The 57,671-nt window shown below is 39.8% G+C and carries 53 protein-coding genes and 3 pseudogenes (1 of these 56 running past the window's edge); 26 read left to right on the forward strand and 30 right to left on the reverse strand.

The window, feature by feature from the left end; translation table 11 throughout:
• The first annotated feature begins 440 nt into the window (after positions 1 to 440).
• Entirely contained in the window at positions 441 to 2,030 is a 1,590-nt protein-coding gene (locus CWC11_RS14695) for a BCCT family transporter (protein ID WP_138683306.1), read from the forward strand.
• A gap of 107 nt (positions 2,031 to 2,137) precedes the next feature.
• Here the strand turns inward: CWC11_RS14695 and guaA are convergent, their stop codons facing one another.
• The gene (gene guaA, locus CWC11_RS14700) at positions 2,138 to 3,715 is read right to left on the reverse strand and encodes a glutamine-hydrolyzing GMP synthase (RefSeq protein ID WP_104642133.1); all 1,578 of its coding nucleotides are present in this window, start codon (positions 3,713 to 3,715) and stop codon (positions 2,138 to 2,140) included.
• 259 nt (positions 3,716 to 3,974) lie between these two features.
• Positions 3,975 to 5,444: an IMP dehydrogenase gene (guaB, locus tag CWC11_RS14705; RefSeq protein WP_058547183.1), complete on the reverse strand. Its 1,470-nt coding sequence runs from the start codon at positions 5,442 to 5,444 to the stop codon at positions 3,975 to 3,977.
• Positions 5,445 to 5,579: 135 nt separating this feature from the next.
• Between guaB and xseA the strand changes: the two genes are divergently transcribed.
• Positions 5,580 to 6,920 (forward strand): exodeoxyribonuclease VII large subunit, encoded by a 1,341-nt coding sequence (xseA, locus tag CWC11_RS14710; protein WP_138683307.1) that lies wholly within the window; start codon positions 5,580 to 5,582, stop codon positions 6,918 to 6,920.
• 12 nt (positions 6,921 to 6,932) lie between these two features.
• Here xseA and CWC11_RS14715 read toward each other — a convergent pair whose 3' ends face one another.
• Both CWC11_RS14715 and cysE read right to left on the reverse strand, forming a co-directional pair.
• Positions 6,933 to 7,619: a hypothetical protein gene (locus tag CWC11_RS14715; protein ID WP_138683308.1), complete on the reverse strand. Its 687-nt coding sequence runs from the start codon at positions 7,617 to 7,619 to the stop codon at positions 6,933 to 6,935.
• 36 nt (positions 7,620 to 7,655) lie between these two features.
• Complete coding sequence (gene cysE / locus CWC11_RS14720) at positions 7,656 to 8,474, reverse strand: serine O-acetyltransferase (protein ID WP_138683309.1); 819 nt, start codon at positions 8,472 to 8,474, stop codon at positions 7,656 to 7,658.
• A gap of 342 nt (positions 8,475 to 8,816) precedes the next feature.
• Between cysE and CWC11_RS14725 the strand changes: the two genes are divergently transcribed.
• Both CWC11_RS14725 and CWC11_RS14730 read left to right on the forward strand, forming a co-directional pair.
• Positions 8,817 to 9,224 carry a hypothetical protein gene (locus CWC11_RS14725; RefSeq protein ID WP_138683310.1) on the forward strand — a complete coding sequence of 136 codons (408 nt, stop codon included), beginning with the start codon at positions 8,817 to 8,819 and terminating at the stop codon, positions 9,222 to 9,224.
• Between the two features lies 1 nt (position 9,225).
• Positions 9,226 to 9,540 carry a helix-turn-helix transcriptional regulator gene (locus tag CWC11_RS14730; RefSeq protein WP_138683311.1) on the forward strand — a complete coding sequence of 105 codons (315 nt, stop codon included), beginning with the start codon at positions 9,226 to 9,228 and terminating at the stop codon, positions 9,538 to 9,540.
• Positions 9,541 to 9,626: 86 nt separating this feature from the next.
• Here the strand turns inward: CWC11_RS14730 and CWC11_RS14735 are convergent, their stop codons facing one another.
• The gene (locus CWC11_RS14735; RefSeq protein ID WP_138683312.1) at positions 9,627 to 12,506 is read right to left on the reverse strand and encodes a M16 family metallopeptidase; all 2,880 of its coding nucleotides are present in this window, start codon (positions 12,504 to 12,506) and stop codon (positions 9,627 to 9,629) included.
• Between the two features lie 523 nt (positions 12,507 to 13,029).
• Between CWC11_RS14735 and CWC11_RS14740 the strand changes: the two genes are divergently transcribed.
• Positions 13,030 to 13,986 (forward strand): methylenetetrahydrofolate reductase, encoded by a 957-nt coding sequence (locus CWC11_RS14740; protein ID WP_138683313.1) that lies wholly within the window; start codon positions 13,030 to 13,032, stop codon positions 13,984 to 13,986.
• 224 nt (positions 13,987 to 14,210) lie between these two features.
• Positions 14,211 to 16,490 (forward strand): hypothetical protein, encoded by a 2,280-nt coding sequence (locus CWC11_RS14745; protein WP_138683314.1) that lies wholly within the window; start codon positions 14,211 to 14,213, stop codon positions 16,488 to 16,490.
• 111 nt (positions 16,491 to 16,601) lie between these two features.
• Here the strand turns inward: CWC11_RS14745 and CWC11_RS14750 are convergent, their stop codons facing one another.
• The 3 genes from CWC11_RS14750 to CWC11_RS14760 form a co-directional block, all read right to left on the reverse strand.
• A complete protein-coding gene (locus tag CWC11_RS14750; protein WP_138683315.1) occupies positions 16,602 to 17,588 on the reverse strand; it encodes a sensor domain-containing diguanylate cyclase in 987 nt (328 codons plus the stop codon).
• Between the two features lie 58 nt (positions 17,589 to 17,646).
• Positions 17,647 to 18,894, reverse strand: coding sequence for a DEAD/DEAH box helicase (locus CWC11_RS14755; protein WP_138683316.1), 1,248 nt, complete (start codon positions 18,892 to 18,894; stop codon positions 17,647 to 17,649).
• Between the two features lie 93 nt (positions 18,895 to 18,987).
• Positions 18,988 to 19,689, reverse strand: a complete 702-nt coding sequence (locus CWC11_RS14760) for a DUF3581 domain-containing protein (protein WP_138683317.1) — start codon at positions 19,687 to 19,689, stop codon at positions 18,988 to 18,990.
• A 167-nt stretch (positions 19,690 to 19,856) separates the two neighbouring features.
• Between CWC11_RS14760 and CWC11_RS14765 the strand changes: the two genes are divergently transcribed.
• The gene (locus CWC11_RS14765; protein ID WP_138683318.1) at positions 19,857 to 20,249 is read left to right on the forward strand and encodes a hypothetical protein; all 393 of its coding nucleotides are present in this window, start codon (positions 19,857 to 19,859) and stop codon (positions 20,247 to 20,249) included.
• A 9-nt stretch (positions 20,250 to 20,258) separates the two neighbouring features.
• Here the strand turns inward: CWC11_RS14765 and CWC11_RS14770 are convergent, their stop codons facing one another.
• The 5 genes from CWC11_RS14770 to proB form a co-directional block, all read right to left on the reverse strand.
• Positions 20,259 to 20,558: a 2OG-Fe(II) oxygenase gene (locus tag CWC11_RS14770; RefSeq protein ID WP_138683319.1), complete on the reverse strand. Its 300-nt coding sequence runs from the start codon at positions 20,556 to 20,558 to the stop codon at positions 20,259 to 20,261.
• A 162-nt stretch (positions 20,559 to 20,720) separates the two neighbouring features.
• The gene (gltX, locus tag CWC11_RS14775) at positions 20,721 to 22,205 is read right to left on the reverse strand and encodes a glutamate--tRNA ligase (RefSeq protein WP_138683320.1); all 1,485 of its coding nucleotides are present in this window, start codon (positions 22,203 to 22,205) and stop codon (positions 20,721 to 20,723) included.
• A 46-nt stretch (positions 22,206 to 22,251) separates the two neighbouring features.
• The gene (locus CWC11_RS14780; protein ID WP_058547169.1) at positions 22,252 to 22,611 is read right to left on the reverse strand and encodes a glutaredoxin family protein; all 360 of its coding nucleotides are present in this window, start codon (positions 22,609 to 22,611) and stop codon (positions 22,252 to 22,254) included.
• A 56-nt stretch (positions 22,612 to 22,667) separates the two neighbouring features.
• A complete protein-coding gene (locus CWC11_RS14785; RefSeq protein WP_138683321.1) occupies positions 22,668 to 23,642 on the reverse strand; it encodes a GGDEF domain-containing protein in 975 nt (324 codons plus the stop codon).
• A 97-nt stretch (positions 23,643 to 23,739) separates the two neighbouring features.
• Positions 23,740 to 24,843, reverse strand: a complete 1,104-nt coding sequence (gene proB / locus CWC11_RS14790; protein ID WP_138683322.1) for a glutamate 5-kinase — start codon at positions 24,841 to 24,843, stop codon at positions 23,740 to 23,742.
• Positions 24,844 to 24,960: 117 nt separating this feature from the next.
• Between proB and CWC11_RS14795 the strand changes: the two genes are divergently transcribed.
• Positions 24,961 to 25,950: a DMT family transporter gene (locus CWC11_RS14795; protein ID WP_138683361.1), complete on the forward strand. Its 990-nt coding sequence runs from the start codon at positions 24,961 to 24,963 to the stop codon at positions 25,948 to 25,950.
• Here CWC11_RS14795 and CWC11_RS23355 read toward each other — a convergent pair.
• From CWC11_RS23355 to pdsO, 3 genes and pseudogenes are all read right to left on the reverse strand, one after another.
• Positions 25,950 to 26,450: pseudogene (locus CWC11_RS23355) on the reverse strand (class GN sortase); the annotation flags it as partial. The gene CWC11_RS14795 and the pseudogene CWC11_RS23355 overlap by 1 nt on opposite strands.
• Positions 26,447 to 28,465: a marine proteobacterial sortase target protein gene (locus CWC11_RS14805; protein WP_138683324.1), complete on the reverse strand. Its 2,019-nt coding sequence runs from the start codon at positions 28,463 to 28,465 to the stop codon at positions 26,447 to 26,449. The pseudogene CWC11_RS23355 and the gene CWC11_RS14805, both read right to left, overlap by 4 nt.
• Positions 28,466 to 28,511: 46 nt before the next feature.
• Positions 28,512 to 29,248, reverse strand: a pseudogene (gene pdsO / locus CWC11_RS14810) (sortase-associated OmpA-like protein PdsO).
• Positions 29,249 to 29,448: 200 nt separating this feature from the next.
• On the opposite strand from pdsO, the pseudogene pdsR reads away from it, so the two are divergent.
• The 3 genes and pseudogenes from pdsR to CWC11_RS22835 all read left to right on the forward strand — a co-directional run bounded on the left by pdsR (position 29,449) and on the right by CWC11_RS22835 (position 32,589).
• Positions 29,449 to 30,137 (forward strand): annotated as a pseudogene (pdsR, locus tag CWC11_RS14815) (proteobacterial dedicated sortase system response regulator).
• Positions 30,137 to 32,272, forward strand: coding sequence for a proteobacterial dedicated sortase system histidine kinase (gene pdsS, locus CWC11_RS14820; protein WP_138683325.1), 2,136 nt, complete (start codon positions 30,137 to 30,139; stop codon positions 32,270 to 32,272). The pseudogene pdsR and the gene pdsS overlap by 1 nt, the downstream one beginning before the upstream one ends.
• Positions 32,273 to 32,424: 152 nt before the next feature.
• Positions 32,425 to 32,589 (forward strand): hypothetical protein, encoded by a 165-nt coding sequence (locus CWC11_RS22835; RefSeq protein ID WP_171038434.1) that lies wholly within the window; start codon positions 32,425 to 32,427, stop codon positions 32,587 to 32,589.
• A gap of 13 nt (positions 32,590 to 32,602) precedes the next feature.
• On the opposite strand, the gene CWC11_RS14825 is transcribed toward CWC11_RS22835, so the two are convergent.
• Positions 32,603 to 33,853 carry a multifunctional CCA addition/repair protein gene (locus CWC11_RS14825; RefSeq protein WP_138683326.1) on the reverse strand — a complete coding sequence of 417 codons (1,251 nt, stop codon included), beginning with the start codon at positions 33,851 to 33,853 and terminating at the stop codon, positions 32,603 to 32,605.
• Positions 33,854 to 33,986: 133 nt separating this feature from the next.
• Here CWC11_RS14825 and CWC11_RS14830 point away from each other — a divergent pair, with 133 nt between their 5' ends.
• A complete protein-coding gene (locus CWC11_RS14830; protein WP_058547162.1) occupies positions 33,987 to 34,214 on the forward strand; it encodes a hypothetical protein in 228 nt (75 codons plus the stop codon).
• Between the two features lie 15 nt (positions 34,215 to 34,229).
• Here the strand turns inward: CWC11_RS14830 and CWC11_RS14835 are convergent, their stop codons facing one another.
• The 4 genes from CWC11_RS14835 to CWC11_RS14850 are packed head-to-tail and all read right to left on the reverse strand — an operon-like array spanning position 34,230 to position 38,091.
• The gene (locus CWC11_RS14835) at positions 34,230 to 34,730 is read right to left on the reverse strand and encodes a DUF1543 domain-containing protein (protein ID WP_138683327.1); all 501 of its coding nucleotides are present in this window, start codon (positions 34,728 to 34,730) and stop codon (positions 34,230 to 34,232) included.
• Positions 34,731 to 34,740: 10 nt separating this feature from the next.
• Positions 34,741 to 36,087, reverse strand: a complete 1,347-nt coding sequence (locus CWC11_RS14840) for a sigma 54-interacting transcriptional regulator (RefSeq protein WP_138683328.1) — start codon at positions 36,085 to 36,087, stop codon at positions 34,741 to 34,743.
• A 2-nt stretch (positions 36,088 to 36,089) separates the two neighbouring features.
• Positions 36,090 to 36,632 carry a hypothetical protein gene (locus CWC11_RS14845; RefSeq protein WP_138683329.1) on the reverse strand — a complete coding sequence of 181 codons (543 nt, stop codon included), beginning with the start codon at positions 36,630 to 36,632 and terminating at the stop codon, positions 36,090 to 36,092.
• Position 36,633: 1 nt separating this feature from the next.
• Positions 36,634 to 38,091 (reverse strand): sensor histidine kinase, encoded by a 1,458-nt coding sequence (locus tag CWC11_RS14850; protein ID WP_138683330.1) that lies wholly within the window; start codon positions 38,089 to 38,091, stop codon positions 36,634 to 36,636.
• Between the two features lie 313 nt (positions 38,092 to 38,404).
• Here CWC11_RS14850 and CWC11_RS14855 point away from each other — a divergent pair, with 313 nt between their 5' ends.
• The 4 genes from CWC11_RS14855 to CWC11_RS14870 all read left to right on the forward strand — a co-directional run bounded on the left by CWC11_RS14855 (position 38,405) and on the right by CWC11_RS14870 (position 39,549).
• Positions 38,405 to 38,638, forward strand: coding sequence for an EF-hand domain-containing protein (locus CWC11_RS14855; RefSeq protein ID WP_138683331.1), 234 nt, complete (start codon positions 38,405 to 38,407; stop codon positions 38,636 to 38,638).
• Between the two features lie 23 nt (positions 38,639 to 38,661).
• Positions 38,662 to 38,889, forward strand: coding sequence for an EF-hand domain-containing protein (locus CWC11_RS14860; protein ID WP_138683332.1), 228 nt, complete (start codon positions 38,662 to 38,664; stop codon positions 38,887 to 38,889).
• Between the two features lie 177 nt (positions 38,890 to 39,066).
• Positions 39,067 to 39,303 carry an EF-hand domain-containing protein gene (locus tag CWC11_RS14865; RefSeq protein ID WP_058547155.1) on the forward strand — a complete coding sequence of 79 codons (237 nt, stop codon included), beginning with the start codon at positions 39,067 to 39,069 and terminating at the stop codon, positions 39,301 to 39,303.
• A gap of 9 nt (positions 39,304 to 39,312) precedes the next feature.
• The gene (locus CWC11_RS14870; RefSeq protein ID WP_058547154.1) at positions 39,313 to 39,549 is read left to right on the forward strand and encodes an EF-hand domain-containing protein; all 237 of its coding nucleotides are present in this window, start codon (positions 39,313 to 39,315) and stop codon (positions 39,547 to 39,549) included.
• Positions 39,550 to 39,599: 50 nt separating this feature from the next.
• Here CWC11_RS14870 and CWC11_RS14875 read toward each other — a convergent pair whose 3' ends face one another.
• Complete coding sequence (locus CWC11_RS14875) at positions 39,600 to 40,058, reverse strand: energy transducer TonB (protein WP_138683333.1); 459 nt, start codon at positions 40,056 to 40,058, stop codon at positions 39,600 to 39,602.
• Positions 40,059 to 40,220: 162 nt separating this feature from the next.
• Between CWC11_RS14875 and CWC11_RS14880 the strand changes: the two genes are divergently transcribed.
• Entirely contained in the window at positions 40,221 to 41,891 is a 1,671-nt protein-coding gene (locus tag CWC11_RS14880; protein ID WP_138683334.1) for an amidohydrolase, read from the forward strand.
• Positions 41,892 to 41,942: 51 nt separating this feature from the next.
• Here CWC11_RS14880 and CWC11_RS14885 read toward each other — a convergent pair whose 3' ends face one another.
• Positions 41,943 to 42,179 (reverse strand): YgjV family protein, encoded by a 237-nt coding sequence (locus CWC11_RS14885; RefSeq protein ID WP_138683335.1) that lies wholly within the window; start codon positions 42,177 to 42,179, stop codon positions 41,943 to 41,945.
• Between the two features lie 279 nt (positions 42,180 to 42,458).
• On the opposite strand from CWC11_RS14885, the gene CWC11_RS14890 reads away from it, so the two are divergent.
• Positions 42,459 to 43,115 carry a Crp/Fnr family transcriptional regulator gene (locus CWC11_RS14890; protein ID WP_058547150.1) on the forward strand — a complete coding sequence of 219 codons (657 nt, stop codon included), beginning with the start codon at positions 42,459 to 42,461 and terminating at the stop codon, positions 43,113 to 43,115.
• A 65-nt stretch (positions 43,116 to 43,180) separates the two neighbouring features.
• On the opposite strand, the gene CWC11_RS14895 is transcribed toward CWC11_RS14890, so the two are convergent.
• Both CWC11_RS14895 and pepB read right to left on the reverse strand, forming a co-directional pair.
• A complete protein-coding gene (locus CWC11_RS14895) occupies positions 43,181 to 43,747 on the reverse strand; it encodes a phosphoribosyltransferase (RefSeq protein ID WP_058547149.1) in 567 nt (188 codons plus the stop codon).
• Positions 43,748 to 43,929: 182 nt separating this feature from the next.
• Positions 43,930 to 45,225 (reverse strand): aminopeptidase PepB, encoded by a 1,296-nt coding sequence (pepB, locus tag CWC11_RS14900; protein ID WP_058547148.1) that lies wholly within the window; start codon positions 45,223 to 45,225, stop codon positions 43,930 to 43,932.
• 121 nt (positions 45,226 to 45,346) lie between these two features.
• Here pepB and sfsA point away from each other — a divergent pair, with 121 nt between their 5' ends.
• The 8 genes from sfsA to CWC11_RS14940 all read left to right on the forward strand — a co-directional run bounded on the left by sfsA (position 45,347) and on the right by CWC11_RS14940 (position 51,941).
• On the forward strand, positions 45,347 to 46,072 hold the full coding sequence (sfsA, locus tag CWC11_RS14905; RefSeq protein WP_138683336.1) for a DNA/RNA nuclease SfsA: 726 nt from the start codon (positions 45,347 to 45,349) through the stop codon (positions 46,070 to 46,072).
• A gap of 255 nt (positions 46,073 to 46,327) precedes the next feature.
• Positions 46,328 to 46,771, forward strand: coding sequence for an RNA polymerase-binding protein DksA (gene dksA / locus CWC11_RS14910; RefSeq protein WP_058547146.1), 444 nt, complete (start codon positions 46,328 to 46,330; stop codon positions 46,769 to 46,771).
• A 20-nt stretch (positions 46,772 to 46,791) separates the two neighbouring features.
• On the forward strand, positions 46,792 to 47,736 hold the full coding sequence (gluQRS, locus tag CWC11_RS14915; RefSeq protein WP_138683337.1) for a tRNA glutamyl-Q(34) synthetase GluQRS: 945 nt from the start codon (positions 46,792 to 46,794) through the stop codon (positions 47,734 to 47,736).
• 269 nt (positions 47,737 to 48,005) lie between these two features.
• Positions 48,006 to 49,304: a polynucleotide adenylyltransferase PcnB gene (gene pcnB, locus CWC11_RS14920; RefSeq protein ID WP_138683338.1), complete on the forward strand. Its 1,299-nt coding sequence runs from the start codon at positions 48,006 to 48,008 to the stop codon at positions 49,302 to 49,304.
• A 4-nt stretch (positions 49,305 to 49,308) separates the two neighbouring features.
• Positions 49,309 to 49,794: a 2-amino-4-hydroxy-6-hydroxymethyldihydropteridine diphosphokinase gene (gene folK / locus CWC11_RS14925; protein ID WP_138683339.1), complete on the forward strand. Its 486-nt coding sequence runs from the start codon at positions 49,309 to 49,311 to the stop codon at positions 49,792 to 49,794.
• Between the two features lie 31 nt (positions 49,795 to 49,825).
• On the forward strand, positions 49,826 to 50,620 hold the full coding sequence (gene panB, locus CWC11_RS14930) for a 3-methyl-2-oxobutanoate hydroxymethyltransferase (protein WP_138683340.1): 795 nt from the start codon (positions 49,826 to 49,828) through the stop codon (positions 50,618 to 50,620).
• Positions 50,620 to 51,468 (forward strand): pantoate--beta-alanine ligase, encoded by an 849-nt coding sequence (gene panC, locus CWC11_RS14935; RefSeq protein WP_138683341.1) that lies wholly within the window; start codon positions 50,620 to 50,622, stop codon positions 51,466 to 51,468. Before panB ends, panC begins: the two co-directional genes overlap by 1 nt.
• 236 nt (positions 51,469 to 51,704) lie before the next feature.
• Positions 51,705 to 51,941 (forward strand): hypothetical protein, encoded by a 237-nt coding sequence (locus CWC11_RS14940; protein ID WP_138683342.1) that lies wholly within the window; start codon positions 51,705 to 51,707, stop codon positions 51,939 to 51,941.
• Positions 51,942 to 52,008: 67 nt separating this feature from the next.
• On the opposite strand, the gene CWC11_RS14945 is transcribed toward CWC11_RS14940, so the two are convergent.
• From CWC11_RS14945 to CWC11_RS14965, 5 genes are all read right to left on the reverse strand, one after another.
• On the reverse strand, positions 52,009 to 52,974 hold the full coding sequence (locus tag CWC11_RS14945) for a PstS family phosphate ABC transporter substrate-binding protein (RefSeq protein ID WP_058547139.1): 966 nt from the start codon (positions 52,972 to 52,974) through the stop codon (positions 52,009 to 52,011).
• A 107-nt stretch (positions 52,975 to 53,081) separates the two neighbouring features.
• Positions 53,082 to 54,386, reverse strand: a complete 1,305-nt coding sequence (phoR, locus tag CWC11_RS14950) for a phosphate regulon sensor histidine kinase PhoR (protein ID WP_138683343.1) — start codon at positions 54,384 to 54,386, stop codon at positions 53,082 to 53,084.
• A 54-nt stretch (positions 54,387 to 54,440) separates the two neighbouring features.
• On the reverse strand, positions 54,441 to 55,130 hold the full coding sequence (gene phoB, locus CWC11_RS14955) for a phosphate regulon transcriptional regulator PhoB (RefSeq protein WP_058547137.1): 690 nt from the start codon (positions 55,128 to 55,130) through the stop codon (positions 54,441 to 54,443).
• Positions 55,131 to 55,776: 646 nt separating this feature from the next.
• Positions 55,777 to 56,841 (reverse strand): class II fructose-bisphosphate aldolase, encoded by a 1,065-nt coding sequence (fba, locus tag CWC11_RS14960; RefSeq protein ID WP_138683344.1) that lies wholly within the window; start codon positions 56,839 to 56,841, stop codon positions 55,777 to 55,779.
• A gap of 201 nt (positions 56,842 to 57,042) precedes the next feature.
• Positions 57,043 to 57,671, reverse strand: the 3' portion of a protein-coding gene (locus CWC11_RS14965) for a phosphoglycerate kinase (protein ID WP_104642104.1). It continues 547 nt past the right edge of the window; 629 of the gene's 1,176 nt are visible here — the last part of the coding sequence; the start codon falls outside the window, past its right edge; it ends in the stop codon at positions 57,043 to 57,045.

Here is a 57,671-nt window from a genome sequence, read left to right on the forward strand (position 1 = left end):
GGTACTCCCCATAAATAGGCGATAACGCAGCATAAATGCCAAACATGCGCTGCCCTTCGGGTTCTGCCTAGGGGCGATAAACTCTTTGTTACTCGGTTTTTACTTAGCCCACTAGGTTACAAAGCTCGCGCCGCGATTTAATCGCCCCTAGATTGAACAAATTTCAATCCGCAAAGATCAACACGCCCTAATATAAAAATAAAAACAGAACATAAAACAACCACATTTTTATTTTTGCAAGTCATAGAATGCGCCAGAGCTAAACATATAAACAAATCAATAACATTGGCATCAATTATGATACACTTTTTGTCCTAGAGGATCCGCGCCTTATCACCTAATTACATATTTCATCATGTATCTTATTTACGTGGATCATACACAATGCAAATATGGAGGAGCTTTACTATTGGCTTTTGCCTGTAGTCACGCCATCTTATATGAAGTTTAAATCAAAAAAATACAGTATCGACTCAACCGATTACCAAGTAGGCCAAGATAACGTTAGTAAATGGGGCATGGATATACATAGTAATGTGTTTTCCGTTTCTGTTGGATTATCTTTACTATTTATTATTACTCTACTTGCCCTCTCACCTAGCGAAGCTAAAGACGCTATTAACACCATAAAAAATGCAGCTCTAACAAACTTTGACTACGTATTTATGTGGGGCGCAAACATACTTTTACTATTTGCAATAGGTATAGCAGCTTCACCGCTTGGTAAAATTAGATTAGGTGGCGATAAAGCAACAACGGATTACTCTACCCTTTCTTGGATATCGATGTTGTTTGCGGCAGGTATGGGTATTGGGCTTATTTTTTGGGGCGTGGCCGAACCTACCGCATTTTATACTAACTGGTTTGGTACACCGCTTAACGCAGAGCCTTTTACTGAACAAGGGCGAGAAATGGCCTTAGGAGCAACGGTATTTCACTGGGGTCTGCATGCATGGGCTATTTATGGCATGACCGCATTATGCCTAGCGTACTTTGTTTATAACAAAGGTTTACCGCTTTCTATGCGCTCAGTGTTTTACCCTCTTTTTGGCGATAGAGTATGGGGCAAGCTCGGTGATGTTATAGATGTAATGGCCGTATTGGTAACTCTTTTTGGTCTTGCTACATCGCTAGGCCTAGGAGGCTCGCAAGCTGCTAGTGGCATAAGCCATGTGTTAGGGTTCGAAAATTCATTGCTATTACAACAAGGTATTATTTTACTAATAATGGGCCTAGCTATTTTATCTATTGTGCGTGGCATGGATGGCGGCGTTAAATTGCTCAGTAATATAAATATGGGCATTGCTATTGTGTTTTTGGCGCTTGTATTTATTTTAAACTTTACCACTGTACTTGATTCAGCCTACACAGCAGTAATAGGTTATGTGAAAAATATTATTCCGCTGAGTTCTAGCACCGGTCGAGAAGATACGCAGTGGCTTCACGGTTGGACTGTGTTCTATTGGGCTTGGTGGGTGGCTTATGCACCATGTTTTGGTATGTTTGTAGCGCGCATTTCTAAAGGGCGCACCATACGCGAATTTTTAGTATATGTACTTCTTATTCCCACTTTAGTTACCACTGCGTGGATGTCGGTGTTTGGTGGTGTAGCTATAGATCAGGTTATAAATGAAATTGGCGTACTGGGCGCCGATAAAGGGATTACCGATGTGTCACTTAGCTTATTTTATATGCTTGATGCGTACTCTTTTGGTACCGCGCTTTCACTTTTAGCTGTGGCATTAATAATTATATTCTTTGTAACCACACTTGATTCTGGCTCTATAGTAATTGACAGCCTTACATCAGGCGGGAAGCTTGAAGTACCAATAAAGCAAAAGCTAGTATGGGCTAACATTGCCGGTATTATTGCAATGCTAATGCTGTGGATTGGGGGTACTGAGTCTATTCAGGCACTGCAGTATATAACTATTATTGCCGCGCTCCCTTTTACGTTTATTTTACTGCTTGGCAGCGTAAGCCTTGTAAAAGGCCTGCTTACTGAATTAGAGCCAAAAACTAAGCGTTAAAAGTTAAAAGCTAAGAACTAAAATTAGCGCGTAAAAAAGCCCGTTTAATAAACGGGCTTTTTAATGTGCAATTATAAGCTCAGCAAAGTAAACTTACTTATTTGGTATTATTCCCACTCAATAGTTGCAGGTGGCTTACCAGAAATATCGTAAACTACACGTGAAATACCATCAATTTCGTTAATGATACGGTTAGAAACCACACCTAAAAACTCATAAGGTAAATGTGACCAACGCGCAGTCATAAAGTCGATAGTTTCAACACAACGAAGTGAAACAACCCAATCGTATTTACGTGCATCACCCATAACCCCTACCGATTTAACAGGTAAGAACACAGTAAACGCTTGGCTTACTTTATGGTAAAGATCAGCTTTGTGTAGTTCTTCAATGAAAATAGCATCAGCACGGCGAAGTAAATCACAGTACTCTTTTTTAATTTCACCAAGTACACGTACACCTAAACCAGGACCAGGGAATGGGTGGCGGTAAAGCATGTCGTACGGTAAACCTAGCTCTAAACCAATTTTACGTACTTCATCTTTAAATAACTCACGAAGTGGCTCAACTAGACCCATTTTCATGTCATCTGGTAATCCGCCTACATTGTGGTGAGATTTGATAACGTGTGCTTTACCTGTAGCAGATGCTGCTGACTCAATAACGTCTGGGTAAATAGTACCTTGGCCTAACCATTTAGCGTTTTTAAGCTTTTTAGATTGCTCATCAAATACATTAATAAACGTGTGGCCAATAGCTTTACGTTTATCTTCTGGGTCTGATTTTCCTGCTAAGTCATTTAAAAACTGATCCTCAGCATCAACTTTTACAATGTTTAGTCCAAACTTATTACCAAACATGTCCATTACTTGCTGACCTTCGTTTAAACGAAGTAAACCGTTATCAACAAATACACATGTTAATCTATCGCCAATTGCGCGGTGAATAAGCATAGCCACAACCGATGAATCAACACCACCTGATAGGCCTAAAATAACTTCATCATCGCCAACTGTGTCTTTAATACGCTCAATGGCATCATCAATAATTTTTGCAGGAGTCCACAGCTTTTCACAACCACAAATATCAATTGCAAAACGTTCTAATAAACGTTGCCCTTGATGAGTGTGCGTTACTTCTGGGTGAAACTGTACGCCGTAAAAACGTTTTTCTTCGTTAGACATAGCAGCATGCGGACACGTTGGTGTTTTAGCTGTTGTGCTAAAGCTTGCTGGTACTTCCATAACTTTATCGCCGTGGCTCATCCATACGTCTAAAACGCCGTTGCCGCCATCGGTAATATGATCTTCAATTGCATCAAACAATGCACAATTGCCTACCTTTTCAACTTGCGCGTAACCAAACTCTTTTTTATCAGAGCTGTGAACGCTACCGCCAAGTTGAGCGGCCATTGTTTGCATGCCGTAACAAATGCCTAATACAGGAACGCCTGCATTAAACACATACTCAGGAGCGCGCGGGCTGTTTTCAAGTGTTGTTGATTCTGGGCCACCAGAAAGAATGATACCTTGTGGGTTAAACTCGCGGATTTGCTCTTCAGTCACATCCCATGCCCACAGCTCACAATAAACACCAATTTCGCGTATACGACGCGCAATTAGCTGAGTGTATTGTGAACCAAAGTCTAAAATGAGAATTCGTGAATCGTGAATATCTTTGCTCATGGAGTATCTCGTAAAGTAGATGCTAAATGCCGCTTTGAATACCAATTTTATTAAACATTACTAATTCTTGCAGGCTAAATAACTCACTAACCACGTTAAAAATTTCTTATTTAGAAGAACTAAAAATCGAAATTTTTGCCTCGTTATTGAGCCATTTATCTGTCGCAATAATTGACCACTTTATTAATGCAATTGGTATTTATATAAACGACTAAAAGAGGGCTTGCAAAGCAAGCCCAATAAATTATTAATTACGCGCTTAACCTAAGCGGTAATTTGGTGCTTCTTTGGTAATTTGCACATCATGTACGTGCGACTCACCCATACCTGCAGATGTAACACGTACAAACTGAGGTTTTGTATTAAGCTCTTCAATAGTTGCACAACCGGTTAAGCCCATTGCACTACGAAGACCGCCTACTTGCTGATGAATAATCGTTGCAATTGGACCTTTGTAAGCTACGCGACCTTCAATACCTTCTGGTACTAACTTGTCAGCTTGGTTTGATTTTTGGAAGTAACGATCTGATGAACCTTCTTTTTGATCCATCGCACCTAAACTACCCATACCACGGTATGATTTGTAGTAACGGCCTTGATATAACTCAACTTCGCCAGGCGCCTCTTCAGTACCAGCAAGCATTGAGCCCACCATCACACACGATGCACCAGCAACAAGGGCTTTAACTATATCGCCAGAAAAACGAATACCGCCATCAGCAATTACAGGTATGTCACGGCCTTTTAGGCCTTCAACCGCATCAGAAATAGCAGTAATTTGTGGAACGCCACAACCCGTTACAATACGTGTAGTACAAATTGAACCAGGGCCGATACCTACTTTTACTGCATCAACGCCTGCATCTGCAAGGGCAATAGCACCTTCTGCTGTCGCTACGTTACCCGCAATAATTTGTAAATCTGGGTATGCTTGACGAGTTTGCGATACACGGTCAATAACACCTTGAGAGTGGCCATGTGAAGTATCGATAAGTAAAACATCAACACCTGCTTCTACTAATGCAGCAATACGCTCATCAGTGCCAGCGCCAACGCCAACCGCAGCACCTACACGTAAACGACCTTGGTCATCTTTACATGCATCTGGTTTATCTTGTGCTTTTTGGTAATCTTTAACGGTGATCATGCCTTTAAGTTTAAACGCATCGTCTACGACTAAGATTTTTTCAATGCGGTGTTCATGCATTAAACCTAAAATCTCTTCGCGAGAGGCACCCTCTTTAACAGTTACAAGCTTTTCTTTTTTAGTCATAACAGTAGAAACTGGCTGCTCTAGCTTAGTTTCAAAACGCATGTCACGGCTTGTTACAATACCAACAAGTACATTGTTGCTATCGGTAACAGGAAAGCCTGAAAAACCCTTTTCCTGAGAAAGCTCAACAGCGTCTGCAATAGTTAAATCTGCAGTTACTGTTACAGGGTAAGATACAATACCCGCTTCGTAGGTTTTAACTTTACGAACATTTTTCGCTTGTTCTGCGATGGTCATGTTTTTGTGGATAAAACCAAGACCGCCTTCCTGCGCAAGGGCAATAGCTAAACGTGCTTCTGTAACAGTATCCATAGATGCTGAAATAAGCGGCAAGTTAAGTTTGATACCACGCGTTAAGCGAGTTGAAATATTTGCCGTGTGTGGCAAAACAGTAGAATGACCAGGTACTAAAAGTACGTCATCAAAGGTAAGAGCTTCTTTAGCAATTCTAAGCATTTTGGCAACTTCTCACATGTGGATCTAAGATAAGGAATTGCGGCCAAATTTTAACAGCGTTGTTGGCATTCGTAAATAATATTTCGCAAATATTTATGATAAACTTGTCTCATAAATAGTTTTAGGTTGTTTTTTATGTTTTCAAAGCCTTCGCAGACGGTTTACACCGTTTCACGCCTTAACAGAGAAATTCGTACAGTGCTTGAGCAAGGCTTTGCATCTTTAGTGCTCACGGGTGAAATTTCTAACTTTATTACCCCTGCGTCTGGGCATTGGTATTTTTCGTTAAAAGACGATAAAGCGCAAATTAAGGCTGCTATGTGGCGAGGGAATAATCGCAACCAAAGCTACCGCCCAGCCAATGGCGCACAAGTCACCGTAAAAGCACGAGTATCACTTTATGAACCTAGAGGTGATTACCAACTTATTGTTGAACATATGGAGCCTGCTGGAGAAGGTCAGCTTAAGCAAGAGTTTGATGCATTGAAAATGCGTTTAGCCGCCGAGGGGTTATTTAGCTCTGCCTACAAAAAACCTCTGCCACAAAATATAAACCGTATCGGTGTGGTTACCTCTGCTACCGGCGCTGCAATAAAAGATATTTTAACTGTACTTAAACGCCGTGCGCCGCAATTAGAAGTCATAATTTATCCAGCCATGGTGCAAGGTAAAGAAGCCCACATACATTTAATTAATCAAATAGAGCTGGCAAATGCACGTAATGAAGTAGACGTGCTTATTTTAGGGCGCGGCGGCGGTTCACTAGAAGATTTATGGTGTTTTAACCACGAGCAACTTGCGCGTGCTATTTATCAAAGTGAATTACCCATAGTAAGTGCGGTAGGCCACGAGATAGACACAACCATTAGCGATTATGTTGCCGATGTTCGTGCAGCTACTCCATCAGCGGCTGCTGAGCTTGTAAGCCCTAACACGCAAGAGCTACACAACAAAGTAACGCAACTCATTAACCGTTTAAACAATGCATTTAAACACGATATTGCAGATAAGCGCGCGCTTGCTACGCAACTTCAGCACCGTCTTAACTTGTGCCATCCACGCAATCAGCTAAATCAAAAGGCGCAGCGATTAGATGAGCTGAGCATTGCGCTGCACCAAGCTATGCGAAACCGTTTATATCAGCAAGAGCGCACACTTAATAATTTAACGCCGCGTTTAATGCGTCAATCACCCGATAAAAAGCTAGCGCAGGCCTCTCATCAACTGTCGCAGTTACAAGCAAGGTTAAACCAAGCTATACAACAACAATTACAGCAAGCCAATAATAGCCTAGCATTACAAGCAAGTAAGCTGGACTCGGTAAGCCCTCTCAATGTTTTAGCGCGCGGCTATAGCATCACTAAAACACAACAAGGAAAAGTGGTTAAATCGGTGGGACAAATTAAAGCAGGCGATGTGTTAATTACAGAGCTTGGCGACGGCTCTGTAGAATCGCAGATCATACCTATTACTTAAAACTGATGCAGTTTAAAGCTCTGTGCTTAGTAACAAGCTAAGCTTGGTATCACTTGATGTAGATGTAGAACTTACAAATTGTTTCCAAAACTCTTGTTTCATCAACTTGTCGTTTAGCTCACGCCATTGAGCACTCCCAAATGCATCGTTATCAGCGGGTGCGGCAAGTTCAAATTCACATACCGTCGTTTTACATTTAGCGCTAACAACATCAGGAATAATTGCCAAATCTGCGGTTAATAAAAAATCTTGTAATGCCATTTCAGTACGATAAGCCCATTCTTCGTCACGTACTTGCTCGTCAAATTTATCACGTAAGACTTGCTCAAAGTCTGAAGGACCTCTCATTTGCTTTAAAACACTTTTAAGTGTCGACTTTTGCTCGGCAAGTTGTTGCTTAAGTTGCACAACTTGTTCTTCTAGAGGTAACTCATCAATTTCTTGAGGTTCGAAAGCGGTGGAAGTAATATTTTTATTTTGCTCTAAACTAACTGCTTGTTCAGTGACAGCTGGTATAACTTTATTTGCTGCTACTTTACTGCTTTTTGGCTGCTGAGCATGAGTTTTTTGCAAAAGAGCATTACTTTGCTGTAACTTAACTGGCTCTAAATTATTTGGGGTAAAATTAAAATACCCCCAAGTTAAACCTACACCAGCAATAAACCCAATACCTAGAGTTAACAAACTATTCTTGTTCATCTTAATTCCTTTTAAGTTTTATTTTTTACTTACATGTCACAGCATAGCACTGGTATGTGATTCGTTTTCAGGCTCGGGTGTCGCTAAAAAGTTTTGGTTCATACTTTGCGCGGGACAGGGACAATCCGGTTTACCTATAATTTTAGCAGGTACGCCAACAGCTGTGGTATGTGGCGGCACTGCTGTTAGTACCACTGAGCCTGCGCCAATACGTGCGCCCTCACCCACTTCAATATTACCAAGCACTTTAGCACCTGCGCCAATTAGCACACCCGCTCTAATTTTAGGATGACGATCGCCTTGCTCATTACCTGTACCACCAAGCGTTACCGATTGCAGTATTGATACGTTATCTTCAATTACCGCCGTTTCACCAATAACAATCCCCGTTGCATGGTCGAACATTATCCCTTTGCCAACCTGGCATGCTGGGTGAATATCTACACCAAACACTTCAGAAGTACGACTTTGAATAAAACGCGCCAGTTCTTTACGGTTTTGTTGCCACAAGCAGTTAGCTAAACGGTGCGCCTGAATAGCATGAAAACCTTTTAAGTTTAAAATAACAGTAAGGTAAGTTTCGGCTGCAGGGTCTCTGTCTTTTACCGCTTTAATATCTTCGGCCACATAGGTAAGCATACGGTCGCACTTTACAAACGCTTGGTCAAACAGCTCACGAATAGTAAATGCAGAGACCACAGCATCAGCCAATTTATTAGCAACAATAAAGCTTAGCGCCGAACCTAAGCACTCATGATTCAAAATGCATGAATATACATGACTTGCTAAAAGTGGTTCGCGAGTTACTACTTCATTTGCTTCGCTACGAAGCTGTTGCCAAATTTCATGACGCATAATACTACACTGCCTTAAATTGATATAAAAAGAGCCTTTTCCTAAGTTTAACGGATTTACAGCCTAAGGTGTTAACGCCTTAGTTATTTGTTCTGGTTATTAGGTATAACTAACAATCAGAAATACAATTAAATGTACTTATCTAGTTTTTAAATTAATTTATACGACAGTAGTTAAAATTACCAATACATTATAAAAATAAAATAAGTTATTTAAAATCATAAACTAACAATACATGACAGCATACCTGTCATATGCCAAAATGCCCACTGACATACTACTGACGGCGTAAAAAATAAAAACAAACGCTAAATTAGCATCATCAACTCAACAAGGATAACGATGATGAAAAACGATATATTAAATACAAAAAAACTTGGTTATAAATTTTACTTTCAAGATGGCGACAATCAAATAGCCTGTTTTGGAAGCTACTTTACTGGTAAAGAAGAAGTATTTGTAAACGATGACCTATTCAGTAAAAAACGAAATATCAACTGTGCAAGCACTCATTCTTTTGATTTTGAGAGCTCTCATTATCAAGTAAAATATGACATGCTTAATATACTTACAGGCCGCATGGAGTGCACTCTTTATAAAAACGGTAACGTGATAGACAAACAAGTTCAGAGTAGCCTCCCGAACGATCCTAAAAAGGCAGCATTTTTTATTGCTGGCTGTACATTAGGTGGGGCGGTGTTTGGCTATGCAACGGCAACTATCGTTGAACTATTTGTAGGGAAGCTTTAACGTGCAATTAAATCCTACAACAGTTAAATCACTTAGAAATAAGTTAGATTGGACACAGCAACAGCTCGCAGATGCCTGCGATGTAAGCTTACGGACCATTCAACGGGTAGAAAAAGAAGGCGCCGCTTCTAAAGAAACCACGATGGCGCTTTGTGCGGTACTTGAAGTACGCCAAGGCGAGCTAATTAAACTTGATGAGTCTATAAATGATGACGTTAAAAGTACGCCAACTAAAAGCTTTTTAGCGGGAGTTATTATTAGCTCTTTAATAAGCTTTGCTCTAGGTGCAGGCTCAGTGCTTTTAGCCACTAACTAATGCCCTAATAGCTATAATCAAAAATAAAAATGCCCCAGTGCTATAAGCACTGGGGCATTTTTTATATGTTTGAAAAAGAATTTAAATTACTGAAATACTTTATCAACAGCCATTACTTCAATGTTGTTAGCTGGAATGGCTAGTTTGTAATCGGCAATGACTTTATCCTCAGCAACAAGCTCTGCTGGTTTTTCTGTGTTGTAAACCATTGGCGAGGTTTGCTCTGACGCTAAACGTTTTTTCATGTCTTCGCCGTCACCGGTAATAAACACATACTGCACGTTTTCTGTTTGCAGGTTATCTTTTATCACGCGATTAACATCAGCAAGCGTTAGCTTTTCAAGCTTACTTGTCACGTATTTTACAAACGACTCTGTGTTGTAAAATTCGCTATCAAGTGCATACCCTAACTGACGGTTTTGACTTGCTACAAGCTGCGGCACGTAGTTAATTAAAAAATTACGTGATGCTTCAAAGTCTTTTTCGGTTAAGCCATTTTTAATAAGGTTATCAAGTTCAAACAATGCAGTACGCGTTGCAAAGTGTGCATCGTTATTAGAGCGCAGCGGGCGCAACCAAATTTGGAATATTTGCTCAGAGCGTCCTAAGTTTGCATCAGGCTTAGTTTGAAACATGCCACGCGGGAAGTATTCAATGTACGAGTAATCACCGTAGTTCATACCACGTGTTTGACGAATTCGCTCATACAGGTATGAGTTAGAACTACGATGCTCACCAAAGTACGAGCGCACAAGCCAAAGTGCTGTCCAATCTTCGCTACTGCGAATAGTATCAATTGGGAAACCAAACGATACCGCGGTAGATTGCGCCGACTTTTCTACAATTTTTGCGTGATGACCTTTAAGCACAGGCGCATCAGGAATACTTAAACGGCTTTGCTCACCTTTAGGTAAGGTTGCTAAATCGCTCATAATATTTGCTTTAAGTGCGTTAGGCACTGCGCCAATTAAACCAAGTGTTAGTTTAGATTGGGTAAGCTCGTTTTTGTAAAATGCTTTTATATCATCAAGGGTTAGTGCTTCTAAATCAGAAATATCACCATAGTTGTAGCTCTCGTATGGGTGGCCTTTATAAAGCGTACTGTAAAGCACTTCTTTACCAAGCTCTTCATCGTTAGAGGCTTTTAAGCCCGACTTAATACCGTCGATCATTTCCTTTTTAAGGCGTTTAAAGTCATCGTCTCTAAACCCTGGATTAAGTAATTGATCACTTACAAGTGCATACCAAGTTTCAGCGTTATCTTTATGAATACGCCCTTGGAACGACAGCATTTCTTTATCTATTTGATAACCAAAGCTGCCCGCAAGCGGGTAAAGCGCTTTTTGAATTTCTTTGTAACTAGTACTTTGTGAGCCACCTTGAGCAAGCATAGCAGCAGTGAGCGCAGCAACACCTTTTTTACCTTGAGGGTCTGCGGCTGCACCTGTATTAAATAAAAAGTTTACGTCAATCAGCGGCGAACTATTAGTTTTATCAAGCACTTTAAATACAGGTGCCTCTGGCGCTTGTTCAAGCTTTGCAACTGCTGCACTTAAGTTAGCCTCTTGCTCAAACCCTGGCGCTTTATCAAGTGCCGACATAGTCACGGTAGTGCGTGAGTCATCTACAAAGTATTTATTAGCCACGGCTTTAATATCTTGTGCAGTGATGTTGTCGGCCGATTTATAAAGCTGATTAATAACCTCAGGGTCGCGCTCAAAATGCATGTACCTTGCAAGGGTTGATGCAATCGCTTGAGATGAATCCAAGCCATTAATAAAGCTGTATTTAAGATTAGATTTTAAATCGCTTAACTTTTGCTCATCAACAAGTTCAGTGCGTGCTTTAGCGTAAGTGCGGTTAATTGCATCGCGCGCTTTTGCTAAATCTTCTTCGTTTTCGACTTTTACAAATACATGCAGTAAACCAGGATCTTTTGTCTCTGGATTGTAGGTAAACATTTGACTGGCTATTTGTTTATCAACAACAAGCTCTTGGTATAAGTCAGAGTTGTTTGAAAAATAAAGCTGCGAGATTAAATCAAGTGCCGCTCTGTCTTTTTTGGCAGGCTCCCATGGCGCACCTTTGTACGATACAAGTAACCAATGCCCTGGTAATGCTTCGTCTTGCTCATGTATATATTTAGGTGCTTGCTGCTTTGGCTCAGCTTTTATATCGGCAACGTAATCGCCTTTTTTCCAGCCTCCCCAATGCTTTTTAACCATTGCCATTGTGGCTTTAGGGTCAACATCACCCACTATTACTAGCGATACATATTCAGGCTTGTAAAACTTATCAAAAAACTCTTTACCGTACGCCATTTGATCTGGCATGGCTTCTATATCTTCAAAAAAGCCCATAGTGGTATGTTTATAGGTATGTTTGTCAAAAGCTTCTTCACGTACAGCGCTTAACAATTTACGAATAGGACTGGCGTTATTTTTTAAATACTCACCTTTAACCGTAAGCGCTTCGGTTCTAAATTGCTCTTCGGTGTAAGTAAGGTTTTGAAAAATATCGGCTTCAATTTCAAGTACTTTATCAAGATGCTGCTTTGAAAAGTTTAAATGGTAGTTTGTGTAATCATTAGTGGTGTAAGCACGGTTATCTACGCCTGCATTTTTAAATACGGCAGTGTATTCGTCTTGCGGGAATTTTTTAGAACCTTTGAACATCATATGCTCAAAAAAGTGAGCAAAACCAGTTTTACCTTCTTTTACTTCATTGCGCGAGCCAACCGATACCGGAATTTGCAGCGAAACTACATCTGGGTAATCGGTTTTAACTACCATTACACGTAAGCCGTTATCTAGCTCTTCAATTAAGTACTCTTGCGAAAATACACGTTCGTCAGCTTTTGTTGTTTGCTGTTGTTGTGCTGTTTGGGTGTTTTCGCTTTGCTGTGTTACGCAGCCAGTTAGCGCTAGTGATACCGCTAAGCTTGTTGCTAATAATTTAAATTTCATTATTGTCCCTTTTTAAATTGAGCAAATTTATTGTTAGGTTATTACCAGGGCCTGTTGATCTTTCAAGGTTAAATTTGCAGCAGTCTGTTTGGTATTTAGGCAAGGCAGAGCCTATACAGTGTGGTTATTCCCCATAAATAGGCGATAACGTAGCATTAATGCCAAACAGGCGCTTCCCAAAGGGTTCTTCCCAGGGGCTATTTACTCTTTGTTGCTCGGTTTTGACTTAGCCCACTAGGTTACAAATCTCGCGCCGCGATTAAATAGCCCCTAGTTTGAACAAATTTAATCCGCAAAGATCAACAGACCCTAACTCACATTCGATTATGCCTTAAAGCGAGTAAATGTAAGAGTTTTAGCCCATTTTTTATGTAAACAACTGTGTCAATCGGCCGGTTTATTAAATTATTAGTATGAATATTATTCAACCAAGTTGAAAAACTTTCATTAAATAAATCTATCTAGACGTCTAAATGGCTGCTATATTAAATTACATACATTGGACTAAGCTGGAATGAGGATTATGGCTTTATCACTTCAAGAGAAAATAGAAGACACCAAACAAGGTGTTTATCTCATTGGTACTACCCCGCCTAAAGTTGGCACCGATAAAGCGCAATTAAAAACCATTGCAGAAAAGCTATTAGGTCGCTTGCACGAAATTGAATACGACGGCGTAATAATTTACGACATTCAAGACGAAAGCAGCCGCACTAACCAAGCTCGCCCATTTCCGTTTAAGCAAACTGTAGACCCACGTGAATACAGCCAATTACTTCGTAATTTATCTGCTCAAGATGTAATTACATATAAAAGTGTGGCGCAACGTGGCGTAGGCGAATTTAAAGATTGGCTAAGCGAAACTAAAAACGACTACGATTTAAAGAATGTGGTTTTAGTGGGTAGCCCATCATCAGTAGGCGATATAAAACTAAGCCTACCCGATGCCTATAAAACATTGGCTGAGCAAAGTGATGACTTCTTTTTAGGTGGCGTTACTATAGCTGAGCGCCATTCAAGTAAACGAAATGAGCACGAACGGTTAATAGAAAAAACGGCACAAGGTTGCCAGTTTTTTATATCTCAGGCTGTTTATGATGGGCAAGCCACAATTGATTTAATCACCAGTTACGCGCGTACCTGCAAAGCACAAGGCATTACACCACAACGTATTATATTAACGTTTACCCCGTGCGGCGGCGAAAAAACCTTAGACTTTATGCAATGGTTGGGTATTTCAGTGCCAGAGGCCACTAAATGGCGCATGCTTGATGCAGAAAACACATTAAGTGAATCTGTACGTATTTGCCGCGAAAACCTCGACTTAATACTTAAAAGCTGTGCGCATCTTGATGTGCCACTAGGCTTAAATATTGAAAGCTTAACAAACCGTAAAGAAGAAATTGACGCATCAATAAACCTATACCGTTTATTAAAAGCGATTATGGAATTAAACCTAGCCGAAAAACAAATCGCTTAAAAGTTAAACTAAATTCACCCCCTTCTTTGCAAGCCTAATGGCTTGCTTTTTTAATTGAGCTTAAATTAAAAACGATTATGAGCTTGTAGTTAAGCTCATCATCTGAGCTCCCTTAACTTGCTGATTGACCTTGTAATTCATATGGCAGTACTATCTCTTAATTGTGAACCATAGAGCGTTAAAGTTTTTTGTAAATGATAACCGTGGATAAGGAAGTCAAATAAATGGAATCAATTAATATAACACTCAAAATTATGGGTGAACTATACGCAGGTAGCTGTTTAGAGTTTGCAGCGAACAATGCTCTCTTCAATATTTCTAATATTATAACTTATATAGCTACAGTATTAGTTACACTAACGGCTATAGCGCTTCCGCTAACACAACAGTCATTGCAATGGATGGAGGACAAATATGACTCTGAAAACGTGGTTAAATACTTAAATGAAAAAGCGCCCATACAAGCTAATTCAATAGTACCAAGAGTACTTATATACTTACTGTTTTCTCTAATCTTTTTTTTGGCACACGAGCTTTTACCAATACCTTTGAAAGCGTTCTTCTTTATCACTATCATTACCTATTTTGCATACGTTGTAGTGATGTACTCTAGATATTTCGCTTATGTATTTAAAAACCTAAGCAGTTCAACGTACATATATGACAAAATATTAGAAAAAACTGAGAGTTTAGATGAAATCACAGTCACTGAAATCGCAGTTTTAATGGATATTGAAAAAATCAGATTAATTAAAAAACATGAGGTTAATGAGTTAAGTGGTCAAGCTAGGAAACTTGGATATTTATTAAAAAACTCAGATATGCCTGAGTCTATAGAAAGTATGAATACCTATCTTAATAGCCTACATAAAATTTTATATAGCTTACCTAATACAGCGCCCGAGGAAAAATATACAAAAACAGCTAACTTCTTATCTTATCTAACATTTCAGCTACTTGGTGATTCAAAACATAATATATCTTTAAGTAGATTAAATGAAATTATAGTGTGGGTTGAGAGCAAAAGGGAAGATACATATAAACCGCTTACATCTGGTAGGTTTTTAATTGAATTCGTACATATTAAAAACAGAGTTAATATTTGCATACCTGACTTAATAAAGCATTTGAGAACTCTGATATGGCACTCTAAGAAAGAAAATATACAAATAATAAAAGAGCTTTATAAAAATATTTGTCAATCATTATGGCAGAGAGAGAGAAATGGCTCTTATTTTTACTTTTTCTTTCACTTCAAAATAGGTGAGCACTTATACCAAACTGACTTACACAAAGAACTAGAAGAATTATTTAAAAATAATGAATCAAAGATCACTAAGTCTCAGATCACGTTAGCCCTAAAAAATGCAGGCGTTCAGGATGACAAAAAAGTCGATGAATTTATGCTAGAAATTTGGGACAACGAATATATTAAAGCTGCAAAACAGTTAACATATGCTTTCCTTCTGTATTTCTATAATGACGAGAGTCACCTTCTAACAGTAAGAAATATAAATAACCCAATAAAAACAAACATTAACAACCTTACATCAGAGCTATTACCGAGTTCGATAGATAAAGTATTTTTGTACCTGTTGAATTCAGAAAAGTTAGATTATTTTGACTTTGAAGATTCACCAAGAGAAAACATAATTCATTCTTCAGGTGTACTCCTAATCTACGAGGTTATTAAATGCCTTTATAATAAAAATGAACCTTTATTTTCTTGTAGGCTACTACAATATCAGGACTTAAGTATTCTGCTATATTCAGCTAAAAGACTAGAGATTATTGTAAAAAACATTGTATTGATCAACGAAGTATCTCATTTCATATTAAGTCATTACTTAACTGTTGATGAAGTTTTAAGTGCAGTAAACAGCCTTCTAACAACAATGATAAAAGAGTTGAGCGAATATAAATCAGAACTAGAAACAAGTGGAAGTTTAGACCCAAATATTTTAAATGAAATCAATAAAGTATTTAAAGATGAAATAGAAAATAATCCTATAATCTCATTAGGTTTAGAGAAGATAAAATTAGTAAATAAAAGCATATCTTCATCTAGTGTAAAGCTACCTAGAACGACATTTTTAAGAAACCATAATACATACACAGATTTTTGGAATATAGGCTCTATTTTAACAAAATATATAATGGACGAGCTTAATTTAATACTACGAAAGCGTGGATGCTCGCAGCCTAAGAACTTTCCTAGCGTAAGCTCTGGTATTAAAGCTGTAGTTATTACAAGGGGAATGCAGCAATACCTAGTTGATAATGGCTTCAGTTTCACAGATAGAGAAATAATTTGGCCCGATAATAGTACAACTTACTGTTTAAGCTTAAACAACAGAGCTATTCATAGTTTTTATTGTATATACGATAAAGATACTTTATTTAAGTGCCAAATAGGCGAATCTAATCCATTTAAATTAGACATAGTTGATATGGGGAAGGATATTGAAGTCAATATTCATTTTTTCTTTAAAGCCAATTTATGAAATATTTACCCTTTCAATTTCAATAGATAAACCTTAATTGAGGCTAATTAAAACATTAGTGTTAATTTTAACGCTGATGTTTTTTTGAAAATAAATAGCGTCTATTTGTCACTATTTATTATTAAACTTTTTGGTTAACTTATACGCTTGTTTATTTTTATACATGGCTTGGTCTGCGTCATTGAGTAATGCATCAAATGGCTGTTTTTGGTTCTCAGTAAAGCTATAACCAATGCTAAGAGATAAATCGCAGACACTTTCTTTTATAAGTGCTTTTGAATACTCAGTGGTAATTTTATCAATAATATAGCTAAGCTTACTTTTATCGCTTATCTGCATTACAGCAATAAACTCGTCGCCACCTAAACGCCCTACTATATCAGCATCTCTTAAATGTGTTTTTAGGGTATTAGCCAAAATAATTAACGCTTTATCGCCTGCCTCGTGACCGTATGAATCGTTTAATTTTTTAAAATCGTTTATATCTATAAACAAGCAGCATACGTCAAAGCCTAAACGCAGTGCTAAGTTAAGTTTTTGCTGAGCTAGCAAGGTCAGTGCGCGGCGGTTATAAATATTTGTAAGTGGGTCTAGCATGGCTATTTCGCGCATTTGCTCAAAACTATAAATAAGCGCTAAATCGTCTTCTATTAAATCCCGAAGCTGCTCTATAAGCTCAAAATACTCATCGGTATAACTGGTTTTTTTTGAGTCTTTTAAACACAGCGTGCCAAATACATCACCTTCAGGCCAATGAATGGGTAAACCTAGGTAGGATTGAACGCCATCTTCAATAACCTCAGGCATAGTATTCCATTGCTCGTTATTGCAAGCATCGTTAACATATAAAATATTGTTGTTTTCGGCTACGTATCTACAAAAAAGAGGGGTTTGTGGAGGTAGTATTGAGTTGGTTTCAAAATTAGAGCCACCTTCGTTACTTCTAATAACAACCCGGTAGCCTTTGCTAGTTGCCTGTACTATATAACCAGACGGAGCCGAAAACAGCCCCGTAATAAGATCAATGGTCTTTTGCCATTTATGTAATGATATTTGGCCATCGACACCAGAAAACGCCCACTGATCAGTTTCGAACATAACTTTACCTCAGCTATTTATTACCTTAAGTATAGGCAAAAAACCGAAGTAAAAGCTATTATTTGCGGCGTCTACTTGGTGCTCTTTGCCCAGTAATTCGCTTTTTGTCACGATCTTTACGCGCTTTGTTGGTGTTTTTGCGGTTATCTTTAGGCGGCTTGTTTAAATCTGGCTCGTAACCCTCTAACCATTGTGGTGCTAAACGGGTATCAAGTAGTACTTCAATTTCTTCAAGTAGCCACTGCTCATCAATACTTACTAATGACATTGCAAGTCCTTGCTCGCCTGCGCGCCCCGTACGACCTATACGGTGTACGTAGTCTTCTGCTATGTATGGCAGCTCAAAGTTTATTACATATTTAAGTGCAGGAATATCGAGCCCGCGCGCTGCTACATCAGTGGCAACTAACACCCGTGTAGTGCCTTCTTTAAAGTTTTGTAGTGCACGGTCACGCGCACCTTGCGATTTATCACCATGAATGGATTCTGTTTTTAAACCGTCTTTACACATTTCTTTGGCAAGCTTATCGGCCATTTGTTTAGTACGCGTAAATATAAGTACTTGGCGCCAGTTTTTCATACCAATCATGTGCGATACTAGCTCGCGTTTTCGCTCTTCATCTACCGAATAAATAACCTGCTCGACTTCAACGGCAGCCGAGTTACGTTTATCTACTTCAATCAGCTCAGGGTTTTTAAGTAGCTTTTTACTTAGCTCAAACACGCTGTCGTCAAATGTAGCTGAGAACAATAAGGTTTGGCGATCGCCTGGAATGTGACGCAAAATACGTTTTATTTCGTCAATAAAGCCCATGTCGAGCATGCGGTCTGCTTCATCGAATACTAATGAATCAACACTTGAAAGCACCACACTGCCTTTAACTATATGATCGAGCAAACGACCTGGCGTTGCCACTATCACTTGCGCCGTTTTAAGTGCTTTAATTTGCGGGCCAATACTTGCGCCACCATACGCTAAAGCACCATTAATATTAGTGCCTTGGGCGTATTTTTCAAAACTTGCAAATACTTGCTGAGCAAGCTCACGCGTTGGGGTTAAGATAACCACGCGTGCAATGCCTGGCTCATCTTTTTTAGGTGTATTTAAAAGCTTATGTAGTAGTGGTAATACAAAGGCAGCTGTTTTACCTGTGCCTGTTTGTGCGCTGCCCATTACATCGTTGCCCGCTAAAATAGGCGGAATGGTTTTAACCTGAATTGCGGTTGGCGTAGTGTAATTATTTTGCTCAATTGCTGTTAATAATAACGAATCGAGTTTAAGAGATGAGAACGATGTAGCAGACATAGGCTTAGCTTTAAAATAACAAAGAGCGCCATTATACCTGAGCTTTAGTAATAAAAAAGGCGCTATAAATAGCGCCTTTATTTAAAATAAGCTTTAAGCCGGTTTTAACGTGGCTTTGCGCTCATTATAAAACGCGATTAAGTCATCAACCGTTGCTTGGCAGTATTCACGAATACCCGAGACCACCATGTGCTTTTCACCAAAACCGACTTTTTCGCCGTTTTCTAATAAATTAAAGCGTAAAGTAATTTTTCCGCGTTTACCGGCGTACTCAAAACTTGGCTCAGCAAATTCAAGCGTAGGTGCTTGAATATCAATGTTATCAAGGTTAATAATCATCGACTCGTAAATAACCATAGGGCGCGCAGGGTTAATCATCACCTCTTGCTTACCCATTAGTGGAATAATTACATGCGGGAAAGCCGCACCAGAAAACTCAACATAGTTTTTTATTAGGCTATTAGTAAGTGTTGGGCATTTGCTGGTTTTACCTTCGCGTTTTACCTTTAATATAACTTTATCGCCGTTGGTTACATCAAACTCGTCATCCCCTTGTGGGAAGTTAAGTTTAGTGTTTTCGTCAACCATACCAGCAAAGGTAAATTCCATTCGCTCACTTATACCATAGCGGTCTAACACTAAAGAAAAAAGTAAGTCTCCTGGCGCGCAAAACTTTTTGGCATCTTTGTCATGAAGTGGATTGTAATCATCGGCAACACATTTTGCGAAACGACAACCTTGCTCACGAGAGATAGAAACGTAATCAGCATGTTGCTGAAAATAAGGACTTAACATAGTTTGTTCACTGCTTAAACTGCTTATAACCTATCCATACTACCAGAAAAAAAATAAATAGAGGTCGAATCACTTACTAAATCTTACAATTAACTTAAGTACAAATGTTGCACACTTCTGTTTTTGTTAGTAATTTACTTTCCAAACTAAATAAGGGACTAATAATTATGCTACGTGTTATAGCAACAATAAGCGTACTGACAACTTTGGCTGGATGCTCTGGCATGACTTATCATACAGATATAGATAACGATATTTTATCTCAAGAAATAGGTACATACGTTAATAAACGAGATTTACAGCAGTTTTATAGCGACCAAGAAGCACACGAAAGTGGCGCTACACTTTTAGGGCGAATAGAAGGTGAAAGCTGTAATGGCGACGGTATGGGTAATAACAATACTAGCTACAACCGCTCTAAATCTGACGCTATAGATTTACTAAAAGCGGATGTCATGCGCAGAGGCGGAAATGCTTTTACTATTAATTCTTGTAGTGAAACGTCTGTATCATATTGCGATTTGTCTATTTTATGCTCCGGACAAGCCTACGATTATTAATTAAACACTCTATACATTAAGCGCAAAGCTAAGTAGCACGCGCTTACCCGACTCTATTTTAGTTACGCTGTGTTCGTACTTATCGGGTCTAAATAAATAAACGCGGTTAAACCAATTAATAATGCATTTTGAGCATTTAAATACCCCACCAGTTTTAGGTTTTACTAGTACAAAATTGAGCTTGTAGTAGCGCCCTTGTTGCACTGGGTCAATATGGTTCATCACGCTGTGGTTTGTAGGGTAAGTAACTAAATTTATTGAAAAGGTATTGCTGCTAAATAAGGCTTTGTTTTTTACAGGTGCAACCATACTGCCTCCTTTGAGTTTACATGCAGCATTATAGCATTTTGTAAATTACGAATGCTTGCGCTAAACAATATCAAAATACCATGACATATAGCCAAACAGCCTGAAACAAAAAAGCCGAACTTATTTACTAAGTTCGGCTTTTAAAAATGCATCATTTAATCATTATGCACTTGGGTATGTGCGGTACGCACGCTCAATATTTTTAGCCTGCTTTTTAGAGATACCTAAATGAGCAAGCGCTACACGTAAACGCGCACGTGATAGGTCAGAGCCCAAAATTTCCATTGCATCAAGCACTGAGGTAGATGATGTTTTACCAGTGATTGCTACAAATATTGGCTCTAAAAAGTCTTTAATTTTAAGCTCGTGGAATGTGGCTACTTCTTTTGCAATGGCAAAAATAGCTGGTTTTTCAAAGCTGCGTAAGCCTTCTAATTGCCATACAAAGAATTGTAGCGCTTGGCGTATTACGTTTTCGTCAGCTTTGCCTGCAGTTAAAAGTGCGGGGTCGTAAGTTGGAATGCCACCTACAAAGTGACCCGCTAAATCAACCATATCCGATAGCGTGTTAATACGCGTTTTAGCTTCTGGTAATACTTTAGCAAGCATGTCACCGTTAAACTTCCAATCAACAAAGCGCTGCACAAGCTCTTCGTCAGTTAGGTTTTCGCGGATCCACGTGCCGTTTAACCAGCTTAGCTTGTCTACGTCAAATACTGGGCCACCAAGCGATACACGCTTCATGTCGAAGTGTTCAATCATCTCGTTAAGGGTGAATTTTTCACGCTCATCAGGCATTGACCAACCCATACGGCCTAAGTAGTTAAGCACGGCTTCTGGTAGGTAACCCATTTCTTTATAGTAATTAATACTGGTTGGGTTTTTACGCTTAGAAAGCTTTGATTTATCTGGGTTACGCAATAATGGTAAATGGCCTAATACTGGCGCTTCCCAACCAAAATCTTCGTAAAGTTTTAATAGTTTAGGTGCTGAGTTAATCCACTCTTCGCCACGGAAAATATGGCTAATTTGCATGTGGTGATCATCTACCACGTTTGCTAAAAAGTACGTTGGGAAACCATCGGCTTTTAATAGCACTTGCATGTCTACGTTTTCCCACGGGATCTCAATTTCGTCGCGAAGGTAGTCGTTAAACACAAAGGTGCCTTCGCTTGGTATTTTCATACGTATAACGTAAGGCTTACCAGCAGCCAGGTTTGCTTTAATTTCGTCTTCTGTATGGTTTAAACCACGACCATCGTACTTAGGGCGCAGACCTTCGGCCATTTGCTCTTCGCGCATTTGGTCAAGTTCTTCGCTGGTTGCAAAACAATAAAACGCTTTACCTTGCTCAACTAATTGGTGCGCGTATTTTTTATATAAATCGCTACGCTCAGATTGACGGTACGGGCCAAATTCGCCACCTACATCAGGACCATGATCCCACTCAAGGCCTAACCAACGCAGGCTATCCATAATAGCTTGCTCTGATTCTGGTGTGCTGCGCACTTGGTCGGTATCTTCAATACGAAGAACAAACTCGCCGCCTTGCTGTTTAGCAAAACAGTAGTTAAATAAAGCAATGTAAGCTGTGCCAAGATGCGGGTCACCTGTTGGTGACGGGGCAACACGAGTACGGATTGTCATGGTAATGTCTCTTTAAATAAGTGAGATAAAAATTATATGGTTACGTTTAAGCTGCTACTTTATTTAAGTAAGCAATAATATCGTTTGATTCGTATAGCCATTGTACTTGGCCATCTTTTTCAATACGTAGGCATGGCACTTTAATTTTGCCGCCTTGCTCTAACAACTCTTGACGATATTGCTGATTATTCTTTGCATCACGCGTTTCTACTTTTAAGCCTTCGCGCTTAATAGCACGGCGTACTTTTACGCAAAACGGGCATGATTTAAATTGATAAAGTTTAAATTGTGAGGTTTGCAGATCAAGCTTTGCTTGCTCGTCGCTTGCACGCTTTTTACTGCGAGGAGTAAATACAAAATTAAAGAATAAAATTATACAACCTAAAAACCAACGAACGAATTTCATGTTTTGTGCTCTGCCTACAACAATTTAAGGAGCCAGATTTTAGCACAAATTTACAATCAAAAAAGCTCAATGCTGTTATCTACTTGTTGTTGATCGTTTACGCCTAATTCATTATAAGAAGTTACTCTGTTTCGGCCATTATTTTTAGAGTGATATAGGGCTAAATCTGCTTGGTTAACAATGCTTGAAACCGTATCAATACTGGCAAGTTCTAAAAAGCCACAGCTAATGGTGAGCTGCCCTATTTGAGGAAAAGGGTACTCTGCAACATTTAAGCGTAATCTGTTAAGGGCAACACGCGCTTCGGTCTCTGTTTTAGTTTGAAATAATACCGCAAACTCTTCACCACCGTATCTAAATACGTAATCTTCTAATCTAAAGTTATTTTTTAAAAGCCTTGCCACTAACAAAATAACCTCATCGCCAATTACATGCCCGTAGTTATCATTCACATTTTTAAAAAGATCAATGTCGGCAATGGCTAAATACCATCGGCGCTTATTTGAAACCTCACTTCGTGGTTTTAAAAAGCCATTACCTGAAACTATTTCAATTACTTTTTTGTCAAATGTTTGTCTATTTAATAACTCTGTTAACGGGTCTAAGCGCGATTTATACAAAAGCCCGAGTTGATTAGCATAAATATTTAAAATATGAATAGCCAACGCGGTTGTCCGTTCACTTAGTTCATGCTGAGTTTCTATTAATAAAACCCCCATTACTTCGCCAAAGTGATAAACCGGTAAGTAACTTCTAATTACGCCACTATTGCGACTCACTCGTATTTTGTTTTGGGTGACCTTATTAAGAACTAATAAGGCTTCTGTAGGGGTTAAAGCTTTAAGGCTACTGCTGGTGTTAATTAATGTAGGTGGCAATGGCTTCGAAATATGTTTATTTATGTATATTGCAAAGTTTTTGATTTCGAGTAAATCGGCAATAATTTGAATAAGAGCAGTGTCTAAGTCGCTTTCCTCTTCTTGCTGTGTAAGCTTAACAATCCATTCATGCCCGCAACTATTCGCCTTCATTAAAAATGCCTAAACTGTTCATTATCTCAATAGTTTAGACAAAATTATTAGTTTTGCTAAATTATTAGCAACGCCTTATTCCAATACTAAAGTAGGTTTAAAATAAGACTAAATCGTCTCGGTGTAATACCTCTGCTCCTGTATCGTAATCAAGTAAATTGCCTATTTTATTTGAATGCGCCCCTTTAATTTTATTTACCTCAACACTGCTAAAGCGTGTTAAGCCACGTGCAATAACTTGGTTATCTGCATCAATTAAATCTATTAAGTCGCCTCGCTCAAAACGACCAAATGCACTTGTAACCCCTTTAGAGAGTAAACTTGCGCCTTTGTTTTGCAGTGCTGCAATGGCCCCTGCATCAATCATTATTTGGCCTGTGCTTTTAGGCCCTGCCATTAGCCATTTTTTTCGGCCATCTTTTGGCGCGGTCAGCTTTAAAAAGCGCGTCCCCGGTAATTGCTCACTCATGCATTTTAAAATAACGTTGTTTCCAGCGCCTTTGGCAATAATAACCTCAACCCCTGCACGCCTTGCTATGTCGGCGGCTTGAAGTTTTGTGGCCATACCGCCAGTGCCTAAATTTGTCCCACTACCACCAGCAAGTTGGCGAAGTTCATCGTTTATGTGGGTTACTTCGTCAATTAGCTTTGCATCAGCATTGGTGCGCGGGTCGCTGGTAAATAAGCCTTCTTGGTCGGTAAGTAGCAATAACTTGTTGGCATTAGCCAAAATGGCTACAAGGGCCGATAAGTTATCGTTATCGCCCACTTTAATTTCGCTTGTAGCGACTGCATCGTTTTCGTTAATAATGGGCACTACATCGTAATTTAATAATGCGGTGAGTGTATCGCGAGCATTTAAATAGCGAGCGCGATCATCTACATCCGCTCGGGTTAGTAACATTTGCCCTACGTTAATACCATATAAAGCAAATAAGCTTTGCCAAATATGGATAAGCTGGCCTTGCCCTACTGCCGCTAACATTTGCTTATCAATCAGGCTTCGGCCACAGGGTTTAATAAGTTGCTCACGCCCAGCTGCAACAGCGCCGCTTGATACTAAAATGACTTGGTGGCCTTGTTTTTTAAGCTCACTACATTGGCGTACAAGTTCAACCATGTGTGCTTTGTCTAATTTATCGGTGCCACCAGTAAGTACGCTTGTACCAAGCTTTACAACTATTACCTGTTCCCTTTGCATTATTTTTTACTATTAAAATTTTTAGATAATTTAACTTATACCAGCTCGGTATTTTTGAACAAGTTAAAATTATTCATGCTAGGATCGCATTATATTTTATTGTTTAAATTACCCGCTATGCCCGCCAGTTTATGTTTAATTATTGCCACCTTTTTATGGGGCAGCTCTTTTATTGCACTTAAGTATGCTATTGCCATTTACGACCCCGCATTAGTAATATTTTTGCGCATGCTGACCACGTTAGTTTTATCGCTCTGTTTATGGCGTTACGTTATTCGATTTGAATATTTAAAAGGCGACTGGAAATATTTACTGGGAATGTCGCTTGCTGAGCCTTGCTTGTACTTTTTATTTGAAGGTCATGCAATGGAGTACACCTCAGCCTCACAGGCGGGTGTTATTGTATCGTGCTTGCCTATTATTGTGGCTTTACTAGCGTTTTTTATGCTTAAAGAGTACATAAGTAAAGCCATTGTTATCGGTTTTACCTTATGTATTGGCGGCAGTATTTTACTTACTTTGCTCTCTCCTAACTCTGAGCAAGCACCCAACCCGCTACTAGGTAATTTTTTAGAACTCATGGCCATGGTGTGCGCCGCGTTTTATACCGTTAGCATTAAACATTTAGCAAACCGATACTCCCCCATTACCCTTATTGCACTTCAAGGTATTAGCGGTAGTTTATTTTTTGCGCCCTTTTTATTTTTTATCGACTTGCCAAGCGAAAACCAACACGACTTAACCGCACTTATGAGTATTTTATATTTAGGCTCGTGCGTCACCCTAGGTGGCTATGGCATGTATAACTATGCCATTAGTAAAGTGTCGGTATTAACTGCGGCAGCGTATTCTAATTTAATCCCTATATTTACGCTTATTTTATCAGCCATTATTTTGGGAGAAGTACTTAACGTTTGGCAATGGCTGAGTATATTTGTCGTGTTTATTGGTGTGATGATAAGCCAGCGTCATCAAGAACTCGTGGTTGATATTCCACTTAGTGAATCTGGCGAAGATATTAATGCAGATACTACTTTATCTGACATTAGCTCAGCTGAAACCAATAGCCTTAAATCAGTACCAGCAGCTAATGAATCAAAAGGGTAACAGGTGAGTAAATAAAGCCCCGGCTTTTGTAAAAACTCATGTTGGGATTGATGAATAATCTCAATCCCCGTTACTTTATAGGTTTGTACCTCTGCGCTTTGCAATTGCAAAGTGAACGTCTCCCCCACTTTAGCATTTTTTAAAAATGCAAAGTGGGTGTCGTTATGCCCAGCTATTAACGCGCCCTTTTGATTACCGTACGCTTTACCACCAAGCTCGCCTGCGGGTAAAAATTGGCTTGGGGCAAATGCCAAATTACGACCGCTTGCCCCCGCCAATACAGTTAGCATTTTATTATGCTTAGGCCAATTAAGCTGTGCAGTTAAATAGCTGTCGGCGTAAAACCAAGGTTTTACTTTAGCGCTTGGGGATTTTAGTGCTTCTTGCCATGCTTGCTCAATTAATACTTGAGCAAGCCATGCCTTCGCTTGCAAATAAGCACCATGACCAAATAATCCAAGCCCAGCAATTAATAAACCTGCGCTTAGCCACTTTTTCATTTATGTTTCCTACTTAATTTAAACCCTCGGTTTATTTTAAGCCCGCCACAGCCAAGCAATAAAATACAGCCGAGTAATATATGTAACCTACTTTGTCCGTCGGTTTGTGGTAAGCGCATAGCCAGGCCTTGTGGCGCTGCGTTTTTAGCTAGTGCGGTTTGCTTTGCTACGTCTTTAATTTGAGTGTGTTCAATGGCTATAAAAGCAGTAAATGGGCTCAGTAATTGATGGGCGAGAGCCAGGCTTTGTACTTCGTCTTTTATTTCATTTTGCTCATTGTATAAAAGTAGTGATTTGATTTTTTGACGCGCCCATAACTTATCAATCCCTTTTGCGTTTGCACTATTTTGTGCACTTAATTTGATACTTAATGGGCCTTGTGCGGTTTGCCCAGCAAGTACCACATTGTTTGTTTTATCAAGCTTTATAGCCACCATAATTGGTTCACCAAAGTATAAATCGGGTAAGGGTGATGGCCAAAAATCTAAGCTATTACCGCTTTCATCACTTAGCGCTAAATTAGTAATAGCCGGGTGGGCGAGCTTATCAAATAGCTGCTGCATTTTAGGCTGCACCTCATTTGTGCTGCCAATAAACGTAAATGATCCTTTGCCTATATCAGCAGCGCGGCGCATAAAAAAGCTATTGGGTGCACTACCAATGCCTACAGTAAATAATCGGCTATCGCCTAATTTACGCTGAATGTTTTTAAATAAAGCGTCTTCGTTACTTACGCTGCCATCGGTTAAAAATACGACTTGGCGTACAAAGCCTTCAAAACTACTGCCATCAAGTACAGCATTAAGCGCACCTTGTATTTCGGTGCCGCCATCGGCCTCTAAGCTATAAATAAATCGCTCTGCGCGGCGCAAGTTAAAATCGCTGGCAATAAGTGGTTTATCACTCATTGAGGTAACGTGGTTATCAAAGCCAATAATATTAAAACTGTCATGGCTATCAAGCAAAGACAGCGCATAAAACAAAGCCTTTTTAGCTTGCTCTATTGATTGCCCGTGCATAGAGCCAGACGTATCTACAACAAATACCATTTCGCGAGGAAGGCGCTGCGTTTTTACAAAGTGATCCCCCGGCGGCATTAGCATAGCAAGCCCATACCGGTCGCCATTTTCAAACTGCTGGGTAAAAAATGCCGCCTGAGCGCTTTCTTTTTGAAGCGGTTTAAACTCAAGTACAAAGTCGCGGTTTATGGCATTTTGCTCATTTAATGCAATAGTATATTGGCCAAATGCAGGGTTATGAATATCTACGTTATGAAATTTAGAGTTTATATCCACCAGCTCTAAACCTACGTCTATATCAATGTTTAGACTAAATTTACTACTTGGTGCATTATCACTTTGAGTGATATTTTGAGTGCTGTAAACCGGGCTTAACCAGCCGCTTGGTGCGGTGTTTACGGGAGTTTGGTTTTGCTCATTAAGCTCAACTTCACCACTAATCGCGTGATAACGTGGCGTAATGGTAGTCGGAAACCTGATAGCGAATGTACCGCTGCTGTAATCAATAATCTCTTGGTACTCAAGCTCTATAATTACCTGCTCACCAGGGCCAATATTAGCTACGTTGGTAATAAACATATTAGCGCGTTGCTGGCGTACTAGAGCCGCTTGTTTACCTGCTTTTTTAGCTGCTTGGTATTTTTTTTCTGCCTCTATTTTTTTATCAATTTGGCCTTTAATGACTCGCTCGCCTATACGCATCGTCATGGCATGCACGGCGCTTTCATCAGGCAGCGGAAAAACGTAGCGCGCATTAACCGCAAACGGGTTTTCGTTTTGATAAGTTTGCTTAACTACCACATGGTTAATTAAGCCTGTTAGGGTCATGTTAGCATCACTTTTTAAAATAATGGCTGGCGCTAAAGGTGCGCCGCCACTGTCAAAAAGCTCAAGCTTGGGTGATTGTGCATGGCTATTAAAACTTACCAGCAGCACACTCACTAAGAAAATAAAAATGCTTACTTTAGTAAGCATTTTGGTTGGGTTACTCAACATAAAATCACTCCATCGAACGCTTAGCTTTACTTAAATTTAGTTAGGTTTAGTTACTCGCCGTTTGGCCATTTACCGGATTTATTGCGCGAGTGGTAAGCGTTACGCGTCTATCAAAAAAGTTATCTTCAACTGTGTTGCTACGAGCTAATGTTTGCTGCTCGCCAAATGCTTGTGTGCTTAAACGTTTATGGCTAATACCGTGCTTTATTAAGTAACTATGCACTGCATTTACACGCTTTTTAGACAATAATAAGTTGGCTTGCTCATCGCCACGTTGATCAGCAAAACCACTTAAATCAAGCGCCAGTTGTGGCTGGTTATTTAAAAGTGTGACTAATTGGTCAAGTTGCTGTGCAAAGTGCGGCGCTATAACACTTGAGCCCGTTTTAAATTGAACTGTCATGGCAAGTAGGTTTTTTATTTGTGCTTGGGTTAATTGCTCATTTTGATTGGCAAGTACTTCTAACTGTTGCTCAAGCTTATTGTTGTGGTTAAGCACATACATGTAGTCGCTGGTTTTTTTTTTTCCTGCATAAGTGTAATTGCTTGTTGCTGCTGGGCTATTTTGTCATCGGCTACTTTAGAGTCTCCAATTAAGCCCCCTGCAAATGCGCCAATAAATGCCCCAATAGGCCCACCAACCACACCGCCAATAATAGCGCCCGCACCTAAACCAATGGCGGTTTCTTTATGTGCTTCTTTAGAAGGCGTGTGAGCAGTTGATGCAAATGCAGGTGAACAAACACTGGCTACAAGCGTTAATGCGATTAATGTCTTCTTCATGGTAGTCCTCTTAAACTTGTTTTAATGTGTGATGTTTTGTTTTGATGGGTGTATTAAAACAGCCGCAAGTGGCAACAAAGGGGAGCAAAAATGGCAAACCGCTGAGCAATTGTGGCAAAAAAATGGCAATTGCCTTTTTAACCGTACACAGCTTAAAAACTTCGATATAGTGCGTTTTATAATAAATAGGGGTGTTTAAAATGAAAAAAATAGCCATCATTGAAGATGAAACTGCAATCCGCGAGAACTATATTGAAATGCTTAGCGCACAAGGTTACCACGTAAGTGGCTTTGCCGATCGCGCCAGCGCTGAGATTGCATTTAAAGACGCCCTACCCGATTTAGCCATTGTTGATATAGGTTTAAGCCACGAAATAGATGGCGGTTTTTTGCTTTGCCAAACCTTGCGTACGCTTTCTAAAACACTGCCTATTATTTTTTTAACCGCCCGCGATAGCGAAATAGACACAGTATGTGGCCTGCGTATGGGCGCCGACGACTACCTAACAAAAGATATTAGCTTGGCACACTTAGCCGCGCGTATTGGCGCGCTATTTCGTAGAATGGAAGCCCTTGAGCAACCCGCCGATGCCAATGCACTTATAACCCGAGGGCAGCTGGTGCTCGACACGCAACGTATGCAGGTATTTTGGCAGCAGCAACTAGTTGATTTAACGGTCACTGAGTTTTGGATGTTGCACTCACTCGCGCAGCGACCAGGGCATGTTAAAAGCCGTAACGATTTAATGAGCGATGCAAAAATTTATGTAGATGACAGCACCATAACCTCACACGTAAAACGTATTCGCAAAAGTTTATAGCACTTGATAGCCACTTTGACTGCATAGATACCGTGTACGGCATGGGCTACAGGTGGGAACAACGCTAATGCTACGATTTGGCCTGCGCAGTAAATTTATATTACTTTCGTGCTTTTTGTTTTTACTGCCATGGCTTGGCTACGAATACGTATGGGAAATGGAAAAGTTTTTACGCCAAGGCCAAGAAAAAACCCTGGTAGGTACTACTCGCGCACTTGCCACCGCATTGCATGAGCGCCCCGCACTCTTTGACGAGCAGACCAACTTTTTAGATCAAGTAGTAAAAGGGCGCGACTTATATGCGTACAATCTTAAAAACCCGATTCAACTTGATGGCAAACTTAGCGACTGGCAAAGTTATCAACCACTCTTTTGGCAATACGATAAGCGCTATTTACAAAAAGCAGACAAGGAGCATAAAGCTGAGGATTTATCGTTTAAGCACATGGTGGGTAAGTTTGATAATTACTTGTATGCAGTATTTAAAGTAACCGATAACACATTAATTTACCGCGCTAAAAACAGCTTAAGCATTACCAATAATGATTACTTAAAAATTGGCTTAAAAACCCCTGACGGCCAATTTAAAACGTATATTATTGCACCGCGCCAAGATGGCTGGGTCAATGCGTTTGACGCCAACACCAAAATACCGTTTACAAAAATTCAGGGGTATTTTGAAAGTACCAAATCAGGTTATAACGTAGAGCTGCGCTTTCCTATAGAGTTACTTGGTAATAAACTTGGCTTTGCCATTGTTGATGTAGATAGTAAAAATGCATTGGCAGAGCCTAAAACTATGTCGACTTCAAACTTAAATAACCCAAGCGATTTAGGCTCAGTGCTTGTACCGTCTCCGGAAATTAACCGCATTTTAAAAGGCATGGGTCACAGTGGTAGCCGTATTTGGGTGGTCGATAATCACCATCGTGTGTTAGCACAATCGGGAACAATTCAAAATGCCGATGGCGTGTGGGCCGATGGCCTTAAAAATCAAGCACCAAAAACGTGGTGGCAGCGCTTTGAGCAAAGCTATTTACACCCATTGTATTATAAAATTTTAACCCGCCCAGAAAACGAATTTTTAGACACCCTACACGATGTAGCATCAATGCAAGGCACCCATTTGGCAAAGGCCTTAAAAGGCCAGCCGGCATCATCGTGGCGATTAACGCCTGATAGCAAAGCCGTTATTTTATCGGCAGCGTACCCTATTTGGATTGACGACAAAGTCATAGGCGCAGTAATTGCTGAGGAAACCACAAATGGCGTACGCACGCTACGTAATAAATCGCTCGAAAAACTCTTTAACGTTATTTTAGCAGTGATGCTCATAGGCACCGTAACCTTGTTCTTTTTTGCCTCTCGAATATCGAGCCGTATTAGACGATTGCGCGATACCGCAGAGCAAGCAATTGACGCCCAAGGCCGTATAACCGGCAGCATTAATTACAGCGATGCTAACGATGAAATTGGTGATCTCTCTCGTAGTTTTTCAAACATTGTTAGTCGACTTGGTGGTTATACCGACTACTTAGAAAATATGTCGTCGAGGTTATCGCACGAGCTACGTACACCGGTTGCCGTGGTGCGCTCATCACTTGAAAACTTACAAAGTTTGCCACAAAACGAGTTAAGCCAAAAATACTTAGAGCGCGCCAGCGAAGGGGTTGAACGTTTAGGTAAAATAATTACCACCATGAGCGAGGCCACACGCCTTGAGCAAAGTATTCAAAGTAATGAGCCCGAGCCATTTGATTTACAAAAGGTAATAAGTGGCTGCATGCAAGGCTACCAACTTACCTACCCTGAACAATTGTTTAAACTCGATATATGCCAAAGCCCACTGCCCATGCAAGGGGCACCTGAGTTTATAGCGCAGCTGCTTGATAAGCTAATTAATAACGCACTGGAATTTAGTGAAGCAAATACGGCTATTAATGTAAGCCTTAAGCAGAGCGAAAATAAAGCCATATTAGCGGTAAGTAACACAGGCCCCGCCCTACCAGAGGGGCTAACTGAGCATATTTTTGATTCTATGGTGTCGGTACGAAGCCAGCAAATGCAGCAACAACCACATTTAGGCTTAGGGCTTTATATTGTAAGGCTGGTGTGTGACTACCATAAAGGCAGCGTAAATGCGCAAAACAACGAACAAAGGGATGGCGTAATATTTAAAGTAACCCTCCCGCTGCAAGGATGATATGTAACTAAAGGCGGCTACTTTATAGGTCGTCCTTATTTTTTGCACACCGATTACAATTTAGTACAACTTCTAATGTAACTATTCACTTTTAATTCAGTCGAATGGCCATACCCTACATCATATTAAAGTATTAAATTGAAGGATTACCCATGAAACCATCACTAGAGCGTGAAGAACTAGATTTTATTTTTGACTTATACAGGCCCTCTAAAAAGCCTGAATCTGAAAACGTTAAACCAAAAAGTGCTAATTACAAAGACTTAAGAAAACCCGAAACAGTTAAAAACCAAGGCGTATCGCAGTATTTAGTTTAGATAATTAAAGCACTCACGTTTCATGTTTTTCATTTTGTAAAAATGATTTTATACAGTTTATTTCTGCCAGCTTTACCTCTTCGCCTATTTCTGGGCCTTTTTTGCCATTTTTAAGTGCATTTTGGACTATCTGCTTTTTATCCATTTTTTCTAGTTCGCTAAAAATTGCTCGCAGCTTAGTTGCTTGCGGGTATGGCTTATCAACCAGTGTTTCTCCGCGCCCTTGCGCATCGCATTGGCAAGCTTGAGTAAATGCAATAAATCGCTCAGGGTGCACAAGTGCGTTTAAATTAGTCACGATTAACTTATGAATAGTTTGCGCCCTTAACTGATCAACCGTGTGACACAAAGTATGATTGTCGCTAGTGAGCACACCAATATCACGAAATCGGTTGGGTACTTTTAAACGCTCACAAAATTTTTCAACTACAGCTACACCTTCGCGCTCATGGCTACGTAAATTACCGCGTTTTTTAAAACTCAATGCTTTACCAAAATCATGGGTAAGTGCAGCAAAACGAGTCTCAAGGTTAAAATTCAAATCGGCAGCGCGCCTTAAAACCAGCATAGTATGTATAAATACATCGCCTTCAGGATGATGGTTGACTGGCTGCGGCACACCCTCCATTCGCTCTATTTCAGGAAAAATACCTAAGCCATGTAGCGCTTTAAAATAAAGTTCTGGGTGCTTTTCGCCAAGGGCCTTTTCGGTTTCAAGCCATACACGCTCGGGTACTAAATGATTAAGCTCACCTTTATTTTTAAGCTCACGCATTAATGCATAAGTACTTGGGTGAATACTCCACTGGCTGCCATAGCGCGCTAAAAATCGCGCAATACGCAGTACTCGTACAGGATCTTCTACAAACGCTTGTGTGGTGTGGCGCAATATTTTGTTTTGTAAATCGCTTTGGCCATTGAATGGGTCAATAATGTTGCCATTTTCGTCAAGCGCCATTGAGTTAATGGTTAAATCGCGCCTTGCTAAATCTTCTTCTAGGGTTACATTCGGGCTGGCATCAACCACAAAACCGGTATAGCCTTTACCGCTTTTTCGCTCAGTACGGCCAAGTGCATATTCTTCTTTTGTTTTTGGATGTAAATACACTGGAAAGTCGCTACCTATTGGCACAAAACCAAGTGACTCCATAGTTTGTGGCGTCTCGCCTATCACTACGTAGTCGTTGTCTTTTGATTCTATGTTTAGTAGTTGGTCGCGCACTGCGCCCCCAACAAGATACACCTTATTTAAGCTACTTTTCACTTTATTCCCAATAACACTTGCCCAATTGTTTGACACTAATCATATCATTATTTAAAAAGCTCTGCGGCGTTTGCCAAGCTCGAGTAAGCTCATTACAATGGCGCATTATTTTTAAGTTGTAGCCTCACATTCAATGAAAAACCATTCATCAAAAAAAGAACTTATGTTACTCCCCATTTTATTAGTGGTTATTTTAATGTGCGTGGCGGGTCATTTTTTACTGCAAGCAAACTTTCAAGACAGCAACATGGTTGAGTACATGTTGGCAGCACTGCCATTTGCAATGTTTGGGTTGGTTATTGTGGCATTTAAAATGGCAGCTAAAAGCGAAAAAGATGAGCAAAGCGAGCAGGACTCTTAGTCCTGCGTTGCTGATTTAAAGTACGTGGTAGCCAAACCAGTCTGGCTTTATTGTTTGAGATTGCCCGCTTGGGGTCAGTTTAATATTTAATTGGCTGTCGAGTAGGTCAATGGCAAAGCAGTCATCCACATCGTGTAAATCATCTTTATGAATATGGCTAAGGCCTGCGAGCAAATCACTTTTAGCGCGTTGTTTGGCCTCATTGCTACTACTTGCAACATACAGTGCAAAGTCGTGTTGCTCAGCCATAGAGTCACTTCTGTAAGCGCCTAAATTAACAAAATAAAGCTGCTTATTTTGCTCAACATAGGTATCAACTACTTCTACTTTAAAGCCATCAATATGGTTTATGGTCATAAAGCTGTCCATATGGACGCTATTTTTATCGCCCACCCATTGGCTTTTTAACTTTGAGTAGGTTTGCTCTATATTCTCCCCTACTACAAAGCGAATATCGTGCATTTCTATATGGCAGCCTTGAATTCGCCCACCTAAATACACCATAAATAACTGCATTTGCTTACCTTTATAAATTATCTACATCAATATTGTGTTTTTTAATCAGTTTATAAAAGTCTGAACGGTTACGTTTAGCAAGCTTTGCGCCTTCGGCTACATTGCCACCGGCCATTTTTAAAGTATTGATTACGTAGTCGCGTTCAAACTCTTTTTTAGCGTCATTAAGTGATAACGGCTCTACATTTTTTTCGTTACTATTAAGGGCTGCCAACACTAAATGTTCTGATATTACTTCGCTTGGCGTTAATGCAACAACTTGCTCTACTACGTTTTGCAATTGGCGAATATTACCTGGCCAATCGTAGCGTACAAGCGCATGCATGGCATCGCTTGCAAAACGTTTTTCGCTTTGATTCATACGTTTGGCAATACTTGCGCTAAAATGCTGTGCAAGTAAGCTTATGTCTTCACGGCGCTCATGAAGTGGCGGTAGTTTTAAGTTAACAACATTTAAGCGATAATATAAATCTTCCCTAAATTGCTGATTTAAAATCGCATCCGGTAAGTTTTTATGAGTTGCAGACACGATTCGCACATCAATAGGAATTTCTTCTTGAAAACCCACCGGGCGAATGGTTTTTTCTTGAAGTACTCGCAGTAACTTAACTTGTAAGTTAAGTGGCATATCACCAATTTCATCTAAAAATAACGTGCCGCCCTGCGCTTGTTGAAATAAACCTTGGTGATCTTTCACAGCACCTGTAAATGAGCCTTTTTTATGGCCAAATAATTCAGACTCTAAAAGCTCCCCTGGTACAGCGCCGCAGTTAATAGCCACAAATGGCCCTTCGCTTACATGACTGTGTTGGTGAATCGCCTGTGCAAGTAGCTCTTTACCTGTACCACTTGCACCAGAGATAAGTACATTAACTTGTGTTGGCCCAAGTAATTTTACTTGCTCAAGCAAATGCAGCATAGCCCCGCTGCGTGTCACAATATTACTTTTTGGAATAACTTCATCGGCGTTAACGCCATGTATTTCTATGGCTTTTGCAAGGCTGTCGAATAGCTCGTCTTTATCTACTGGTTTTGTTATAAAAGCAAAAATACCTTGTTTAGTGGCTTCAACCGCATCAGGAATAGATCCATGAGCTGTCATCATAATAACGGGCAATGCTGGGTAGCGGCTTTGCAGTTGGCGATGTAGTGTCATGCCATCCATTTCATCCATACGCAAGTCGGTTATTACCGCATCAAACACTTGGCTTTTGAGTATTTGCAGTGCCGTAATACCACTTTCGCAAGTAGTTACTTCATAGTCTTTAGACTCGATACGAATAGCCAGTAATTTTAATAAGCTGGCGTCGTCATCAACCAATAATACTTTTGCGCCTTGCGGCTTTTTTTCGGCCATAATTACTGCTCCTTGGTATCTTCGCGCAATAAAAGTTGCTGCTCTATAGTTGCTAATGACGAGAGGGTTTCTTGCATTTTATCATTTAGTGCTTGTTGCTCTTTTTTGGCATTTATTTGCATTGTTACTTGCTGCTTTTGCAACCATAAATATTGCTTTATATCGTCAGGCCAAAAGTAAGCTAAATCGAGCTTTAGTAATTTACTCATAACCGCATTAGGATCAGTATTTACGTTTAAGCACATGTATTTAAAAAAGTGTTTAAGTTCTGTCTCACCTAAGTAAGTTTGCTTAACCTGCGCAACTTTAAAACCGCCACATTGATTAGCATGCCAAGCAATAACTTGCTCTGCAGGTGGATAGGTCGGATCGCTTTTAGGGCGTGCTTTTGGGCTAGGCAGTGTGCTTTTATTTTTTGTTGTTGTATCAGCTACTGGCGCAGGCGAGGACACCACACTTTGTTGTTGTGCGTTATTTGTTTCACACCCAGATAAAATAATAGTACTGCTCAGCACACATAAAATAGCCATTAAACGCGAGCGCATGCTAGTTAACTCCTTGATTTATTGTTATGGGAATTTTTATTAAAAATTGGCAACCATGAGGTTCATTATGCTCAACGCTTAATTTACCCCTTAATTGCTCTACCGACTCTTTAACTATGGTTAAACCTAAGCCACTGCCTTGCAGCGTAACATCTTTATTATGTTTACCTTGGTAAAATGCGCCGAAAATCTGTGTTTTTTCTTGCTCTTTAATACCACAGCCATGGTCTATTACTTTTATATTTAGCTGGCTTTGCTCAAGCGCTAAATCTATAGCTACGTGCTGCCCTTGCTCTGAAAACTTTAAGCCATTTGAAATAAGCTGTATTAAAATCATTTCTATTAATTCACTAGGCAGAGCAAGCGGTTTATTTGGTAAGTTATTTTGCCACTGAAGTGTTTGATTTCGGGCACTTAAACGATGTTCAAAATGACTATTAATTTTGTTAATTAAATAGCTAAACTCTACTTCACTTAAACTATCTTTGCTGGTACGAATTGCATTGTAACTAAGTAGGCTATCAATCATGGTTCGCAGACGCACCATTGACTGACTAATCAGTTCAAGTACTGCTTTTTGCTCGTCGGTTACAGGGCCTACAATTTCATCACTTAAAAGGTCAGTTCCTTCGACCATTGAAGCAAGCGGTGTTTTTAGCTCGTGTGTAACATGGCGTAAAAAAGTGTCTTTTTGCTGCTCAAGTACGTGCAGCTGCTCTTGCACCCACTGCAGCTTATTACCAAGCTCAACTAACTCTGCTGAGCCATGAACGGCTATTTTTTGCTGCCAATGCCCTTGTCCTAATTTATCGATTACTGAAGTTAAGCCTTTAAGGCGCTTACTAATACGCCATAAAAAACCGCCGCCCACAATTAGAGTTAGCGGAATAAGTGCCACCAGCCAATTTATAAATGAAGACTGCAATGAAGAAAGCTCATTTTGATTGTTCTCTATTTGCTCTGCATTTACGTCGCGAAGCCATATGGTCAGCTCTGCAACTAAGTCACTAATAGGTAAAAATAAATCTGCTTGCTGCTGTTTTTCCTCTACTAATTGAGTATGAGCTGCTTGTAAGATGTGCGCTAAGCGTTGCCAATTAGCGTTGTAATCGGCTGATGAGCTAAATTGGGTTAACTCATCAATACTTTGCAGCGATGTTTGCCATTTATCTACAATTAGATCATCAAGAGATTCACTTTTTAAAACCCAGTTTTGCCGAGTCGCACGCTCTAAACTATTGAGCTCTTGCTTTAAAGTATTGAATGATTTGGTAACGTGATAATTGTCACTGACTATTTGCTGAGTAACGGCGAGTTGTTTATTAAGTGCATTTAAAAACACAATTACCACTAACGAAAGTGGTAATAAAGATAACAACATACTTATTACAAACTGACCGATTAAGTTAGGGCGCCAATTAAGTAATGCATGGTATTTTTTAGCCATAGTTGCTGGCATTGTGTTTAGTCCTTTGCTTTTTAGTATCTATTATCAGGCTTTTACCTTATACCCTAGCTGAATCAGTAATTATATTTAATACGTTCAAGCCCTATTACGCCTTAACTGTTGCCAAATGGCAACAACGTAAGCTATTGATATAGTTGCCATACAAAGCAATGCAGTTAAAAGTGTTGCAAAAATCACACAAAGCTCTGTAAAAATTTCTTACCGCAAGAACAAAAAACACATAAACATTTGATTATTAACAAAAATAAATGTTGGCATTGTTTTTGTAATAGCTAATCTAAATTTATTTAATAAGGAAATAATTATGAACAACCGCCTTTTAGTGATCTCATCATTAGCTGCTTTAGGCTTTTTAAGCGCAAGCGCCTTGGCAATGGACGTTCAAGCCACTTTTAATGAACTAGATAAAGACAGCAACGGTACTTTAAGTGAAGCCGAAGCTGGTGAAGACGCAGTGCTTCACGAAAATTTTTCGCAAATCGACACCAACCAAGATGGTCAGTTGTCGCTAAACGAATTCAAAAAGTTCATTCAATAACTCATTAAATAAGGAATGTGATTATGAAACAACTTATAGCCGCTTTTTCGTTAATGTTTTTAGCCATTAGCGCAACCGTATTGGCGTCGCCAATGCATGTTCGATTTGCTCATTTAGATAAAGACATGGACGGACAAATTACACTTGCTGAAGCAAAGCAAGACAAAGAAGTAATGAGACAATTTGCTGATTTAGATGAAGATGGCGATGAAAAGGTTTCAAAAAAAGAATTTGAAAGTTTTAAGCCATAACTTGCTTTAGTTAGTTAAGTTTCACTTAAGATAGTTACTGTTAAAGTAGAATTAAAAGCATTTGCCATAATCCCTGAGGGAGTGTGTAAACGGATTTAATGTTGGGAATTAAATTACGGCAAGTGCTTTTTCTCTTTCCTGTAGCCAAATTAAAACACATCTTTTGGAAGGAATACCATGAAGATACTTACATTTGTATCAAGCCTATTTTTGCTTTTTAGCTTTAATGCCGCTGCACTTGATGTAAAACAACGCTTTGATCATCTCGATAGCAATAAAAGTGGCTACCTAACCCAAGATGAACTTGAACCTCAACCGCAACTTTTGAGCACGTTTGTGATGTGGGACAAGAACCAAGATAACCAAATTTCGTTAGTCGAATTTAAAAATTATCTCACTAATAACCTCTACTAAGTGATTTGTATGAAAAACATAAGCTATATGGCGCTCTTCGCGTTTAGTATTTTTAGCGCAGCTACCTTTGCAGCCAACAACAATATTGCAGAGCAATTTAAAAAATTAGATAGAAACAAAAATGGCTTTTTATCTCGAGCAGAAACCGCAATAGATCCCGCCTTATGGTCACGCTTTGCAAGCTATGATAAAGACAAAGACAGCCGACTTTCACTTAGCGAATACGGCATATATGCAAGTAAGTAATAATTCAAAAGTTATGGCTAGGTTATTGCCTAGCCTGAAATTTATTATGGTTAGTAATAAAACTTACGAGCAGGACAATTTTTTAGATACTCTTCGCCTGTCGGTTTTGGCGTGAGTGAATAATCCAGTCTAATATTTGTTAGTACTGGTTGCTTATTTGTATTTTGAGGGGCTGCCTTCCAACGCCACAACTTGACAGCTTTAAGAGAGCTTTGATCAAACACACCTTCTGGGTATGAAGAAATGACCTTATAACCTTGCGCTTTACCTTGTGAATTAATGACTGCCACAAGCTCGACACACCCTGTAATGCCTTTTTTAGCGGCTTTAGCCGGATAGATTGGCTCTACCCTTTTTTTGTTTAGCCAGTATTCTTTTTCTGTATCACGTAATTCTGGAGTAGATAAGTCTAAATAATTAAGCTTAGATATATCTTCTGAAGAATCTGTAGTTGAACTGCATGCACTAAGTAAGGCAGTCATTGGAAATATAAAGTATAGAGCTTTCATAGCAACTCCTTATGCGTTAATAAATCGTTAATACTAGGTAGTATTCACATAAATTACCTAATACGCAACCAAAAAATAATATGGTATTACTCACCTCTCACATTGGTATTATAAATTTTGGTTTGCTAGTGTTAACGCACAAACAATAAAAAATAATACCTTATGCAACTCAAAACATTGATAAAACCACTGCTACTAGCAACCATATTAGCTAGTTCGTGCCACGCTATTGCTCAAACCAAAATTATATACAACGCAAACGGCTACACACCTTTATACAAAGGTGAAGTACAGCAATTTTCTACCCTTGTTATTAAAAATGGTAAGGTAATAAACCTAGGCGGAGATGCCCTTAAAAATAGCTTTCCTAATGCGAAACTAATTGATGCACATGGCAACACCTTGCTACCTGGTTTGATTGACGCGCACGGCCATGTAATTGGCCTTGGCGACAACTTATCGCAATTAGATGTACGAGGTGCAAAATCGGTTGATGACGTTACTTCAAAATTAAAAGAGTTTGCTAAAGATAAACAAGGCTGGATTGTAGGCCGAGGCTGGAACCAAGAGCTTTGGAGCGATACCCGCTTTCCAAGCGCTAAAGACTTAGACAAAATAGTTAACGACCGCCCTGTTGTACTTTCACGCGTTGACAGCCACGCTATTTGGGTAAATAGCAAAGCGCTTGAACTTGCAGGCATAACCGCCACAACCGAAGCGCCTGAAGGCGGTGAAATAATAAAAGATGAGTTTGGCAATCCTACTGGCATATTTGTTGATAAAGCCGAAGCGCTAATTACAAAACATATGCCAGCTCCTTCAAAAGAAGATATTAGTAATTCACTAGATGCAGCCGGCAAGCACTTATTAAGCTTAGGCATTACCTCAACACACGATGCAGGTATTGATAAAACCACATGGCAAGTTTACAAAGAACGTGGCGACTTAGGTAATTTACCACTTAGAATTGTGGCTATGTTAAGCGGTGCAAGTCCAGATTTAGAAGAAATGCTAAAAGCAGGCCGCTACCATGACAAAAATGACTTTATGGAAATTCGCAGTGTTAAAGTATATGCCGATGGCGCACTAGGATCTCGTGGCGCTGCCCTTATTGAAGAATATGCAGACAGAGCAGGCCATCATGGTTTAATGCTTGAAACACAGCAAAAGCTCGAGTCTATTTTCACTCAAAGCTTTAAAAGCGGCTTTAGCGCAAATACGCACGCTATTGGTGATAAAGCAAATAAGGTAGTTCTTGATGCCTATCAAAATGTATTTAAAAAAACTGGCGGAATACTTCTTCGAAACCGAATAGAGCACGCGCAAATTGTAAAGCCTGACGATATTCCTCGCTTCAAAGCATTGAAAATAATTCCATCTATGCAACCTGTTCATGCTACTTCAGATATGCACATGGCAGAGCAGCGTTTAACTGACAAACAACTAAGCGGTGCTTATGCTTGGCAAACATTTTTAAAACAAGGTTCGGTAGTGGCTGCAGGGTCTGATTATCCTGTAGAACTGGCAAACCCATTTGATGGCCTATATTCAGCTATTACACGGATGGATCATAATAAATTGCCTGAAAACGGCTGGCGTGCAAGTGAAGTACTTAATAGAGAAGATGCATTACGTGCATTCACGCTAGGCGGTGCTTATGCGGCGCATCAAGAGTTTAAAGTTGGCAGCTTAGAGAAAGGTAAATGGGCTGACTTTATTTTAATAGACAAAGACTACTTTAAAGTACCCGTTGAAGAAATTTATAACACTCATGTACTACAAACATGGATTGCCGGTAAGCTTAAGTACGAAAAAGAGGTAAGCGGTAAATAAAACCAAAAAAGGGTTAACTCACGTTAACCCTTTTTAGTACCACCGAATAGTTTAGCTTTTTGCCTGAACTACTTTTGGCTGGCGATATAATTTAATAATATGATACATGTTTACTAGCGCAAGTAAGCCATTAGTAAAAATAACAGGTACGGCGTCAATTGCCACACCATAAGCTGTAAAAACAATACAGCCAAACATGTTATACCAACGTAGTTTAACTACATCGGTCATTGTTAACGATGCAACCAATAAAGCTGATGCAATATAACCTAAATATTCCCAACTCAATTGTTCTCTCCTAGGCTTTAGGTTAGCATTACATTACTGCTAACTTATGGCACTTATAAGTATTGCAAAGTGTTAAATAAAAAAGCTAACTTGCATAAAAACCCAAAAAAGTTTGCTGGTGGTTGCCAACAACTTCCTAAATCATTACACGGGAAATGAAGGTAAAATAATACATTTAGCAAGGCTAGATGTAATTGCAAGTTAGCGTAAATTCTTAGAGCTTTAATGTTAACGTCATTAGGGTGTAATAAATAGGACAATTGTCCGAAGAGCATATTGATGTTTCAATACCATTTTTCTAGTTACCTTGTTGAACAACTTCTTACCTTTGCGGGTAGTAGTTATCAGCAATCAAAAAAAGAAGTGCTGATCCACCAAGATCAGCCTTTAAGCAAGCTTGTGCTTGTACGCAGTGGCACTGTGTCGTTTAGTTACGATGTAGGCAACGGACGCCGCCTGCTGTTAGGTCAATTGGATTGCAACAATACGTTGATAGGCGAAATAGAAGCGCTTAACAATAACCCGTGTATTTATACTGTTACGTGTTTTAGTGACGTAACCTATAACTTAATTGAATTACGACATTGGCGAGCACTACTACTCGAAAAGCCAGAACTTAGCTTATACACAGCACAAACTATTGCGGCTAAGTTTCAGGAAAACCAAAAAATCAATTTAGATAAGTTATTACTACCTCTGAGCTACAACATAGCTAAGGATTGCTTATTAAGAGCCGAGAACAACAACCCTACGCTTCTAAGAGCTTACCCCACAGTAAATGCCGAAGCCGAACGCTTTGCAACCACTGAGCGAGCTTACAGACGCGTTGTGACTGAACTCGTTGAAAAAGATCTCGTGCAAAGAAGTACTCATGGTTTGCAGGCGGTCGACATTCCTAAGCTTAGCGAATATGTTGATAGCTTTGCTCAACTTTAAGTTATTTAAAATTTACTCATAAAAAAAGGCCTCAACGGCCTTTTTTTATGAGTAATATCACGTCGCTATTTTTCTAATAAAATATCGTGAATTTTAGCTAGATCAGATTTACCTTCGATGATTTCATCAGGCGTTAAACCCGATAGCTCATGTGGGAACACTAACCATTCTTCCGACTCATGAATGTAGTAATCTGGAATAGTATCTACTTTTGAGTTTTTAGGTTTGTAGTACGGGCACGCAATACGAATGTCGCTAGGTAGGTTTAAACGCATTAACTCAGAAAGCTTTTCTTTAAGAGCGACAATACTGCGGCCTGAGTCAAATACATCATCAACAATTAGTAACGAGTCACCCGCATTCGCGTTTTCTACAATGTAGTGTAAACCGTGTACTTTAATTTCTTTTGATTGTTTACCAATGCCGTAATAAGACGAAGTACGAACCGCAATATGGTCGGTTTCAATACCTTTGTAATCGTAATATTCTTGCACAGCAATACCTATTGGTGCACCACCTCGCCAAATACCAATAATAAAGTCTGGACGAAAGCCGTCTTTATAAACTTGTGCCGCTACGCGGAATGAATCTTCAAGTAGCTGTTGAGCTGTGATGTAGCACTTATCTGACATAGTTAGAACCCCAGTGGTGAGTATAACATTTGAGTGAAGGCTCTTTAGCCAATAAATAAACACTCAAACAGGTATTGGCGCAGGATTTTACCGTAAATAAAAAAAAATTGCTTGCCTGTAAATAATAAAATAGGCACCAAAGGGTGCCTATTTAAAGTATTAAAAGCCTATTTTACGTATTATTAAGCTTTTTCTAACAATGTACGAGCAACTGTTCTCATGCCTTGAGTTGTTGCACCCGCAGCCCATTGACTAGTGCTGCCCATATTAAATGCAGCAGCTAAATCTATGTGTACCCAACCTTTACCATCGTTTGGTACAAAGCGTGATAAAAAGCCTGCCGCGTTTGATGCGCCGCCGTAACCGCCACCTTTTTGAGCACGGCTATTAGCCGTATCAGCGTATGGTGATGGGCAATTTTGCTGGTGCCACTTTTCAAGTGGTAATGGCCATGCCGCTTCCATTTCTTGAGACGCAAAATCTTCTACTTCGCGAACTAGCTCTTTATCAAGTGCAAATAAAGCGTTGTACTCTTGTCCAACAGCAACAAGTGCAGCGCCCGTTAACGTAGCGGCATCAATAATTAATGGTGCACCCGTTTCGCCTGCAGCCATTAAGCCATCGGCAAGTACTAATCGTCCTTCTGCATCGGTATTTACAATTTCAACCGTCGTGCCGTTTTTGTAAGTTAAAATATCGCCTAACTTGTATGCATGACCAGAGATTAAGTTCTCTGCACAACATAAAAATAGTTTAATGCGTTTTTCTACACCACGATTAATAGCCAATGCTAAACCTGCGGTTACAGTTGCTGCACCGCCCATGTCGCACTTCATACCAAGCATACCTTCGCTTGACTTGATTGAATAACCACCAGAGTCAAATGTAATACCTTTACCTACTAGAGCTGCACTTACTGGTGCATTTTCATCGCCTGTAGGGTTGTAATCAAGCTCAAGTAATACAGGAGGGCGAACACTGCCACGGCCAACCGCATGAATGCCAATCCACTGTTGCTCTAATAAGGCATCACCTTTAATGATTTGGTAACTTACGTGCTCAGGCGCTAATGATTGAATAAATTCAGCTGCTTTTTCAGCAAGGCTCTCTGGGTAAATGTCATCAGCTGTGCCATTTACCATTTCACGTGCCCATGTAGCCGAGGCTTTTAAATGTGCAAGCTCTTTAATATCTGACTGTGCGTTATCTGTAAATTCAACACCATCTAATAACTTTGGTGTCACAAAGCCTTGGTAAAAAGCCCACTGGCTTTCGGTGCACCATGCATCACCAGCTAATACAACGCTTTTTACGCCTTGGTTAGCAATAGTACGCGCTGCTTTTTGAACATTTTTTAATGTTTCTTGCTCAGATAAATGAACCGTTGCGCCTTGCTCGTTAAAAGACAACGTGGCGCTTTCGCCCCAATGACTCGGTGCTGCGTGTTCGCTTAGTTGAACAACAAATTTTTCACTCATGTTAGAATATCCTTGCACTTAAATGTGCCAACGAGTTTACTATAGTGCGCACAAGTTCCCAACAGCTTGAGATAAATAACATAAACCTACGTACCAACTGCGTTTAGTATTGGAATATTTAATGAAATACAGCCCAGCCCTACAAAGCGCGACCTTATTAAAGCGCTACAAACGTTTTTTAGCCGACCTACAACTTGAAGATGGCAGCGAGTTTACCGCTCATTGTGCCAACACAGGCAAAATGACCGGCTGTGCAGAACCTGGCTTTAGCGCTTTTTATTCAACCAGCGACAACGCCAAGCGAAAATACCCACAATCATTAGAGCTGACCAAAAATAGTTTATCGCAACTTATTTGTGTAAATACAGCCATTGCTAATAAAGTGGTTGAAGAGGCTATAAACAACAATGTTATTACTGAGCTTAATGGCTATGAGCAACTGCAAAGCGAAGTAAAGTACGGCAGTGAAAATAGCCGCATAGACTTTTTACTTACCGATAGCAGTAAAAGTGATTGCTACGTTGAAGTAAAGTCGGTCACATTACTAAGTCAAAGTGACCCGCAAAGCGCTCAAGGCTATTTTCCGGATGCGCAAACGCTGCGTGGGCAAAAACATATTCGCGAACTCATTGAAATGATCGAACAAGGCCACCGTGCAGTATTACTGTTCGCTGTATTGCACGAAGGGATAAATAAAGTGAGCGGAGCTGCAGATATAGATGAAAAGTATAACGCACTATTAAACCACGCTATTAGTAAAGGTGTTGAGGTTTTAGTTTATAAGGCAAGCATTAGCGCCAACGAAATAATACTCAATGAGAAAATTGCATTTATAGCTAACTCGTAAAAATATGAGTCTATAATGCTTAAAATTAAAAATTTAACTTGTTTTTAAACTTTTTGCCCATATTAATAGGCAAGTTTTAGAAAGCGAAAATGCGGCTATTAAAAGAACAATTAGCAAAAAATGTGCTTTTTAGCCGCAAAATATGGTTGAAGCTAATTCGATTAATCAAAAATAAATTTGCCTAGGGTATAAGATTCTGCTATTTATACCGCCGGCTAATGCTGAGGCATTAAATTAAGGATTTAGGAGAGAGTTATGCCAGACCAAAAAAGACATGGTTTATTGGCTCAGGCCGGTTTAGAACCATACCAAGAAAAGCCGGGCGAAGAGTATATGAATGAAGCACAACGTGCTCATTTTAAAGCGATTTTAGAAGCATGGCGCAACGATTTACGTAACGAAGTTGACCGCACAAAATCGCATATGCAAGACGAAGCTGCTAACTTTCCTGATCCAGTTGACCGCGCTGCGCAAGAAGAAGAGTTCTCTTTAGAACTAAGAACTCGTGACCGCGAACGTAAACTGATCAAAAAAATTGAAAAGACAATCAATTTAATTAAAGAAGACGATTTTGGCTTTTGTGAATCATGTGGCATCGAAATTGGCATTCGCCGCTTAGAAGCGCGTCCAACTGCTGATTTATGTGTAGATTGTAAAACACTTGCAGAAATCAAAGAAAAACAAGCTGGACGCGGTTAATTAACCAATATTAATTAACTATGTCTCCTACAGCCGTTACCACGCCTTTGCGTGACTATCGCGGTCGTTTTGCACCGTCTCCTTCTGGGCCATTACACTTTGGCTCACTTGTGGCGGCTGTGGGTAGCTTTCTTGATGCTAAAGCTAACCAAGGAAAGTGGTTAGTACGTATAGAAGACATAGATACTACGCGCGTGGTCAAAAACGCCGACTCCGATATTTTACACACCTTACAAGCCTACGCCCTCAACTGGGATGAACCCGTTGTATATCAAACGCAGCGCTTAGATTTATACCAAGATATTACTCAGTCACTTTTAAAACAAAATCTTACTTATGCATGTCGTTGTACTCGTAAACAAATAAAAGCCATTGGTGGCATTTATCAAGGACATTGCAAGTCACTTAATCATGATACAACTACAGGTGCACTACGCCTTACTCAGCAATACCCCACTACTCATTTTAGCGATTTAATACAAGGTGATATAAACGTAAATAAAGCCCTCGCCGTTGAAGATTACCTTATAAAGCGAAGTGATGGATTATTTGCATACCAGCTTGTTGTTGTTGTTGATGATATTGACCAAGGTATCAATCGTATTGTTAGAGGCGCGGATTTAATTGAACCAACAGCAAGGCAAATAAGTTTATTTAAACAACTTAACAGCCCTACTCCTGAGTTTGCCCATTTACCTTTAGCGGTTGCAGAGCCAGGCTTTAAACTCTCTAAACAAAATTACGCACCTGCAATTAGTAAACAAAACCCAAAACCTGCTTTAATCAGTGCGTTTGAATTTTTAGGTTTGCCCATCAGCACCGATTTATTAGATTTAAATATTGAACAATTAATTGCGTGGGGAGTTAAAAACTTTAGCTTAAAGCAAGTACCTAAAGTGCCTGAAATACAAATTTCTCAACATCCTACTCACCAAGCAGTCCAATTTACGCATTTAAGCAAATAAAATAGCTAAAAACGGCTTAATTTCAACACATCAACTTAATTTTTAAACCCTGCTGGTATATGATAGCCGCCTAAATATATGCTAATTATGTTAAGCAGCCAGTAATACGTTTTAACGCCTATACTTGCTGCAGTTTTGATTGCAATACAGAGCCAATCAACACCTTCTGTAGGAGACAGATTATTATTTCCAAGCTTTTTCAATTTTGCAGGCAGATTATTGGCCCAAGTACCAATACTGAAAGTGCCGCTGTAAGTAGCGAACCGTTAGTGATCCCGCGTGGTGAGCATGGTATTTCTCGCAAACAATTTAGCCCAAATGCAATCAAAGTATTATACCGCTTAAAAGACGGTGGTTACGATGCCTACCTAGTTGGTGGTTGTATTCGCGATATATTGTTAGGTCAACAGCCAAAAGATTTTGACGTAGTAACAAACGCAACGCCTGATCAGGTAAAAAAGCTTTTTAGAAACTGTCGCCTTATTGGCCGCCGCTTTCGTTTAGCGCACATTGTATTTGGTCGCGAAATTATTGAGGTAGCCACAATGCGCGGGCACCACGAAGCGCAAGAAGACAAAAACCAAATAAGCCAATCAAGTAATGAAGGGCAATTATTGCGCGACAACGTTTTTGGTAGTATTGAAGAAGACGCCGAGCGCCGTGACTTTTCAATCAACGCTTTGTATTACTCAATTAACGATTTTAGCATTCACGATTACGCTAACGGCTTAGCTGCAATTAAAGCAAAGCAAATTGAGCTAATTGGCGATCCTGAAACACGTTACCGTGAAGACCCTGTTCGTATGCTACGAGCGGTACGCTTTGCTACAAAACTTGATATGAGCATTGCACCTAATAGCGAAAAGCCAATTACTGCACTTGCCAGCTTACTTGATAACATTCCGCCTGCGCGTTTGTTTGAAGAAGTACTTAAACTGTTTTTAAACGGTAAAGCCGAAGCTAACTTTTTAATGTTACGTCAATACGGTTTATTTAAATCGCTATTTCCTGAACTTGATAAAATTTTAGATAAAAATCCAAACGGTCTTGAAACTGCTTTTATTCAGCAAATGTTTCAAAACACCGATAAACGCATAAATGCTGATAAAAAAGTAACACCCGCTTTTGTATTTGCCGCGTTACTATGGTTTCCGCTACTTGAACGTACTAAAAAGATTCAAAACCAAGAGCAACTTTCTGAATACGACGCCTTTGCACAAGCAATGAATAAAGTACTTAGCGATAATTCACAGCATATTGCTGTACCAAAACGCTTTACCTTAGGTGCTCGCGACATTTGGCATATTCAACATCGTTTAGATAAACGAGCAGGTCAACGTGCTTACAGACTAACGCAACAGCCTCGCTTTAAAGCAGCTTACGACTTTTTATTATTACGCGTAGATGCAGGCGAAACACAACATAGCGAATTAGCGCAGTGGTGGACTCAATACTTAAGCCAAGATATTAACGGTCAAAAAGAGATGGTGAAAAACTTAGGTCATCAAGGTGGACCTAAGCCACGTAAACGCCCTCGTCGCCGTAATACAAAAAAGCCAACTGAGTAAAAACATGCAGCGTGTTTATTTGGGTTTAGGAGCCAACCTAAACTCACCAAAAGAGCAGCTTGATAACGCAGTAACAGCGCTTAAAAAGCTGCCTAATTGCGAATTTATAAACGTATCGCATTACTATGCAAGTAAACCTATGGGCCCGCAAGATCAGCCCGATTACGTTAACGCAGTAGCCTGTATAAAAACATCCCTTGAGCCAGAGCAATTACTTGATTTAACTCAAGCAATTGAACTTGAGCACGGCCGTGTTAGAAAGGCCGAACGTTGGGGGCCGCGCACGCTAGACATAGACACGCTACTTTTTGGCCAGCAGATTATTAATACGACCCGTTTAACTGTGCCACATTATGGTTTATGCGAACGTGAGTTTGTAGTTTATCCGTTACTAGAACTTGCACCCGAACTTATTTTACCAAGCGGTATTGCATTAAAAACCATTGCAGATGGTTTACCGCTCAACGACCTACAACAATTACCTCTGTAATTAACCAAGGCTTTAGCCTGCGAGGAATATTATGTCTAAAATAACCGTGTCTACTTTAAATAAAATGAAAGCAGAAAATAACAAAATCACTGCGCTAACGGCCTACGATGCCAGCTTTGCTAAGTTATTTCATGATAACGGCGTAGAAGTTATTTTAGTGGGTGATTCTTTAGGTATGGTACTTCAAGGTGGCGACGACACGCTTGGTGTAACTAATCAAGATATCGCCTATCACACACGTTGTGTACGCGCAGGTAGCCGTGAGCTATTTGTTATTGCCGATTTACCATTTATGACCTATTCAAGTGTAAGTGACACCTGTAAAAATGCCGCAGAGCTAATGCGTGCTGGCGCAAATATGGTAAAGCTTGAAGGTGGCGAATGGCTATACGACAGCATTAAAACGCTCACTCAGCAAGGTATTCCGGTATGTGGTCATTTAGGACTTACACCTCAATCGGTGCATGTATTTGGTGGTTTTAAAATTCAAGGCCGTGAAGACGACAAAGCACAAAAAATGATTGATGATGCAAAAGCGCTTGAAGCAGCTGGCGCGCAATTATTAGTACTAGAATGTATTCCAAGTGCCCTTGCTAAACGTATTACTGATGCGATTAACATACCTACTATTGGTATTGGCGCAGGAAGTTTAACCGATGGTCAAATATTAGTAATGCACGACCTTGTGGGTATTTCAGCAGGTTACATACCTAAATTTTCTAAAAACTTTTTGCTCGAAACTGGCAACATGCCACAAGCCGTTCAAAAATATTGTACAGACGTTAAAAGTGGCGCGTTCCCTAGCGCCGAACACGAGTTTAAATAATGCAGTCAATTACAGAAATCAAATCATTACGTAGTCAAATTAAAGCATGGCGCCAAGCAGGTCTTAGCGTGGCATTAGTGCCAACCATGGGTAACTTACACCGAGGACATTTTTCGCTTGTAGAAAAAGCAAAAACATTGGCCGATAAGGTAGTCGTAAGCATTTTTGTAAACCCAATGCAATTTGGCGCAAATGAAGATTTAGATAACTACCCGCGTACACTCAATGAAGATAAACAAGGTCTTGCCGACCTTGAAACAGATATTGTATTTACCCCAAGCGTAGACACCATTTACCCTAACGGTTTAGGTGCACAGAGCTTTGTTGACGTACCCGATATATCTATGGGTTATTGCGGCGGCTCACGCCCTGGTCACTTTAGAGGAGTCGCAACTGTTGTTACTAAGCTATTTAACTTAGTACAGCCAGATTATGCCTGCTTTGGTGAAAAAGATTTTCAGCAGCTGCAAGTTATTAAAACCATGACCCGCGACTTATCAATACCAGTTGAAGTTATTGGCGTACCTACGATGCGAGAAGTCTCAGGCCTTGCCATGAGCTCGCGTAACGGATACCTATCGGCCGATCAAAAAACGACGGCTACAGTGCTTTTTAAAACCTTAAACGAATGTGCAGAGCAAATAAAAAGCGGTAATAAAGATTTTATTGCACTGAGTAATAGCGCTAAGCAAAACTTAGAAGCGGCAGGTTTAAAACCTGACTATTTTGAGATAGCTCAACGAGATACATTAAAAGCTGCTACACTCGAAGATACACAATTTGTTATTTTAGCCGCAGCCTTTTTAGGCAGTGTTAGATTAATAGACAACTTACAAGTTGTTATTTAATACCCATTCGCTAATTAAGTAATCTATTTTGAGAGTGGAAATCGTGTTGATAGCTAGGAAAAACTCGTTATTGAGTTGTTCTCGGCAATTACTCCTGTATTGCTCTAACTTCTGCATCTATGCAGTCGTAAATGAGGATTTTAACGCAGGTAGCGACACGTTCAGCCCCAAGATGATTAAGTATTATCGCGGATTGGTATAACACTTTAGCGAGCGACTTTAAGGATAAGATAAGCATGCAAACTTTACTAAAATCAAGCGTAGTTGCCCTTACTTTTGTACTATTAGCAGGTTGTCAAAACCAAGTTGAAAACCCTGAAATGAACCAGTGTGCTCAACAAAACTACCAGTGCGAAACCAGCTGTGAACAACAAACAACTGCTGAAAGTTTAAAAAAACAAGTATGCTCGGGAAAATGTGTAGAAAGCTATAACCAGTGTAAAGTACAAGCCGAAAAATTAGGTAGCTTATAGTTTAGTGTTAAATTATAAATACAAAAAAACCGCTCTTTGAGCGGTTTTTTATTAGCTTAGATTTATATTATAAACCAAGCTTTTTAAGTTCAACTTCTACTAACTTAGCAGATAGTGGTACGTAACCATCTTTTTCAACGATTTTTTGACCGTCTTTAGAAAGTACCATTCTCAAGAACTCTGCTTCAATTGGCGAAAGTGGCTTGTTAGGGTGCTTATTCACGTAAAGGTATAAAAAGCGAGACAGTGGGTATTTACCTTGCGCAACGTTTTCAAGTGTTGCATCTACAAAGTTAGTGCCCTTTTTAGCTAGTGGCACAGTACGTACACCTGACGTTTTGTAACCAATACCTGAGTAACCAATAGCGTTTAATGACGAAGAGATTGACTGCACTACAGATGCAGAACCAGGTTGCTCGTTTACGTTGTTGCGGAAATCACCTTTACATAGTGCTTTCTTTTTAAAGTAACCGTAAGTACCAGATACAGAGTTACGTCCGTATAATTGAATGTCTTTTGCAGCCCAGTCGCCAGTTAAGCCAACATCGCTCCAACGGTTAACTTGCTCAGACGCACCACATTTACGAGTAGAAGAAAAAACAGCATCTACTTGATCAATACGAAGACCTTCAATTGGGTTATCTTTGTGTACAAATACCGCGAGTGCATCAATTGCTACACGTACTTCAGTTGGTTTGTAACCGTAACGCTTTTCGAACGCTTCGATTTCTTTTGATTTCATTTTACGGCTCATAGGTCCCATATTTGAGGTACCTTCGGTAAGCGCCGGTGGAGCAGTTGAAGAACCTGCAGCCTGAATTTGAATGTTTACATTTGGGTAAATACGTTTGTACTCTTCAGCCCAAAAAGTCATCATGTTGGCTAACGTATCAGAACCTACAGATGAAAAGTTACCTGAAACACCGTTAATTTTTTGATATTCAGGAATTGCTTTATCAAGTGCAACAGCCTGCGCAGATACTAAAGTTGTAACAGCCACACCCATTGCGGCAACTAAATTTTTAAATTTCATGTGGGGTTCTCCGATTTGTTCGTCCCATTTCCTAACTGCCGTCTACTCTAAAGTGAGTAGATGACAGTTACATTACTCTTAAATGACACTTTTATGACTTTGATTTTTTACGCTTGTGGAACTATCTTATCTATTGAAAATTCAAAAGAAAAACACGATCCTTTACCCACCACGCTACTAATATTTAATTGGCTGTCATGCCTTGTAAGCACATGTTTTGTGATCGCAAGCCCTAAACCTGAGCCACCGGTTGTTCGGCTTCTGGCTTTATCTACACGGTAAAAGCGCTCGGTTAAACGGTTTATATGCTCAGGCGCAATACCATCGCCATTATCATTTACGCTAAAACAGGCATGATTATTTTTACGCTGCCAAGTTACTTCAATTTTTCCACCGGGTTTAGTGTAATGAATTGCGTTAAATACTAAGTTAGAAAATGCGCTGCGTAGCTCATCCTCTGCCCCTTTAATATCTAAAGTGGTATCAATATTAAAAATTAGCTCGTGGCCTTTATCTTGGTTAATTGATTGCGCTTCGGTTTGAATATAACCAAGTAGCTGAGGTACATTTACTACTTTATCGCTGTCTTGACGACGAGCCCCTTCAATTCGCGATAGCGATAGAAGCTGATTAACTAAGCTATCCATGCGCTTACATTGCTCAAGCATGGTATTTTGCGCTTTATTCCACATAGCTGGCGGTGGCATCATATCGCCATCCATCATTTCTAGGTAGCCTGTCACTACCGTAAGCGGCGTGCGCAGCTCATGCGATACATTGGCAACAAAGTCTTTGCGCATTTGTTCAAGCTGTTTTAAACGCGTTACATCACGCACAACAACCATAAGCTGAGTGCTTGCATACGGCATTACCCTAAACTCAAGCACTTGCTCTATTGCATGACCATTATCAAGTTCAAGTGGCTCCTCAAACTCACCACGGTGCATATATTTTGCAAATTTAGGTTCGCGTATTAAATTATCTAAGCGCTGACCATGATCTGTAGGCCACTGTAGGCCTAAAACTTTAAGCGCTAACTGATTACACCACACAATACTTAAATCGTTTTGTAGTACTACAACTGCGTCGGGTACCGCTTCAGCACCATCACGAAATCGCCTAATTAAATCAGCAAGTTCGTTACGCTTTTTACGATTGCGATGTTGTAAATGATATATACCTTCAAACACTTGCTCCCACGCGCCCTCACCCTCAGGCGGATTAAAGCTGCGTTGATTTAAGAGCCAGTCACTCAAACGATAAAGTTGATGGTAGTGCCATACAAGAAGGGAAGTTGTGCCTAAAAATAAAAGCAAAAATGGTGCGCCAACTAGCACACCAATTAATAGTAAGGGTAAAAAATAAATAAACAGGCGCTTTGCTAACGCCTGCTTGTTAACAACTCGATACATACACTCACTTTACCTTAGAGTAGTACTTTACAAGCAAGCAGAGCTGTAAGTACGTTATAATTTGCTTGAAAAACGGTAACCTGCACCACGTACAGTTTGTACTAAACGGTCATGCCCAAGTGGTGCAATCGCTTTACGCAAGCGACGAATATGCACATCAACAGTACGGTCTTCAACGTATACGTTAGTACCCCAAACATGATCTAGCAGTTGTTCACGGCTATACACACGCTCTGGGTGGGTCATAAAAAAGTGTAATAATCTAAATTCGGTTGGGCCCATATCAAGCTCGCTTCCCTCAGAGGTTACACGATGCGAGATAGGATCTAAACGAAGACCATGAACTTCTATCGCTTCTTCTAATGACGTTGGCGAAACACGGCGAATAACCGCTTTAATACGCGCCATAAGCTCTTTAGGTGAAAACGGTTTAGTCACGTAATCATCTGCGCCAACTTCAAGGCCGCGAACTTTATCTTCTTCTTCGCCGCGAGCAGTAAGCATAATAATAGGAATTTGACGAGTATATTCACTTTGCTTAAACTTTTTAGCAATTTGAATACCGCTGCCTCCTGGCAACATCCAATCAAGTAAAACCATGTCTGGGTAAGGTTCTACCATTGCAGCAATGGCAGAGTCGTAATCTTCTGCTTCAATTGCCTGAAATCCATTTTGCTCTAAAACAAAAACCAACATCTCCCTGATAGGAGCTTCGTCATCTACGACTAGTACTTTACGTGACATTCCAAATTATCTCTTACGCTATCGAATTAGTTTTCATTATTATGACTAAGTATGACATTTTTATGAAAGTGTAACGTGTAAATTAAAATCGTGGTAAAAAAAATACAAATTAGTGACAAAAACCCTCATTAACGTCATATTTTTAAAAACATTTTAATTATTAATGCCGTTAAAAACATATTTTAAAGCGATGACAGTTTTATTTCGTTTGAGGATAAACAAAATCTTTTTGATGGGATCATCTCTTTACTAACATAGCTTATAAACTTTTGCTTTTACACAACATTAATGGATTCGTATAACCATTCGTTCAAAAATAGATCGGTTTTTTACTAAGGGCTAAGTGAAAGATCAGAATTTTACCAAGCTGATCGGTGTTGAGATCAGAGTTTTACTTAGTCAAAACGCTAAGTTACTGATTATTTGTATAAATAAAAAACGATCAGATTAATTATAATGCCAAATCCGCCTCAATATAGGCTGTGCTTAGTAAATTAATGATCCAAAAATTAGATGCGTTAGTAAATTCGTGATCCCAAATAACCGGGTTAGTAATACAGTGATCTCAGCATAATAAAATTGATAGGCATTAAAAAAGCCAGAAACTAAGTTACTGGCTTTTGAAAGAATCGCTTATAAAAGCGTATTATCTAATTTTTGGGTCTAGTTCGCCGCTTAAGTATTTAAGGTGCATTTCATCGAGTGAAATTGGCTTAATTTTACTTGCCTGCCCAGCTGTGCCAAACGAGTTGTAACGCGCTACACAAATCTCTGTCATTGCTTTTGTAGCGTCTGCTAAGTATTTACGCGGGTCGAAGTTAGATGGGTTAAGCGCCATATGGCGACGAATAGCACCAGTAGAGGCTAAACGTAAGTCTGTATCTATATTTACCTTGCGAACACCAAACTTAATACCTTCTACAATTTGCTCTACTGGTACACCGTAAGTTTCAGGAATTTCGCCACCGTATTGATTTATGATCTCTAACCACTCTTGTGGTACAGACGACGATCCATGCATTACTAAATGCGTATCAGGAATACGTGCGTGGATCTCTTTAATACGATCAATTGCTAAAATATCATCCGTTGGCGGACGCGTAAATTTGTAAGCCCCGTGCGATGTACCACAAGCAATAGCCAGCGCATCAACATGGGTTTTATTTACAAAGTCTGCAGCTTCTTCAGGGTCGGTAAGCATTTGATCCGTAGTTAGTTTACCTTCTGCGCCTACACCATCTTCTTCGCCAGCTTCACCTGTTTCAAGTGAGCCAAGTACACCTAACTCGCCCTCAACCGATACGCCACACGCATGCGCCATCGCAACGGTTTCGCGTGTTACTTCTACATTGTATTCGTAGCTTGAAGGGGTTTTACCATCGCTCATTAATGAGCCATCCATCATTACAGATGAAAAACCTAGTTGAATTGAGCGTTGGCAAACACCGGGAGAGGTGCCGTGATCTTGGTGCATTACAACGGGGATATGTGGCCATTCTTCAACGGCTGCTAAAATCATGTGGCGGATAAATGGAGCACCAGCATAAGCACGTGCGCCTGCTGATCCTTGAACAATTACTGGGCTGCTTGTTTTATCAGCCGCTTCCATTATTGCGCGCATTTGCTCTTGGTTATTCACGTTAAAGGCTGGAACGCCGTAACCGTGTTCAGCTGCATGATCTAAAAGTTGTCGCATACTGATTAAAGCCATTGGGTATTCTCCAATTTATCGACAGCAGTCTCCTACCATCTAGTTTGAACGGATTTGTTAGTTTGGCGTTTAAATAACACCACGAAAAATCACTGCTTCGCAGCAAAGTTCCGTCAAAATTAATTATTAAATTAGGGTGAGAGGTATTTAATAATTAATTGTTGGCGAGGGTTTCCCCTCACCTTACACGGCTAAATAAATTTATTTAGCGCGCGACTCTAGCATTTCTACTGCTGGAAGTTTTTTGCCTTCTAAAAACTCTAAGAACGCACCACCACCGGTAGAAATGTAAGAAACTTTATCGGCAATGCCGTATTTATCAATTGCAGCTAAGGTATCACCGCCACCAGCAATTGAAAACGCTTTTGAATTTGCAATTGCTTGTGCAATAGCGCGCGTGCCATTACCAAACTGATCAAACTCAAATACGCCAACAGGGCCATTCCACACTACAGTACCTGCATTTGCTATAATTTTAGCAAGTTGGCTGGCTGTATCAGGGCCAATATCAAAAATCATATCGTCGCTTGTCACTTCGCTTACATCTTTAAGCGTAGCAACTGCTGAGTCTGAAAACTCATTACCTACTACAACATCGGTAGGAACCGGAATTTCGCCATCGTTTGCTTTAGCTGCTGCACATAAACGATTTGCTTCGTCCATTAAATCAGCCTCGTAAAGTGATTTACCAACCGGATGACCTGCTGCTGCAATAAAGGTATTAGCAATACCGCCGCCAGTTACTAGCTGGTCAACAATTTTAGAAAGCGAGTCTAAAACGGTTAATTTAGTTGATACTTTTGAACCACCAACAATAGCAACTAATGGGC

This window comes from Pseudoalteromonas sp. S3178 (genome assembly GCF_005886985.1).
GTDB lineage: Bacteria > Pseudomonadota > Gammaproteobacteria > Enterobacterales > Alteromonadaceae > Pseudoalteromonas > Pseudoalteromonas carrageenovora.

What these genes read in the sequence shown, in the direction of transcription:
- CWC11_RS14740 (WP_138683313.1), top strand. Translation starts at nt 13,030, where the DNA reads ATGGCTTTATCACTTCAAGAGAAAATAGAAGACACCAAACAAGGTGTT.
- CWC11_RS14895 (WP_058547149.1), bottom strand. Translation starts at nt 43,747, where the DNA reads ATGTCAGATAAGTGCTACATCACAGCTCAACAGCTACTTGAAGATTCA.
- CWC11_RS14860 (WP_138683332.1), top strand. Translation starts at nt 38,662, where the DNA reads ATGAAACAACTTATAGCCGCTTTTTCGTTAATGTTTTTAGCCATTAGC.
- CWC11_RS14840 (WP_138683328.1), bottom strand. Translation starts at nt 36,087, where the DNA reads ATGGCCGAAAAAAAGCCGCAAGGCGCAAAAGTATTATTGGTTGATGAC.
- pepB (WP_058547148.1), bottom strand. Translation starts at nt 45,225, where the DNA reads ATGAGTGAAAAATTTGTTGTTCAACTAAGCGAACACGCAGCACCGAGT.
- CWC11_RS14805 (WP_138683324.1), bottom strand. Translation starts at nt 28,465, where the DNA reads ATGTTGAGTAACCCAACCAAAATGCTTACTAAAGTAAGCATTTTTATT.
- panC (WP_138683341.1), top strand. Translation starts at nt 50,620, where the DNA reads ATGCAGTCAATTACAGAAATCAAATCATTACGTAGTCAAATTAAAGCA.
- CWC11_RS14760 (WP_138683317.1), bottom strand. Translation starts at nt 19,689, where the DNA reads ATGTTAAGTCCTTATTTTCAGCAACATGCTGATTACGTTTCTATCTCT.
- CWC11_RS14890 (WP_058547150.1), top strand. Translation starts at nt 42,459, where the DNA reads ATGTTTCAATACCATTTTTCTAGTTACCTTGTTGAACAACTTCTTACC.
- gluQRS (WP_138683337.1), top strand. Translation starts at nt 46,792, where the DNA reads ATGTCTCCTACAGCCGTTACCACGCCTTTGCGTGACTATCGCGGTCGT.
- CWC11_RS14870 (WP_058547154.1), top strand. Translation starts at nt 39,313, where the DNA reads ATGAAAAACATAAGCTATATGGCGCTCTTCGCGTTTAGTATTTTTAGC.
- panB (WP_138683340.1), top strand. Translation starts at nt 49,826, where the DNA reads ATGTCTAAAATAACCGTGTCTACTTTAAATAAAATGAAAGCAGAAAAT.
- CWC11_RS14855 (WP_138683331.1), top strand. Translation starts at nt 38,405, where the DNA reads ATGAACAACCGCCTTTTAGTGATCTCATCATTAGCTGCTTTAGGCTTT.
- CWC11_RS14765 (WP_138683318.1), top strand. Translation starts at nt 19,857, where the DNA reads ATGCTACGTGTTATAGCAACAATAAGCGTACTGACAACTTTGGCTGGA.
- CWC11_RS14835 (WP_138683327.1), bottom strand. Translation starts at nt 34,730, where the DNA reads ATGCAGTTATTTATGGTGTATTTAGGTGGGCGAATTCAAGGCTGCCAT.
- CWC11_RS14695 (WP_138683306.1), top strand. Translation starts at nt 441, where the DNA reads ATGAAGTTTAAATCAAAAAAATACAGTATCGACTCAACCGATTACCAA.
- phoR (WP_138683343.1), bottom strand. Translation starts at nt 54,386, where the DNA reads ATGTATCGAGTTGTTAACAAGCAGGCGTTAGCAAAGCGCCTGTTTATT.
- CWC11_RS14875 (WP_138683333.1), bottom strand. Translation starts at nt 40,058, where the DNA reads ATGAAAGCTCTATACTTTATATTTCCAATGACTGCCTTACTTAGTGCA.
- proB (WP_138683322.1), bottom strand. Translation starts at nt 24,843, where the DNA reads ATGCAAAGGGAACAGGTAATAGTTGTAAAGCTTGGTACAAGCGTACTT.
- CWC11_RS14945 (WP_058547139.1), bottom strand. Translation starts at nt 52,974, where the DNA reads ATGAAATTTAAAAATTTAGTTGCCGCAATGGGTGTGGCTGTTACAACT.
- CWC11_RS14735 (WP_138683312.1), bottom strand. Translation starts at nt 12,506, where the DNA reads ATGAAATTTAAATTATTAGCAACAAGCTTAGCGGTATCACTAGCGCTA.
- cysE (WP_138683309.1), bottom strand. Translation starts at nt 8,474, where the DNA reads ATGCGTCATGAAATTTGGCAACAGCTTCGTAGCGAAGCAAATGAAGTA.
- CWC11_RS22835 (WP_171038434.1), top strand. Translation starts at nt 32,425, where the DNA reads ATGAAACCATCACTAGAGCGTGAAGAACTAGATTTTATTTTTGACTTA.
- CWC11_RS14850 (WP_138683330.1), bottom strand. Translation starts at nt 38,091, where the DNA reads ATGCCAGCAACTATGGCTAAAAAATACCATGCATTACTTAATTGGCGC.
- dksA (WP_058547146.1), top strand. Translation starts at nt 46,328, where the DNA reads ATGCCAGACCAAAAAAGACATGGTTTATTGGCTCAGGCCGGTTTAGAA.
- CWC11_RS14755 (WP_138683316.1), bottom strand. Translation starts at nt 18,894, where the DNA reads ATGTCTGCTACATCGTTCTCATCTCTTAAACTCGATTCGTTATTATTA.
- CWC11_RS14750 (WP_138683315.1), bottom strand. Translation starts at nt 17,588, where the DNA reads ATGTTCGAAACTGATCAGTGGGCGTTTTCTGGTGTCGATGGCCAAATA.
- CWC11_RS14770 (WP_138683319.1), bottom strand. Translation starts at nt 20,558, where the DNA reads ATGGTTGCACCTGTAAAAAACAAAGCCTTATTTAGCAGCAATACCTTT.
- CWC11_RS14780 (WP_058547169.1), bottom strand. Translation starts at nt 22,611, where the DNA reads ATGAAATTCGTTCGTTGGTTTTTAGGTTGTATAATTTTATTCTTTAAT.
- CWC11_RS14940 (WP_138683342.1), top strand. Translation starts at nt 51,705, where the DNA reads ATGCAAACTTTACTAAAATCAAGCGTAGTTGCCCTTACTTTTGTACTA.
- CWC11_RS14725 (WP_138683310.1), top strand. Translation starts at nt 8,817, where the DNA reads ATGATGAAAAACGATATATTAAATACAAAAAAACTTGGTTATAAATTT.
- CWC11_RS14745 (WP_138683314.1), top strand. Translation starts at nt 14,211, where the DNA reads ATGGAATCAATTAATATAACACTCAAAATTATGGGTGAACTATACGCA.
- guaA (WP_104642133.1), bottom strand. Translation starts at nt 3,715, where the DNA reads ATGAGCAAAGATATTCACGATTCACGAATTCTCATTTTAGACTTTGGT.
- gltX (WP_138683320.1), bottom strand. Translation starts at nt 22,205, where the DNA reads ATGACAATCCGTACTCGTGTTGCCCCGTCACCAACAGGTGACCCGCAT.
- guaB (WP_058547183.1), bottom strand. Translation starts at nt 5,444, where the DNA reads ATGCTTAGAATTGCTAAAGAAGCTCTTACCTTTGATGACGTACTTTTA.
- fba (WP_138683344.1), bottom strand. Translation starts at nt 56,841, where the DNA reads ATGGCTTTAATCAGTATGCGACAACTTTTAGATCATGCAGCTGAACAC.
- CWC11_RS14880 (WP_138683334.1), top strand. Translation starts at nt 40,221, where the DNA reads ATGCAACTCAAAACATTGATAAAACCACTGCTACTAGCAACCATATTA.
- folK (WP_138683339.1), top strand. Translation starts at nt 49,309, where the DNA reads ATGCAGCGTGTTTATTTGGGTTTAGGAGCCAACCTAAACTCACCAAAA.
- CWC11_RS14865 (WP_058547155.1), top strand. Translation starts at nt 39,067, where the DNA reads ATGAAGATACTTACATTTGTATCAAGCCTATTTTTGCTTTTTAGCTTT.
- CWC11_RS14830 (WP_058547162.1), top strand. Translation starts at nt 33,987, where the DNA reads ATGAAAAACCATTCATCAAAAAAAGAACTTATGTTACTCCCCATTTTA.
- CWC11_RS14715 (WP_138683308.1), bottom strand. Translation starts at nt 7,619, where the DNA reads ATGAACAAGAATAGTTTGTTAACTCTAGGTATTGGGTTTATTGCTGGT.
- CWC11_RS14845 (WP_138683329.1), bottom strand. Translation starts at nt 36,632, where the DNA reads ATGCGCTCGCGTTTAATGGCTATTTTATGTGTGCTGAGCAGTACTATT.
- phoB (WP_058547137.1), bottom strand. Translation starts at nt 55,130, where the DNA reads ATGTCACGTAAAGTACTAGTCGTAGATGACGAAGCTCCTATCAGGGAG.
- CWC11_RS14785 (WP_138683321.1), bottom strand. Translation starts at nt 23,642, where the DNA reads ATGAAGGCGAATAGTTGCGGGCATGAATGGATTGTTAAGCTTACACAG.
- sfsA (WP_138683336.1), top strand. Translation starts at nt 45,347, where the DNA reads ATGAAATACAGCCCAGCCCTACAAAGCGCGACCTTATTAAAGCGCTAC.
- xseA (WP_138683307.1), top strand. Translation starts at nt 5,580, where the DNA reads ATGTTTTCAAAGCCTTCGCAGACGGTTTACACCGTTTCACGCCTTAAC.
- pdsS (WP_138683325.1), top strand. Translation starts at nt 30,137, where the DNA reads ATGCTACGATTTGGCCTGCGCAGTAAATTTATATTACTTTCGTGCTTT.
- CWC11_RS14795 (WP_138683361.1), top strand. Translation starts at nt 24,961, where the DNA reads ATGCCCGCCAGTTTATGTTTAATTATTGCCACCTTTTTATGGGGCAGC.